Origin of the sequence: Nitrosospira sp. Nsp18 (assembly GCF_900103145.1) — a bacterium.
Classification (GTDB): domain Bacteria; phylum Pseudomonadota; class Gammaproteobacteria; order Burkholderiales; family Nitrosomonadaceae; genus Nitrosospira.
In genome coordinates this window covers 1-41969 of sequence record NZ_FMWY01000033.1, presented here as the reverse complement: position 1 = coordinate 41969, position 41969 = coordinate 1, and the positions used below count along the sequence as shown (strand labels likewise).

At 51.8% G+C, this 41969-nt stretch carries 37 protein-coding genes; 10 read left to right on the top strand and 27 right to left on the bottom strand.

Going from position 1 to position 41969, the window contains the following annotated elements:
• Nucleotides 1-48: 48 nt before the first annotated feature.
• Nucleotides 49-687 carry a 2,3-bisphosphoglycerate-dependent phosphoglycerate mutase gene (locus tag BLS94_RS12865; RefSeq protein ID WP_090961708.1) on the bottom strand — a complete coding sequence of 213 codons (639 nt, stop codon included), beginning with the start codon at nucleotides 685-687 and terminating at the stop codon, nucleotides 49-51.
• 437 nt (nucleotides 688-1124) lie between these two features.
• Nucleotides 1125-1589 carry an HIT family protein gene (locus BLS94_RS12860; protein ID WP_090961732.1) on the bottom strand — a complete coding sequence of 155 codons (465 nt, stop codon included), beginning with the start codon at nucleotides 1587-1589 and terminating at the stop codon, nucleotides 1125-1127.
• Between the two features lie 406 nt (nucleotides 1590-1995).
• On the opposite strand from BLS94_RS12860, the gene BLS94_RS12855 reads away from it, so the two are divergent.
• A complete protein-coding gene (locus BLS94_RS12855; protein WP_176767879.1) occupies nucleotides 1996-3318 on the top strand; it encodes a sugar-transfer associated ATP-grasp domain-containing protein in 1323 nt (440 codons plus the stop codon).
• Between the two features lie 116 nt (nucleotides 3319-3434).
• On the opposite strand, the gene BLS94_RS12850 is transcribed toward BLS94_RS12855, so the two are convergent.
• From BLS94_RS12850 to BLS94_RS12825, 6 genes are all read right to left on the bottom strand, one after another.
• A complete protein-coding gene (locus tag BLS94_RS12850) occupies nucleotides 3435-4223 on the bottom strand; it encodes a phosphocholine cytidylyltransferase family protein (RefSeq protein ID WP_256325431.1) in 789 nt (262 codons plus the stop codon).
• A 549-nt stretch (nucleotides 4224-4772) separates the two neighbouring features.
• Complete coding sequence (locus BLS94_RS12845; protein ID WP_072766629.1) at nucleotides 4773-5414, bottom strand: HAD family hydrolase; 642 nt, start codon at nucleotides 5412-5414, stop codon at nucleotides 4773-4775.
• Nucleotides 5411-6340, bottom strand: coding sequence for an NAD-dependent epimerase/dehydratase family protein (locus BLS94_RS12840; RefSeq protein ID WP_072766628.1), 930 nt, complete (start codon nucleotides 6338-6340; stop codon nucleotides 5411-5413). The genes BLS94_RS12845 and BLS94_RS12840 overlap by 4 nt, the downstream gene beginning before the upstream one ends.
• Nucleotides 6333-7286, bottom strand: a complete 954-nt coding sequence (locus BLS94_RS12835; RefSeq protein ID WP_090961705.1) for a phosphoglycerate dehydrogenase — start codon at nucleotides 7284-7286, stop codon at nucleotides 6333-6335. Before BLS94_RS12835 ends, BLS94_RS12840 begins: the two co-directional genes overlap by 8 nt.
• Nucleotides 7283-8044, bottom strand: coding sequence for an HpcH/HpaI aldolase family protein (locus tag BLS94_RS12830; RefSeq protein ID WP_090961702.1), 762 nt, complete (start codon nucleotides 8042-8044; stop codon nucleotides 7283-7285). The genes BLS94_RS12835 and BLS94_RS12830 overlap by 4 nt, the downstream gene beginning before the upstream one ends.
• A gap of 52 nt (nucleotides 8045-8096) precedes the next feature.
• Nucleotides 8097-8855 carry a 3-deoxy-manno-octulosonate cytidylyltransferase gene (locus BLS94_RS12825; protein WP_072766625.1) on the bottom strand — a complete coding sequence of 253 codons (759 nt, stop codon included), beginning with the start codon at nucleotides 8853-8855 and terminating at the stop codon, nucleotides 8097-8099.
• Between the two features lie 365 nt (nucleotides 8856-9220).
• Here BLS94_RS12825 and BLS94_RS12815 point away from each other — a divergent pair, with 365 nt between their 5' ends.
• From BLS94_RS12815 to BLS94_RS12805, 3 genes are all read left to right on the top strand, one after another.
• Entirely contained in the window at nucleotides 9221-10540 is a 1320-nt protein-coding gene (locus BLS94_RS12815) for a hypothetical protein (protein ID WP_090961697.1), read from the top strand.
• A 43-nt stretch (nucleotides 10541-10583) separates the two neighbouring features.
• Entirely contained in the window at nucleotides 10584-11636 is a 1053-nt protein-coding gene (locus tag BLS94_RS12810) for a glycosyltransferase family 2 protein (protein ID WP_090961694.1), read from the top strand.
• Nucleotides 11637-11784: 148 nt separating this feature from the next.
• A complete protein-coding gene (locus tag BLS94_RS12805; protein WP_090961690.1) occupies nucleotides 11785-12549 on the top strand; it encodes a 3',5'-cyclic-nucleotide phosphodiesterase in 765 nt (254 codons plus the stop codon).
• Between the two features lie 236 nt (nucleotides 12550-12785).
• On the opposite strand, the gene corA is transcribed toward BLS94_RS12805, so the two are convergent.
• The 4 genes from corA to rpiA all read right to left on the bottom strand — a co-directional run bounded on the left by corA (nucleotide 12786) and on the right by rpiA (nucleotide 16901).
• Entirely contained in the window at nucleotides 12786-13856 is a 1071-nt protein-coding gene (gene corA / locus BLS94_RS12800; protein WP_072766621.1) for a magnesium/cobalt transporter CorA, read from the bottom strand.
• A 15-nt stretch (nucleotides 13857-13871) separates the two neighbouring features.
• The gene (ppx, locus tag BLS94_RS12795; protein WP_090961687.1) at nucleotides 13872-15422 is read right to left on the bottom strand and encodes an exopolyphosphatase; all 1551 of its coding nucleotides are present in this window, start codon (nucleotides 15420-15422) and stop codon (nucleotides 13872-13874) included.
• Between the two features lie 30 nt (nucleotides 15423-15452).
• Nucleotides 15453-16160, bottom strand: a complete 708-nt coding sequence (gene phoU / locus BLS94_RS12790) for a phosphate signaling complex protein PhoU (protein WP_072766619.1) — start codon at nucleotides 16158-16160, stop codon at nucleotides 15453-15455.
• A 75-nt stretch (nucleotides 16161-16235) separates the two neighbouring features.
• Nucleotides 16236-16901, bottom strand: coding sequence for a ribose-5-phosphate isomerase RpiA (gene rpiA, locus BLS94_RS12785; protein WP_072766618.1), 666 nt, complete (start codon nucleotides 16899-16901; stop codon nucleotides 16236-16238).
• Between the two features lie 143 nt (nucleotides 16902-17044).
• Between rpiA and ilvA the strand changes: the two genes are divergently transcribed.
• From ilvA to BLS94_RS12765, 3 genes are all read left to right on the top strand, one after another.
• A complete protein-coding gene (gene ilvA, locus BLS94_RS12780; protein ID WP_090961723.1) occupies nucleotides 17045-18556 on the top strand; it encodes a threonine ammonia-lyase, biosynthetic in 1512 nt (503 codons plus the stop codon).
• Nucleotides 18557-18828: 272 nt separating this feature from the next.
• Nucleotides 18829-20154, top strand: coding sequence for a porin (locus tag BLS94_RS12775; RefSeq protein ID WP_090961684.1), 1326 nt, complete (start codon nucleotides 18829-18831; stop codon nucleotides 20152-20154).
• 682 nt (nucleotides 20155-20836) lie between these two features.
• Nucleotides 20837-22189 (top strand): porin, encoded by a 1353-nt coding sequence (locus BLS94_RS12765; RefSeq protein ID WP_090961681.1) that lies wholly within the window; start codon nucleotides 20837-20839, stop codon nucleotides 22187-22189.
• Between the two features lie 65 nt (nucleotides 22190-22254).
• On the opposite strand, the gene BLS94_RS12760 is transcribed toward BLS94_RS12765, so the two are convergent.
• From BLS94_RS12760 to BLS94_RS12715, 10 genes are all read right to left on the bottom strand, one after another.
• Nucleotides 22255-22701, bottom strand: coding sequence for a GNAT family N-acetyltransferase (locus BLS94_RS12760; protein WP_176767877.1), 447 nt, complete (start codon nucleotides 22699-22701; stop codon nucleotides 22255-22257).
• A 66-nt stretch (nucleotides 22702-22767) separates the two neighbouring features.
• Nucleotides 22768-24075 (bottom strand): adenylosuccinate synthase, encoded by a 1308-nt coding sequence (locus tag BLS94_RS12755; protein WP_090961677.1) that lies wholly within the window; start codon nucleotides 24073-24075, stop codon nucleotides 22768-22770.
• Nucleotides 24076-24178: 103 nt separating this feature from the next.
• The gene (locus tag BLS94_RS12750; RefSeq protein WP_090961675.1) at nucleotides 24179-25348 is read right to left on the bottom strand and encodes an ATP phosphoribosyltransferase regulatory subunit; all 1170 of its coding nucleotides are present in this window, start codon (nucleotides 25346-25348) and stop codon (nucleotides 24179-24181) included.
• A gap of 46 nt (nucleotides 25349-25394) precedes the next feature.
• Entirely contained in the window at nucleotides 25395-25580 is a 186-nt protein-coding gene (locus tag BLS94_RS12745; RefSeq protein ID WP_072766613.1) for a DUF2065 domain-containing protein, read from the bottom strand.
• A gap of 193 nt (nucleotides 25581-25773) precedes the next feature.
• On the bottom strand, nucleotides 25774-26634 hold the full coding sequence (gene hflC, locus BLS94_RS12740) for a protease modulator HflC (RefSeq protein WP_371130297.1): 861 nt from the start codon (nucleotides 26632-26634) through the stop codon (nucleotides 25774-25776).
• An 18-nt stretch (nucleotides 26635-26652) separates the two neighbouring features.
• Nucleotides 26653-27843: an FtsH protease activity modulator HflK gene (gene hflK, locus BLS94_RS12735; RefSeq protein ID WP_072766611.1), complete on the bottom strand. Its 1191-nt coding sequence runs from the start codon at nucleotides 27841-27843 to the stop codon at nucleotides 26653-26655.
• Between the two features lie 128 nt (nucleotides 27844-27971).
• Nucleotides 27972-29138, bottom strand: coding sequence for a GTPase HflX (gene hflX / locus BLS94_RS12730; RefSeq protein WP_090961668.1), 1167 nt, complete (start codon nucleotides 29136-29138; stop codon nucleotides 27972-27974).
• On the bottom strand, nucleotides 29131-29376 hold the full coding sequence (hfq, locus tag BLS94_RS12725) for an RNA chaperone Hfq (protein WP_072766609.1): 246 nt from the start codon (nucleotides 29374-29376) through the stop codon (nucleotides 29131-29133). The genes hflX and hfq overlap by 8 nt, the downstream gene beginning before the upstream one ends.
• 365 nt (nucleotides 29377-29741) lie before the next feature.
• Nucleotides 29742-30737 carry a cytochrome-c peroxidase gene (locus tag BLS94_RS12720; RefSeq protein ID WP_072766608.1) on the bottom strand — a complete coding sequence of 332 codons (996 nt, stop codon included), beginning with the start codon at nucleotides 30735-30737 and terminating at the stop codon, nucleotides 29742-29744.
• Nucleotides 30738-31027: 290 nt separating this feature from the next.
• Entirely contained in the window at nucleotides 31028-31600 is a 573-nt protein-coding gene (locus BLS94_RS12715; RefSeq protein WP_256325430.1) for an RNA pyrophosphohydrolase, read from the bottom strand.
• A 448-nt stretch (nucleotides 31601-32048) separates the two neighbouring features.
• On the opposite strand from BLS94_RS12715, the gene BLS94_RS12705 reads away from it, so the two are divergent.
• Nucleotides 32049-33758, top strand: a complete 1710-nt coding sequence (locus tag BLS94_RS12705; RefSeq protein ID WP_090961662.1) for a proline--tRNA ligase — start codon at nucleotides 32049-32051, stop codon at nucleotides 33756-33758.
• A 136-nt stretch (nucleotides 33759-33894) separates the two neighbouring features.
• On the opposite strand, the gene BLS94_RS12700 is transcribed toward BLS94_RS12705, so the two are convergent.
• The 3 genes from BLS94_RS12700 to BLS94_RS12690 form a co-directional block, all read right to left on the bottom strand.
• Nucleotides 33895-34431, bottom strand: a complete 537-nt coding sequence (locus BLS94_RS12700; protein ID WP_256325429.1) for a TlpA family protein disulfide reductase — start codon at nucleotides 34429-34431, stop codon at nucleotides 33895-33897.
• A 31-nt stretch (nucleotides 34432-34462) separates the two neighbouring features.
• Nucleotides 34463-35698, bottom strand: coding sequence for a YihY family inner membrane protein (locus tag BLS94_RS12695; protein WP_090961717.1), 1236 nt, complete (start codon nucleotides 35696-35698; stop codon nucleotides 34463-34465).
• Nucleotides 35699-35816: 118 nt separating this feature from the next.
• Complete coding sequence (locus BLS94_RS12690) at nucleotides 35817-37349, bottom strand: 2-isopropylmalate synthase (RefSeq protein ID WP_090961713.1); 1533 nt, start codon at nucleotides 37347-37349, stop codon at nucleotides 35817-35819.
• A gap of 284 nt (nucleotides 37350-37633) precedes the next feature.
• Here BLS94_RS12690 and BLS94_RS12685 point away from each other — a divergent pair, with 284 nt between their 5' ends.
• Nucleotides 37634-38260 carry an SCO family protein gene (locus tag BLS94_RS12685; protein WP_256325428.1) on the top strand — a complete coding sequence of 209 codons (627 nt, stop codon included), beginning with the start codon at nucleotides 37634-37636 and terminating at the stop codon, nucleotides 38258-38260.
• 138 nt (nucleotides 38261-38398) lie between these two features.
• Nucleotides 38399-39199 (top strand): cytochrome c oxidase assembly protein, encoded by an 801-nt coding sequence (locus tag BLS94_RS12680; protein ID WP_090961656.1) that lies wholly within the window; start codon nucleotides 38399-38401, stop codon nucleotides 39197-39199.
• A 94-nt stretch (nucleotides 39200-39293) separates the two neighbouring features.
• Here BLS94_RS12680 and BLS94_RS12675 read toward each other — a convergent pair whose 3' ends face one another.
• Together BLS94_RS12675 and BLS94_RS12670 are read right to left on the bottom strand one after the other, a co-directional pair.
• Complete coding sequence (locus tag BLS94_RS12675; protein ID WP_143021701.1) at nucleotides 39294-40625, bottom strand: putative bifunctional diguanylate cyclase/phosphodiesterase; 1332 nt, start codon at nucleotides 40623-40625, stop codon at nucleotides 39294-39296.
• Nucleotides 40612-41634 carry a PAS domain-containing protein gene (locus BLS94_RS12670; RefSeq protein WP_090961651.1) on the bottom strand — a complete coding sequence of 341 codons (1023 nt, stop codon included), beginning with the start codon at nucleotides 41632-41634 and terminating at the stop codon, nucleotides 40612-40614. The genes BLS94_RS12675 and BLS94_RS12670 overlap by 14 nt, the downstream gene beginning before the upstream one ends.
• Between the last annotated feature and the right edge of the window lie 335 nt (nucleotides 41635-41969).

The following is a 41969-nucleotide window of genomic DNA, read 5'->3' as shown; positions in this document are numbered from 1 at the left end:
TTACCATATCAAGGTCTCCTTTTCGGTAACCTTCAATATGGCGCAACGTTATTTCTCAGAATACCTTTCGGTTACATTTAATTCGGCGCAATTCGTGGACAAATCGTCCAGTTGCATCACCAGTGCACGCAAAATATGCTTATGGGCTACGATGAGAACCCGCTTTCCCTGTCGAATTTCTGGCAGGATTACCTCCTCCCAGTAGGGCAGCACCCGCAAGAGGGCTTCTTGCATGCTCTCAGTAAGGGGCAATTCCTGCCTGTCGATATTCGAGTAGCGCAGCTGATTTCCCGGGAATCGCGCGTCACAGGGGTCGAGCGGCGGCGGCCGCGCATCAAATCGCAACTGGGAGCCAAGGATGGGCCAGACGCCGAATTTCCTGATTGCCTTCAGGGGATCGATCCCTTCCAGGGCACCATAGTGGCGTTCGTTCAAACGCCAACTCCGCCGTACGGCCGATTGATCGACTCCCATCGCTTTTAATACGATACGCAGCGTTTCAGTAGCCCGTTGGAGTTCCGAGGTAAAGCATACATCGAACTTATATCCCGTCTCCCTGAGCAGGCGGCCAGCTTGCTCGGCCTCCTGCTCACCTCGTGGTGTCAGGGCAACATCATTCCAGCCGGTAAAACATCCATCCCGGTTCGAGATACTTTCCCCGTGGCGCAATAGGACGAGTTGTGTCATGTGCTGACTTACCTGCCTAAGCGAGATAAGTGGTAATTGACGCTCGGGCTTTGAGTATCAAAAGGGCACATGCTCTCTATTTTTTCGTTCTTGGACGTCCGGTCTGAAGCCGTCTCTGAGTATATACAATCTCAGTATAGACAACCATAGATAAAACGCGGTCAAAAAGCCAATCCCAGATGAAATATTGATAAAAAAATCGAACCGTCGAGTCAAAGGTCCGGACGTTCTGCCAGCTCGCCAGCAGGTAGAATATCCGGTAGCAGATAACACTGATACCGGTTGGTACAGGGGGCGTGAGTAGCTTACGGTTCAGGCAAGATGAGCGTCGACAGACAGAGTATCTTCGCAGGAAGGCGATACTGAAAGAATGGTGTGTGACAGGTGTTCAGGATGGCCGGTAACCTGGACAAAGCGATGAAAGCCGGAGCCGCGTATTACTTTATGCCCCAGTAGGAAGCGATATGATCGATGATAAGACGGTTGGTTTCAGCATCGATCTCATAAGTCCGCTTGAAGTCCGGAGGTCCCGGCCAGCCCGAATCCGTAAATTCCCTGGCGTTGAAATACTTTGTTTTCGCATAACGAGGGATGACATGGAAGTGCACATCCGGATCAACCATCATCAACATCAGGTAATTCAGCCGATCGTAATTGAAAGCCTTGGCCAAAGCGGACTCTAGCTGCGTTATCACCTGATGAAGCTCAGTAAAGCTTTCCTGGCCAAGTTCCGAAAGTGAGCGAGCTGGCTCATGAGCGGCCAGAATCAGGGAACCAAGCGTTAGCTGGGCGGGACGCAACATGACGCTCCAGTATTGGTATTGATGAATTATTGTCTGTGGCGCGCCAAACTTCCGCATGGTTGCGTTAAAGGCGGGGATATCCGGCGAGACATTGGTCATCGAAGAATCCATGAGATTTGGTAGCTGATGAGTTTGTCTTGCGAGGCTGGAGCCAATATTGAGTATTGCTCGCAGGATACTATGCAAAACATTTCGGCACAATCGCCTGTCTTGCGCCTGGTGCAGGGAACGTTAAGGAGCTGTTATACAGGGAAAGTTAAGGAGCTGTTATCGAGGAGGCGGCGTTTTTCAATGTATAGTCCGAAGGGACTATTTGCGCCGCCGTAGCGAGGCGCTATTTTATTATTTTGAGGTTATCGATGGGGCGACATTTTGTAGTTGAAACTTAAGAAGGCTTCTTGACAACATGCGGTAACTGATCAACAAGCTGGAAAAATAATAAAAGCGCGGACGGATGTTTTTATCTGCTATCTTTCCTGACATGCTGCAGCGAATGCGAGGGTTCATGAAGATTATTAATGGTTTCAGCATTGACAGGATTACCCGGGACTTGAGTGGCGCGATGTGGATTCTTGCGCGACTACCGGAAGATAACTCGGCGGCGACGGCCATCCACCGGTGCTTCCAGCGCGAGGTCTGGCGTGAAATCAGCCCCCGCGAGCGTCTTATAGCTTGTGCGGCTCTGCCGTTCGTCCCATTCGTGGTTGCTGCGCTGGTAATGGTGTTTACCACGCTCAACGGAAGCGCCATAAAGAAGCGGACAGGAAAGGGAATCACTCGGCAAATGTGGGAGCAGATCGGTCTTGCAGCCCGGTTTGCGATCCTGTCTCCCTGGTACTATATCTTCGAACTGCACGACGACGACAAGAGAAAGCATGCTGGTGAGTACCTGAATCGGCTTGAAACAAAAGCCGGGCTGTATCTTTTTTTGCGCGACTACAATGGTGGACTTTCCATCCCCACCGAGCGGAGCACAATATGTATAAAAGACAAAGCACGTTTCATGGCCCGCTGCCGCGAGTTCGGAATCAAGACTGCGCCCATCCTCCTGAGCGTGGAGAAAGGAGAGGTCACCGCAGTCGATTGGAACGGACCGGGGTTGCCCGAGATCGATCTCTTCGTGAAACCGCTGTATGGACAAGGGGGAAAAAATGCCACGCGCTGGGATTACCTGGGCTCGGGGAAGTTCCGGCGCAACGATGGCGAAGTCGCTACTGAGGATCAAGTACTTGAGGGTCTGCGGAAGGCCTCTTGGCAGAATATTTTTCTGGTGCAGCCGCGCCTCGTAAATCACCATGAGATTGCCGACCTCGCCAATGGTACGCTGGCGACTGTTCGTGTGATGAGCTGTCGTAACGAGCAAGGCGGATTCGAAGTTACCAACGCGGTTTTTCGCATGGCGCGGAATAGCGCCGTCATTGTCGACAATTTCCACGCCGGAGGAATCGCTGCCAACGTGGATATCCACACCGGTGAACTAGGAAGAGGAGCTTGCGGGGCATGGGGAGCAACTGCGGATGGCTGGTATGAGCGGCATTACGAAACGCACGCTCAGATACTGCAGCGCAAGCTTCCGTGCTGGCCTGAGCTGATAGAGCTGGTGCAATATGCCCACGCCAGCGCCTTTTCCGATCAGGTAGTGATTGGTTGGGACGTCGCCCTGCTCGATAGCGGTCCGTGCCTTATCGAAGCTAACAAAGCACCGGACCTGGACATTATCCAACGGATCGGTAATGGCCCCGTAGGTAACGAACGGCTTGGGAAACTTTTGGCGTTTAATTTGAGACGAACTGTTGAGACCAAGTATGCCCGCGCAGAAGTATGCTGACATTCGCCTTAAGTGTGGCGAGGACTGCCACCGTATCGCTTTCCGCATCAAATGACGCAGAGAAAACTCACGCGCGTGAGTTGTCGTTCTTCCCAGGCGCCAACGGTCGTGCCTGGCTATTCATCCGTAATAAGTTCAGCTTGTATAGATGGGCTCTGCAGGATTCCATTCCCCTTCGTTTCGGCGAAAAGCGCTTCAGCCCGTGCCAGATCCGCGGCGAAATCAATTTCACACCAAACATGCCCGGATACGGAACAAGCATTGACCACTTGTTTATCAGCCAGGCCGTCAATGATGCTTAGATACCAGAATTTAAGCGCAGCTTGATGTCGAAGTGCATTCTCGACTGCGCCGCGGAACAATTGCGGTCCGCGATCCCGGAAAAAAATAAGACCGATAGACTCGGCATCGGTTTGAGCCGCGGATAAAGTTTTGCTTACGTGCCTGACCCATCCTTTTTCATCCAGCTGGACTTTCATGTCGTCCGTATCATAAGTGGACTTGTAATCTACCCCCAGGGTAATAGGGGCGGGATCCGAGTTCAGCATCTTCGCCAGCACAGCCGCATCAAAAACGGTATCCCCGTTCAGAAGCAGAAAATCGCTATCCATTACAGAACGCGCAATCCAGCAACTAGCCAGGTTATCGGCAACCTCAAAGAACGGATTAAAAATCGTACTGATCGGAGCGTGATTTGCATAACGCTGTTGCAATCGAGTTTCGACCAAGCTGGAATGAAAACCGGTCACGACAGTGATTTCGTCTATGCCTGCTGCCAGCAAGGTATCGATCTGCCGCTCAATGATTGGTTTGCCCGAAACGGGCAAAAGACACTTTGGCATGTTTTCAGTTAGCGACAGCAGCCGCCGTCCCTGGCCAGCGCCGAGAATAATCGTTTTAGGCATTTTTTCTTTACTGCCCATCATATCCGCTGGTTTTTGATGCTTCAAAAATGTCGTTAAAGTTTGATGCTTCTAAGTAATTATCGCCATTCATCCACTCAAATTCAGAGGGAGGGGAACCGAGCCCGCTTCGCAGGCTGCTGAGCGCGCTAGAGTGGATATTGCGATAGGAACCTCAAGTACTCCTTGGGAACTGTCCATATTGTACTCGTCCCGTTAAGCTTAGGGAGTATCTCGATAAGCTCTTCGCGGAATTCGCATCGCGGGCTGCCACCCTCTCGTGAGGATCTTTCGTATTATCCTGAATCAGGCGGTGGCCCCGTAGCGAACTCACAAAGAAGGTGAAGCTCACGGGGTATGAAAAATCTTTTCGGTCATAGCGCTCGGTTGACAAATGAGCTGACAAATAATCTGGAAAATGAACGGTCAACTGTCCGATTCCGGATTATGAGGCTTCGAGACTTCCGCCAGCCATTGCGGCGGCTATTTCTTTGTCGTTAGAGGACATTCTGACCTTGGACGGTTCGCTGATTAAACCGTTGGGTCAGGATATCAGGTGAGCAGCAGGCTCAGATCGGGCAATATGTCTACGTGCGCAGGAAAGGGATTTTTATCCCCGGGACGCACGCGGCCCAGGAATGCGACATTGTTAAGCTGTGCGCTTTGATAGTCGATCAACGCGTCGCCTATCATCAGCACACGCTCAGGCAAGAGCGTGTGATTCGATAAAATATCCGCGATCAGCTTCTGTTTTGGCGTGGGGGAGCCGCACACAGCGGTAAAATAGGAGGCCAGACCCCGGCGAACGACAATCGTTTTGAGTTCCGCTTCCGGTGTGCCGGAAGCGACAAATAAAGGAATGCGTGTTGCTTCTTTACGGATCAGCTCCGTCGCACCAGGTACCGCGTCACTGGCAATCACGGCCTCAACGACCAGTTCGGAAAAACGACGATCCAACTCCCGTTCTTCATCCGGAGTCAGCGGTGGTTTTTCTAAAAGATGCTCCTGGAAATGACGAAATTTGTGGTAGCGCGACATGCCTCCGTGCAAGCTGTGATACTGCATCACCGCAGTCATCACTGTTTCCCCGTAGCTTCGATAGAGATCGCCGAAAGCTTGTGTCTTGATTTCACCAGATTCGACCACCACGCCATCGAAATCGAAAATGATGGCTTGCCACGCCGCTGTGTTCATGCTTTATTGTCGGACGCCAAGGGCGTCGCCTCGTCATCTTCACCTGAGTGGTGCATGGTCCTGTGGATATCCCGCAGACAATCCAGTAATCCCTGACCCAGATCGACATGTTCGTTAAGTACCAATTTGCGGCCAATACGGGGTTGAAATGCATAAGGAGTAACCTCGTAATGGTGTCCCGCACGCGCCTCGTCGAAATGTAATTCGATCTTCCAGGGCATGATTTCAGAAATCATGGTCATGACGTCCTTGATGCGTAACCGCTCCTGGCCGGTCAAGATCAAATGACGATTGGCAAACTCTGGCGCGAGCACCTGAACACTCATGCGCGCCGCATCCTCAACATGGATGTATTCGCGGATTGCCTCACCGCTACCGTGGTACGTTATCGAATGACGGTCCACCGCTTCATGCAGCATACGGTAGATTCCATTACGTGCGTCAGCACGCCTGCCGTACAATGATCCATACCGTAAAATACTATAGTCCAGCCCGTAGCGCTCATGATAAGTCTCAATAAAGCGTTCTGCCGCCTGCTTGCTGGCACGATAAAAAGAGCCAGACTCGGAATAGACATAAATAGTGCTGGCAAAAACAAATCGACGCGCCCCGGCAAGACGCGCTGCTTCCAGGGCGTGCATATTACCTAATACATTAATTGTAGCGGTCGCCAGTGGCTTATCGTTGGCTTCATCAATATCCGCAATGGCAGCAAAATTATAAACAACATGAGCACCCTGAGCCGCTTTCGTCACTTCATCCAGATTCATGATGTCACCGATGATCATCTCCTGATCGGGACGCTGATAAATCGATGGGCGGCGATCAAACAAGCGCACGCGATAGCCGGCGTTGGATAACGCATCGGCCACATGGCTTCCCAAGAAGCCGCTGGCGCCATACACGATCGCAATTTCGTTAGGCATTTCCGTGTTGCCTGTCTTTCATCACATCCGCTTTAGCCAGCCCCTGAAGCAGATTCTCCGCGGCTTCCACCTCCATTCGCTGACGTGCTTCCTTGGCGTGGGAACCAATATGGGAGGTAAGAATTGCCGTTTCACATTTTAGTAGCGGGCCGTGATACGGTTCCTGCTCGAAAACATCGAGTGCGGCAGCAGCCAGGCGACCGGAAATCAAGACCTCCGCAAGCTCGGCTTCATCGATAAGGCCTCCTCGGGCCGTATTTATCACTACAGCACCTGGCTTCATGCGCGCGAGCGCCGCCTTATCAAGCAAGTGGTGCGTGTCGGCCCCATAAGGCACGTGCAGGCTGATGATATCCGCTTCCGCCAGAAGGTCTTCCAATGGTACCAATCGTACTCCTTGCGGCGCCTGCTCCACATATGAATCATACGCCACGATCTTGGCCTCAAATGCCTGGCACAGCCGCGCGACACGCCGCCCGACGCGTCCCAGTCCGATGATGCCTACCCGCTGGGCAGCGAGCAGACGTCCCTGCGTCCGCGGCCATTTGCCCGCATGAAGCAATCGATCAGTCTGGGATATCTGCCTCAAGGCGTCCAGTATCAGGCCTAGGGTGAGTTCAGCAACTGCCTGCGCCGGGGCCTCTGGCGTGTTAAGCACAGTGATACCGTGACGTTCTGCAGCCACAAGATCTACACTGTCCACGCCGCTTCCGCAGCGAGACACCACTTTCAGGCTTCTGGCGGAGGCAAAGACGCGTTCTGTCAGGGGTTCGATGCCCGCAATCATCCCCACGGTATCCGAACCCAGCAAAGCGATGGTTTCGTCTTCCGTAAGTTTGCGACCATGGCTGTTCTTGGTGATATGCATGCCGTCTTTTAGCAAATTCTGGAGAGCGGGATTGTTGTCCACGTCAAACGATGAAGTGGAGATAACGAGTTTATTCATAAACCTTCTCTTATATTCTGCATATGGCTTCGGCAAAGGGTGTCCAAAATACGAATATCCAGACCATAGCCAAGAAAACTGAAGCCGGCCTGGATGTAATGACGCAGTTGGTCCAGATCCGGCTCAACGACGTGGATGCCTCCCGATTTGCCGAGGCGACGCCCGGCTTCATGTACCCGTTTTATCGCCGACTGGACTTCGGGGTAATCCAGTTCGCCTGGACGCCCCATGGACCCGGATAGATCGTACGGGCCAATGATATAAGCGTCAACTCCGGGAACCGAAAGTATGGAATCGATGGCATTGACTGCATCGATATGCTCAATCATAACGACCACAATCGCATTATCCTCCAGCCAACGCCGATATTCCTGAAATCGTGCACCGTAGCCTTGCGCGCGGGCCAGACCCACGCCCCGCTGACCCCGCGGCGGGTAATAGACGGCTTGCACCGCTGCTTCCGCATCCGCCGCGGTTTTGACCATGGGAACCATCACGCCGGTTGCGCCGGCATCCATGACACGCTTGATCTGGTCAGGATGATTTGAAGTCAACCGCACGATCGCTGGGCATCGCTGGCCGTCGAGCACCTGGATCAGCATTTGAACGTCGCTTAGCTCCAGGACGCTGTGCTCTGTATCCAGGACGAGCCAGTCAAAACCGGCCGCAGCCATGATCTCTGCGATTGTTGGATGCCCCAGGGTGATCCATGAACCAATGGTCAGCGCATTTCTGGCAAGTTTCGATTTTAATTGCATAGCTATGCCTTAGAAGGCCGCAAGAACAGGCCTGTGTTTGTGAGTATTTGATTCAATATGAGGTCAGCAGTGGGTCAGCCTCCATCAACCTGGCGACACGCTCCAGATCGGCCTGAGTATCTACCGCCTGCGTATTGAACTGGGTTCTCACCATCTTCACCCGATAACCGTGCTCCAGCAACCGCAGCATGTCTACGGACTCCAGTTGCTCTAATGGAGTTGGCGGTAACCGGGCGAAATCAAGCAATGTTTCACGGCGGAAGGGGATAATGCATACCTGCTTATAGGCGAAAGTATGCGGGGAATCCAACTGGGATGAGGCCGGCACCGTCGGTATCGGCTGGCGCGACATATAGAGAGCGTCACCCTGCTGATTCATCACTACCTTGATTGTGTTGAAGTCATGGAAGTCAGCTTTATTTTCAATGGCGCGCACGAGATTAACGCAGCCCAACCGGGGATCTTGCCGGAATGGCTCTACCGCGGCATCGATCATTTCCGGGTGGGTCATCGGTTCGTCGCCTTGTACCATCACAATAAGTTCAGCATCAAGGCCGGCCACGGCCTCGGCAACCCGATCGCTCGCACGCTCATGAGTGTCGGCAGTCATTATTACGGCAGCGCCAAAATCCTCCGCCACTCGCCGGATTTCCTCGTCGCAAGTTGCTATGTAAGTAGCATCAAGGGATCTGCTAAGGGCAACGCGCTTGTAGACATGTTCCAGCATTGAACGCCCCAACAGTTTTGCAACCGGTTTTCCGGGAAAACGCGATGAACCCATGCGGGCTGGGATTACAGCAATTGTTCTCATTGGTAAATCATGTTAATTAATGTCTATCAGATAATAGGTGCATTTTATTATTGGCCGTCAATTATCGGCCCTATACATTAGTATCGGAACCAATCGGCTTACGAATGGCTTTTTTGAAGCTCGTTTTTATCGTGTCCATTCCTGTCGCCAGGAAAAATACCCTGCCGGAACTTGAACCTGAACCAGAACCAGCTTTCTATAGTAACAGAAGTTTGTGGAGTAAAAATACCGGCTGTGCTAGTAAACGAATATCGCCCCGTGTACAATTACGCGCATTTTCGTCGCAAGAAACAAATGGGAATAATCAATGAAATGACGGATATACTGCTTTTTGCCATCAGCACGCAAAGAATGAAAGCGCGAGTATGAAGGCTCTTTTTTTTCTACGCCATTATAACGATATAGATCATATTACACCTGTAATTTCCAGGTGGGTCGGTTCTGGTCATACCTGTGACATTGTTCTGATAGGCAACTCGCGGTTTCGTAATGACTATCGTATCAAATTCCTGAAGGGACTCAATGGTGTTCGCATGGCGTACATCGCTGACGTGTTGACCCCTATCGAATTTTTGGGGTGGTTTTTTCAGACACTGATATTGATCCGCAGCTTGCGCCGCCCATTCATCGGTCCAATCATGAAGGTGCTGGCGGAGGTTTTCAATGCCAAGAGACGTGAGCCGATCTGGCGGAGTACCGCCAACCGACTGTTGAGGCGCAGCTTTGGCGAAAGTAGCGAGGGGGTAGTAGTATTCGACTGGATAGAAAGAAATTCATCCATCTGCGTGGAGTGGGTCAAGGTGGTGTTATCGACGGCGCGCGCCATGGGTCTGGGCACGGTTTCGTTGCCGCATGGGGATAGTCCTCATGCGAGTCAGTTGATCAGGCGCCGCGAACTGACCCTGGAACCCGACACCACGTTTGCCAATGCAGGAATTTTCGAAAAAGTGGTGGTGCCTAACGAATTATGCTCGGTGCGCTTTCGTCCGTTTATGGATAACCAGAAGCTTGCCGTACTGGGTTCACCACGCTATTGCGACGAATGGCTTGCCAAAGTGGCCGAATTGATGCCGCCTTCGCCACTGACCCGTTCTGATAGCAAGCTCAAAGTGGTGATGTTTTTGAGAAAGAGTAATTTTTCAACGTTCTGGGAGGAAGTAGGCGAGGTCGTGCGCATCGTTGCCGGCTTTCCGGGGGTGGAGCTGATAATCAAGCCCCATACCCGCGGTGGGTGGCAGCAATCCCTTACGAAGGACATGTCCCTGCGGCGTTTGCCTAACGTGAGCGTGGCGGGAGATATTCATTCCATTTATCTCATGAATTGGGCGGATGTAATAATTGACCTGGCTACCTCGGTTGTATTTGAGGCGGTCAAAAGGAAGAAGCCAGTATTGGCTGCGGACTATCTTCATGCTGGGCGTTCCGCACTGGCTGAATTCATACCTGAGGCAGAGTTGCGCTGCCGGGATGACGTATATAGAAATATCGAAAGGTTTCTTTCCCACGGCTGCGATTCTTTTTATATAGAAGAGCATCGCCAACGCTTCGTGAGGGAAATGATCGATGTTGGTGGTCCCGACGTATTGTCCCGTTATGTTGCACTGCTGGAAGGGCAGGTGCGGTCAAAAACCAGCCAGAACCGGGATCATCCGCATGATCGTGCCGCTAAACTCGCTTTCGCTTGATTAGCCTCTGCCGGCCGACGTTCCAAGGAGATTACTGACCCGTATGTCGGCACAGCCATCCATTGACGTGGTAATCCCGGTCTATAATGCGCCAGCGCTGACGCGGCATTGCATCGATTCTGTCGTTGCATGTCTCAGTGAATCGATCCGGCATATTTATGTGCAGGATGATGCGTCCGATGTCGAGACGCGCATGATGCTCGATCAATTGCCGTATGAACAGGTCTACGTTCATCACGCACAGAAAAATCAGGGCTTCGGTGCGTCGGTAAACGAGGCAGTCGGTCGCTCCGACGCGTCTTTCGTATTGATACTCAACTCGGACACGACGTCAAGCGAGGATTTTCTGCCGACGCTGTGCGCAGCGATGGCGGCAGACCCGCAGCTAGCGGTCATTATTCCCGCCGGCAACGACTATGCCAGAGACAATCTGGACCGGTATGTGCGCGAGCCCGGCGGTTATATTCGTACCCACCGCCTGCGGGGCCATGCATTCCTGATCCGACGTCACGTTTTCCAGGAAATCGGCGGTTTCGATCCGGCATTCGGCCGCGGATATTATGAAGATATCGATCTTGGCCGCCGCCTTGACCTGCGCGGTTGGCGCCTTGGCGTACACCCTGGCGCAAGGATACAGCACGAGGGTGGGGGGTCTTTCGGCCGTGGCAGATCTTACAAGGCGCTGGTAAAGCACAACCGCAGCCTTTATTTCGCGCGCTATCCTAACGCTTCACTTAATATCCTGCTTCTGTCGGCCAATTGCCCGCCGACACATTTTCCTCCGGATCTTCTTGATGCGCTTGATTACGTGTTTCGGGAAGGAGGTTACGTTTATTGGGTAACGCCGGAGCCGGCGCGACTGCTTCTTTGCTTGCAGATGCGCAGCTACGCCATGGGCCTGGAGGTGGTGGTAAGGCTCCTGCTGCGCAGCTGGCGCGAAGAAAAGCGCGTCTCCCAAATATGGATGCTGCCAGATACTTCGCGTCTGCTACGTATGTTGATCATGCCGTGGGCGCGTATCTGCGGCCTCGAGGTTTTGTCGTGGGAGTGGGCTTCGGCAGCGCAGAGCGTCACCCCGAAGTTAATGTCTAAATAACTCGTCTGCCTCGGTGAAAGATTGAATGGGATGGAAAGGATATCTACGAAGCGTGTGTTTCGAACTTTATTCCCGGTATCTCCCACATCATTCCATTGCCAAGTCATGGATTTAGCCCATATTTTTGAGGTCGTTATGCGAGGATGAGATGCGGGTAACCATACTCGGATGCACCGGTGGCGTGGCGGCGAATTTAAGAACCACTTGCCTGATGCTGGATGACGACATTCTGGTTGATGTGGGTACCGGCGCGGGGGATTTAACGCTGGCCGAGATGCTGCGTATCAATACGGTATTTCTTACTCATTCGCATCTCGACCATGTGGGCTTGCTTCCCATGGTGGCGGATATGGTGGGGCCGCGTCGTGAGAGGCCGCTCACGGTTTACGCATTGGCTGAAACTATTGCCATCCTGAAGCAGGATATGTTCAATTTTCGCCTTTGGCCCGATTACACGGTATTACCTTCATCTGACAATCCGTATGTGGTATTCCGGCCTGTGACAGTGGGACAGAGCGTCGATTTGTCGGGAAGGATGATCACTCCGCTCCCGGCGCGGCATGCTGTGCCGGGTGTGGGCTATCAGCTTGATAGCGGCAAGGCAAGTTTTGTATTCAGTGGCGACACAACTTACCATGAGCCGTTCTGGAATACATTGAACTCAATCAGCAACCTGCGCTTTCTGATGATTGAAACGACCTTTCTCAACCACAACGTTGTGGGTGCCGAGGCTTCTGGCCATATGCGCCCTGAACTGCTGGCCCAGGGGTTAAAGCAGCTCAACAAGCCGGTCCAGCTTCTGATCACTCACATGGAACCGGGCAATGAGGACGCGACTATGGCGGAAATTCAGGCAGCAGCAGGAGAATTCAAACCCGAGAGATTGAAGCGCGGGCAAATATTCGAGTTCTAACAGCCTGTCGGACTTAAGGAATCGCAGCGAAAAAATGAATGGTTGAGGGCAGATTTTGAGGGTTTTGAGGGCCAATAGTTATTCTATTGGCCGAAAAAGCGGCGAAATATGAACTAGCTAGACGCTTTTGCAGCCGATTTCCTTTAAGTCCGACAGGCCGCTAGAGACTCTCGAAAAGATTTTCGGCGAAGCGCCCGGTTCGCCGATGAGTTGGACGGCTGAGCTGCTAAAGTGGACTACAACCACTTTTTCCAGCGGAATAGCGCCAGCATCCCCACACTGATCACTGCCATTGCTCCCAGAACCGCGAAGAATCCCCAGTACCAGTCAAGCCCAGGCAAGTGTTGGAAATTCATCCCATAAATGCCGGCTATCAGGCTCAGTGGCATGAATATGGTTGTAATAACGGTGAGAACCTTCATTACCGTACTGATGCGGTAGCTCACGCTGGACATATAGATGTCGAGCATGCCACCTGTCACGTCGCGTAGAGATTCAACCGACTCGATGATGTGAATAGTGTGATCATAGACATCACGCAGGTAAAGCAAAGTATTGCGGGTGAACAGCGGCGAATCCCCTCGTTGCATGGAACTGATCACTTCGCGTAATGGCCACAGCGATTTGCGTAAAAAAGCATTTTCCCGCTTCAGGTGATAAATCGAATGCAGAGTGGTAGGTTGAGGACGGGCTATCAGTTCCGTTTCGAGTACTTCGATTTTTTCATCGAGTCGCTCAAGAATGACAAAATAGCTATCCACGATGGCATCAATCAAGCTATACATCAGAAAGTCCGGACCCAGGTTTCGTATCTGGCCTTTTCCCGAGTGTAAGCGCTCACGCAGCGACCCGAATTGAACCCCATCCGTTTCCAGGAATGAGAGCACGAAATCTTTTCCCAGCACCAGGCTGATCTGGTCAGAGGTTATCATTTCTTCTTCACTTTTGCGCTCATAGCCGAAGGTTTTGAGTACCACATAAATATAGTCGCCGTAGTCCTCCAGTTTCGAACGCTGCTCGGTATTGAATATATCCTCCAGCACCAGCGGATGAAGATTAAAACACGCACCGATTTGTTCCATCATACCGATGTCGCCCAATCCACGGACGTCGATCCATTTGATGCCCGGCGCGAGCTTAATCTTGTCGGCCAGCTCAGCAGTGGTTACCTCATATTCGCGCGTACTATTCGTATCGTAATTCAGCAGGGTGATGCGAGGCGCGACATTTTTTTTTATGCCGATATGCACCAGCGTGCCTGGAGCAAGGCCTGCTTTTGTCGATCTCTTTCTGGAGTGTGACGCCATCGTGGATGATATGGGTTAGGTACCGGCTGCGTTCGGGGCGGCTTTATCGGCTATGCGCGCCTTGCTTCCCTCCAGCCGCTTTATACGAAAATTGAAACCGAGCGCGGACCATTGCTCAATTTCGGCGGACAGCGCTGTATCAGTCAAGGGATTGCGTTCCAGCCATTTCCGTTCGATGTGTAAATCGAATTCTTTGCCGCTGAGGCGAACTTCCAAATCCGGCAACTGGATATCACTACGACTGCGATGGAACAGCGCAGCCAGACGAAGTGCCAGGAGCAGAGCGAAGTCCGGGGGGTCGGTAATAAATTCCCGCATTTTGCTTGCAACCCCCCTATGGGCGAGGGCAAGCGCGCTCAAGCGTTCTTGTTCTTTTCTTGAGAAACCCGGCATATCAGCGTTACCGAGAATATAGGCCGAATGTTTGTGATAGCCGGAATGGGCTACTGAAATTCCCACTTCATGCAGCCGCGCCGCCCACGAGAGAATTAGCAGCAATTCCGTTGCTTCATCAGGAAAATCCGTCAACAGTTGTTTACCAAGCAAAAGGGCCAGCGATTCCACCCGCTTCGCCTGGGCAGAATCCACTCGATAGCGCTGCATAAATTGTCTTACCGTAACTTCGCGCATATCGCGATTATGGAAGCGCCCGAGCATATCGTAGAGCACGCCCTGCCGCAGTGCTCCCATGGCCTGAGACATTCGGCGTATTCCCAGCTCGGAAAATACTGCCGACATGATGGCGAAGCCGCCAACAATAACGGGCGCCCGGTCAGCACGGAGTCCCGCAAATTCCAGCTTTCTGATATCGCCAACCTTGAGCAGGCATTCGCGAAAATTTTCCAGCCCTTCCAAGGTGAGGTCCCCGTCGTCGCCTTCTTTAGCGAGATTGTTCAGCTTGATGATGTCGCCCAGCGCGCGCGCCGTACCGGATGAGCCAAACGCGTCCTGCCAGTGGATACTGGAGAACTCTGCGGCGATGGCTTGCACTTCACTGCGCGCTGAGAGTTCGGCTCGCCTCATCGCACCCTTGGTAATCTTTCCATCTGGAAAAAAACGCAGGCTATAACTGACGCAACCCATATACAGGCTTTCCAGTTTGACCGGTTTCAGGCGATTGCCAATGATCAACTCGGTAGAGCCGCCGCCAATATCCACAACCAGGCGAGCGTTGCTTGAGGCGGGAAGACAGTGCGCGACTCCCAGATATATGAGCCGCGCTTCCTCATACCCCGCGATAATTTCGATGGGGAATCCCACGGCCGCCTCCGCTTTTTTTAGAAATGCGGGGGCGTTCCTGGCTACTCTAAGCGTATTCGTACCGACTGCACGTACCGTGTGCGGCGGAAAACCCCGCAGACGCTCGCCGAAACGTTTTAGACAACCTAAAGCGCGTTCCTGAGAATCCTCATCCAATTGCCCGTGGGGGGTAAGGCCGGCGGCAAGTCGTACCATCTCGCGTAAACTGTCCAGCGGATATAGCTGCTTACCCACTACGCGCGCGACTTGCAGACGAAAGCTGTTTGAGCCGAGGTCTACCGCCGCGAGAGTGGAGTATTCGAGCATGGATTTTCGGGTGTGCAAATATCGCGGGATTTATTCCCTTACTTCCCGTTCAATTTCTTCAACGGTAACATGGCGTACATCCCTGCCCTTGACCATATATACCACGTATTCCGACATATTCTTGGCGTGGTCGCCGATTCGCTCGATGGCTTTTGCTATAAACAGGATTTCGAGAGCGGTAGAAATTTTGCGCGGGTCTTCCATCATGAAAGTGATGAGCTGGCGCATGATAGAACGGAATTCCTCATCTACCAACTCATCCTGGCGCACGACCTGAGCCGCTGCTGTCAGATCCAGACGGGCAAATGCATCAAGTGATTTCCGCAGCATGTCCAGCGCGATGTGCGCAACATGCCTGATCTCGACGAATCGCGGCATATGCATCCGGTCGGTCTGGTATATCAGCTTGGCCATGCGTGCAATCTTCTCGGCTTCATCACCGATACGCTCCAGATCGGTAATGGTCTTGATGACCGTCATGATCATGCGTAAATCGCCGGCTGCCGGCTGCCGGCGGGCAATGATCTGGCTACAAATTTCGTCGATCGAAACTTCCATGGCATTGACGCGATGATCATCGGCAATGATACTTTCTATCAGGCACTCGTTTCCGCTCGTTAACGCCTCAATGGCTTTCTCGATCTGCTCTTCCACAAATCCACCCATATGCAACACGCGGGTCCTTACGGCCTCGAGATCGGCGTCAAACTGCTTGGATATATGTTCGCTACTCACCATCGCACACCTGCTGATCGATTGAAAGCAAAGAATGACAAGAAATGTTACTCGCCGGTTGTGACAATTTTATGTTCCTCACCCCGTATAGCCAATTGTTTGGACGCCGCTATCGCTGCTAAGCAATAGCACGTCCGCGCCGCGCTTTGCGAATAACCCGTTGGTAACGACCCCGGTAATCTGATTGAGCGCTGCCTCCAGTTCAACCGGGTTAAGGATTTGCAGTCCCTGTACGTCAAGAATGATATTGCCATTGTCCGTGATGAAATTTTCGCGCAGCCTGGGCTGGCCACCCAGCCGTACTATTTCTCTCGATACATAACTACGTGCCATCGGGACAACTTCCACAGGTAGCGGAAATTTACCGAGCACATCAACCAGTTTGCTTTGGTCGGCGATACAGACGAATTTTTTTGCCACCGCAGCGACGATTTTTTCTCGTGTCAATGCCCCACCACCCCCTTTTATCATGTGCAGGTGTTTGGTAATTTCGTCCGTTCCATCCACATATACCGGAAGCACATCAACGCTGTTCAAATCCATGACCTCGATACCATGGCTGCTGAGCCGCCGCGCTGTTGCCTCTGAGCTGGCTACCGCTCCTTCAATTTTATACTTGACTGCGGCCAACTCATCTATGAAGTAATTTGCAGTCGTACCGGTGCCCACCCCGACTATGCTGCCCGCCGGAACATATTGGATGGCGGCCCGGGCGACCGCACGTTTTTGCTCGTCTTGGTTCATGGTGTTATTTTTTGGTTTTGGGAGTAAACGTTTAATTATTTATGAGGATAATACTATCCGCTGATTTTAACAATGAAGCTGGGCATTTAGCCTTTCCCGGCATGCTAAAATGCATAGCCCTGAAATCAGGAAATCCGGCTTTAATGAAAAACAATTATCTCGAAAGAATTCTCACCGCTCGGGTTTATGATGTCGCGATAGAGACTCCGTTGGAGCTTGCACCAAATTTGTCTGCACGCATGCATAACCGGCTATTGCTGAAGCGGGAGGATATGCAAGAGGTTTTTTCATTCAAGCTGCGTGGAGCTTACAACAAAATGGTCAAGCTTTCCCCCGCTGTGCTTAGACGCGGCGTGGTGACGGCGTCAGCAGGGAATCATGCGCAGGGGGTGGCGCTTGCGGCGCAACGGCTGAATTGCCGCGCGACCATCGTGATGCCGGTCACTACGCCGCAAATCAAAATGCAGGCGGTCGAGGCGCGCGGTGCGACGGTAATAACACATGGAGATTCCTATGACGAGGCGTATGCCTACGCGTTGAAATTTTCCAGAGAGGAGCATGCCACTTTTGTGCATCCCTACGACGACCCCGACGTCATTGCGGGGCAGGGTACAATCGGGATGGAGATCCTTCGCCAGCACGCCGGAGCAATCTACGCCATATTTGTCCCGATAGGCGGTGGTGGCCTTATTTCCGGTATCGCCTCGTACGTAAAGAGGCTTTATCCGGAAATCAAAATCATCGGTGTCGAGCCAACGGATGCCGATTCCATGTATCAGTCCCTGAAAAAAAAACGCCGAGTCAAGCTCGCACAGGTGGGATTGTTTGCGGATGGCGTGGCAGTGAAGCAAGTTGGAGGAGAAACTTTTCGTTTGTGCCGCGAGCTGGTAGACGAAATCATCCTGGTCGATACCGACGCTATCTGTGCTGCGATCAAGGATGTGTTCGAGGATACTCGTGCGATTCTGGAGCCGTCCGGGGCGCTGTCTGTCGCCGGAGCAAAGGCTTATGCCAAGAGAGAGAAAATTCGTGATAAGGATTTGATTGCGATAGCCTCTGGCGCCAACATGAATTTTGACCGATTGCGTCATGTTTCCGAACGAGCGGAACTGGGCGAGCAGCGTGAAGCGGTGATGGCCGTTACCATTCCCGAAGAGCCTGGCAGTTTCAGGAAGTTTTGCGCCATGCTTGGAACGAAAAGCATTACTGAATTCAATTATCGCTATGCTGATCCGAAAGAAGCGCATGTGTTCGTCGCCGTGTCGGTGCGCAATCGCGAGGAAGCGGCAAAACTGATCAGAAGCCTGGAGAAAAGCGGCTTGCGCACCGAGGATTTGAGCGACAACGAAATGGCAAAGCTCCATGTTCGCCATCTGGTGGGAGGACGCGCCCGTGAGATAAAGAATGAGCTTCTCTATCGCTTTGAATTTCCAGATCGCCCAGGTGCCCTCGTGAAATTCCTGAACAGCATGAGCCTTCACTGGAATATAAGCCTGTTCCACTACCGCAACCATGGCGCAGATTACGGAAGGGTGCTGGTGGGCATGGAAGTGCCGCCTGAAGAGAAGGACGAGTTCGAGGCGTTTCTAAGACAGCTTGATAATCATTACTGGGATGAAAGCGAAAATCCTGCTTATAAATTGTTTTTGGGTTAGGCGCGACCTGAGTGTTTCATATGGCATCGGTATCACTGATCGGAGCGAGCGCCTTGATGAGGATAGAGAAGGGGAGGAACTTTTTCGCCTCTCCCGGAATTTCCCGCTCTTGATAACAGAGGGACGGACAGCGCAGATGACATTCCGCTTATGAGTATGGCGCGAGTTAAGAGGACCGCCAGTAGAAAGATTTTTGTCTTATAAAGCCGAAACGCTTCATTTTCGGATGTTTTTCAAAATCCTTATGTCTGGGGAACTAAGGAAAATTATAAATGAAATGTGTGCGAAGATGCAAAGGCAGGTTTCTATTCGCCATAAGCGCGCTGCTGTCAGTTCTCATGAACTCGAGTAATGTGCATGCTTTTAAAATAGTAGACCTGTTCAAGGATAGTGGCGTAAGAGTGGGCGGATGGATTAACGGTGGAGCAACTTACAACCCGAGCAATCCCGGCAATGGATACAATGGCTCCGTTACGTTTGCCGATCGGGCGAACCGATTTCAATTAAATCAATTCAATATATATATACAGCGAACTGTAGTGACGGAAGGCAACGCGTTTGATCTGGGTGGACGCTTCGATTTCATGTTCGGCACAGACGCTATCTATACTCAGGCTTTCGGCGTCCCTTCTTTTGATGTTAATACCGGCCAACCGCGGGACAGGGGGCACTGGGATCTGGATTTATGCTGCTCTTCCACCCGTACCTACGGCATTGCACTCCCGCAGGCATACGCGGAAGCCTACTTGCCGATTGGCAACGGCATCAACATCAAAGCGGGTCATTTTTATTCGCCTACCGGCTATGAGACCGTTCCGTCGCCCGACAATTTTTTCTACACCCATGCCTATACATTTAATAACGGCGAACCGTTTACCCATACAGGACTGATGGGCAACTACGCAGTCAATGCAAACTGGTCCGTCATGGCCGGCGCGATCACGGGCAGTGCCACGGGAGGGTGGGACGGGGGTTTTGACAAGCAGTTAGGCAATTGGGGAGGGTTAGGCGGTATTACCTGGGTTAGTAATGACAAGAGAAGTTCAATCAATGTCACCGGTACATACAGCGAGACTTCCGCGCGAAGCACCAGACCCTGGGGTATGTACAACGTGGTATTGCAGCACAGGGTTACCCCTAAAACCCATTTGGTTCTGCACCACGTTCATGGCTACGCCGGTGGCGTTTTGCTGAACGGTGCCCCCAAGAACGTCGAATGGTATAGTCTCAGCTCGCACCTGTATTACGATCTCCTGAATGACCTGTCAATCGGGATAAGAGGTGAATGGTTTCGCGATAGAGATGGTTTTCGCGTCTTTTCGCCCTTTCGTGTGCTTGCCGCTACCGACAACATGGGACACAGTTCTGCGGGAAACTTCATCCCCATCAGCGCCCCGGCCGATTATTATGCAGTCACAGTAGGCATGAACTGGAAACCGGCCAAAAGGTTGAAGTTAGACTGGAAACCCATGCAAAAGCTGAACATTCGCCCTAATATTCGTTATGATAGAGCGGATGGCATTCATCAATCGTATCGGCCTTTCAATAGTCGAAAGGACCAAGTGCTGTTTTCTCTCGATGCGACTATTCCTTTCTGATGCTGAATTTGACTGGGTTGCAACATACCTCAAAATCATACTGGGAGTTAGCACTTGCCGTTGACAACAGGCCATCACGTCGTCGTTCGTGTTGTGTTTAATTGCTTCCCCGCCTTTCCTTTTCTACTGCGGTACCCGCCATTTTACCGTCGTGTCCGGTAGAGTCATGCTGGGCCTGCTCTACTGCCATTAGTCGGTGAGCAGCCGCTTCCTTTATATTCTCCTCGGCGCTTTCGTGGCATTTGCGCACCGAAGCGGGAGCATGTGATTTTAAATCTTGTGCTTCCCTACCATATAGATGCTTTTTTCTTCATAATGCTCCAGCACTTCTTTTGTTCGGCTGCTTCGTCTCCATTTCTCTGCCGCCTCTTCAAAGAACTTAGCCAAGACGTCATGATCGCTGCGTATGTGCGCGTTCTGAACCATCTTACGAAATTAGTGTTATGAACGGCGACATGAGGGCTCATCTGCGCAGAGGAAGCTAATATACCAAGGGAAAAAGCTGATTTTTTTCAAAGATTAGTCCGTTTCCTAATAGGGCCTAACTCACCCCTGTACGCAATTTCCTTGAATGTTCACAACTATTTCACAATAAACCAACATTTAATTGATATTTGTTATGTTAAGTTGACAAAAAAATAACAACTATAGTTGTGGTGTCTTTACCTAAGGGGAATCACTTATGTCATGCGTGCCCAAACGTCGAAGCCGGATGATATTTGCCTCTGCGGTTAGCCTGTTCGCAGCGGTTGATAGCTCAACCAATGCGCACGCCGATGCCAGTGTTGATTCCGCGATTGAATGGGTAAAAGACAGCGGGATAAGGATGGGTGGCTGGATCAATGGTGGAGCCACTTTCAATCCCGGCCAGGCCAGCGGCTTTAATGGTCCGGTGACTTTTGCTGATCGTTCCAATCGATTCCAACTGAACCAGTTCAATATATTTATAGAACGCCCCGTAGTGGCTGAGGGCAGCACGTGGGATATTGGCGGGCGCTTTGATTTCATGTTCGGTACGGACGCCATTTTTACCCAAGCTTATGGTGTTCCGGCATTCGACGTGAATTCCGGGCAGCCTTTGAGCAGAAGCAATTGGGATCTCGACTTGTGCTGTGCTTCGACGCGGTATTACGGTATCGCGATCCCCCAAGCGTATGCGGAGGTGTATGTTCCGGTCGGCAATGGCCTGAACGTCAAGGCTGGCCATTTTTATACGCCTATCGGTTATGAGTCTGTTCCAGCCCCCGACAATTTCTTTTACACCCATGCCTACACGATGCAGTATGGCGAACCCTTCACCCATACGGGGATTCTGGGTAATTACAAGATCAACGGGAACTGGTCGACTATAGGCGCGGTTACCACCGGTAGCGCCACCGGCGGCTGGGACGGCGGTTTTGATAAGCAATTAGGCAACTGGGGCGGGATAGCCGGTATCACCTGGACCAGCGACGATATGGGCAGTTCGGCCAACATAAGCGGCACCTACGGCGAAACCTCCACGCGAAGCAACGAGCCTTGGGGAATGTATAGCGTTGTGCTGAAGCACAGGATCACGAGCAAAACTCATTTTGTTTTGCAACATGACCATGGTTATGCCGGCGGCGTTTTATTGAACGGCGTCAACAAGAACGCCGAGTGGTATGGCATCAACACCCATTTGTACTATGATCTTACGTCCGAATTGTCTGTGGGCATACGTGGCGAGTGGTTCCGTGATAGAGACGGGTTTCGTGTTTTCTCGCCCGGTCGGGTGAGCGCCGCCACGAATAACCGGGGTATCAGCTACGCGTTAGGACATGGCCTTCCCGGCAACAGCACAAGTATGCCTGCCGACTACTACGCGGTCACGGTCGGTGCGAACTGGAAAGCGGCAAAGGCGCTGAAGCTTGACTGGAAGCCGATGCAACAGTTTAACGTTCGTCCAAACGTACGGTATGACAACGTGGATGCGCTGCACGGTGCAACTTATCGGCCCTTTGGCGGAAAGAAAGATCAGGTTGTGCTATCCCTCGATTTTATGGTTCCCTTTTAATTAAAGTGGCTTTAAAGAAAGCATCAGGTACAGGTGGCGGATAAGAACCGCGGTTGTCGAATAAGCTATCGCAAAACCATTCTGACGTGTGAGATCCCCGCATCGAGGAACGCTTTCCCCGTCACCTGAAAACCGAATTTCTTATAAAATTCGATAGCCTGTACCTGTGCATTCAAGGTGACGTGCTGCATCTGACGACTCTCTGCTTCTCTTAATAACCAGTGCATCAATGCGGTGCCGACCCGTTTTCCTCGGAATTCCCTTAACACTGCCATCCGTCCGAAAGAACCATCCAGTAATAATCGTGCCGTGCCGACAGGATTAGCCGCTGAGTCCGACGCCAGTGCGTGAATGCAATTCATGTCAAATTCGTCCCATTCCAGTTCGGGGGGAACACCTTGTTCGCGGATAAAAACTGCTTCGCGTATTCCGCGTAGCGCCTGAATATCCTCATGCCAGCTTGCGGCGCGCACGGCGTAGGCGCTCAAGTCTTTTTTGACGAATAGTGTCATCGCGCGCCGGTCCGGAAATACTCGGGTTTTCGCAACAGCCCCGCCTTTAAGGTACTGATTGTCAGGTCAGGCAAATGGATGCCGTAGCACAATCGTTTGTTCGCGATCCGGTCCGGTCGATATCATGTCTACCGGCACCTCGCAGACCTCCTCCATGCGCTTCAGATACCTGCGCGCTGCCAAAGGTAGCTGATTGAAATTCTTGATCCCCACCGTGCTGTCGGTCCATCCTGGCATTTCCTCATAAACCGGATCGCAGCAAGCGAGCTCTTCCGCGCCTACCGGCAGGATCTCCCTGAATTGCTCTCCTTCACCATTGCCGGTCCATTTGTAGCCCACGCCCAGGCGCAAGGTTTCGACGCCATCCAATACATCAAGTTTTGTAACGCATAAACCCGAAATGCCATTTATCTGGATGGAGCGCTTCAATGCGGCAGCGTCGAACCAGCCACAACGGCGCGGACGTCCGGTAGTTGCGCCAAACTCGTTGCCTCGCTTGGCGAGATGCCTCCCGATATCATCAACCAGCTCAGTAGGGAAAGGCCCTGCGCCCACGCGCGTGGTATAAGCCTTGGTAATGCCGAGAACATAATGCAGCATTTGCGGGCCGACTCCGCTCCCTGTTGTCGCCGCGCCGGCAATGCAATTGCTCGAGGTAACGAACGGGTAGGTGCCATGATCGATATCAAGCAGCGTGCCCTGTGCCCCCTCGAATAAAAGATTGCTACCGGCCCTGTTGGCTTCGAACAAAAGCCGCGGCACATCCGCCATCATTGGCTTGATACGTTCAGCCAGGGATAGGGTGTCATCCACCGTTTGCTGAAAATCGACCACCGGAGCGTGGAAATAATTTTTCAGCACGAAGTTATGATAGTCCAGCATCTCTCCCAGCTTCGCCGCAAAGCGGTCACGATGAAACAAATCCTGCAGTCGCACCGCTCGCCGGGCTACCTTATCCTCATACGCGGGCCCGATGCCCCGTCCTGTCGTGCCAATTTTATCCAGGCCTTTGGCGGTTTCCCGGGCGCTGTCAAGGGCGACGTGGCAAGGGAGAATAAGTGGACAGGCTTCACTTATGCGTAGCCTTCCTTCTACATCGACTCCCGCGTGCCTCAGCATATCCACCTCATCGAGCAGTGCCTGGGGAGATACAACTACGCCGTTGCCGATATAACAAGCAACATCATCACGCAGAATTCCCGAAGGAATCAGGTGCAGTACAGTTTGCTTGCCGCCAATGACCAGCGTGTGCCCGGCGTTGTGGCCGCCCTGGAACCGAACGACACCCTGAGCGTGATCAGTCAGCCAATCTACGATCTTGCCCTTGCCCTCATCGCCCCACTGGGTTCCAACGACAACTACATTTTTAACCATGTCAGTAATCTTTAATTAGTACACTGCCGAACCTTGGCAATGCAGGGAAAAAAGGAAAGAGTTTCAGAAAAGTTTTCTTGTGCCGCATCGTCAGGCTTCGAGTTCAGATTTCGACTACTGACCAAACGTTGCCTTTCAGTGTCAACTTTCTGTCACAGTTGAAAGTGTCTTGCTCATCCCCATGCCCGGGCAATTCAACCACCACGATTTTGCCTTCGCTACGAAGCTGCTCAATTTTTTTTTCCAGGATTTTGTCCCCTTTAACGTACGGAGCCAGAATCCCCCTGGGGTAGAGATCAGGCCGCACCAAACCGGACAATTCCCGCAAGTCCATGCTGAATCCGGTGGCTGGACGGGCTCTTCCGAACGCCTTGCCGACCTCATCGTAACGTCCACCCAATGCGATCGGGTTGGGACTATCGCGGGTATAGGCGGAAAAGACCATGCCGCTGTGGTAGTGATAGCCGCGTAGATCAGCCAGATCAAACGCCAGGGTATCGACCAGGGGTTCCAGTTCCACGGCTATCGTTTCCAGTTCATCCAGCGCTGTCACGATTTCCGGATAAGCCGGAAGCTGCTTACGCGCAAGCGACAGTATTTCCTTGCCGCCGTACAGCTCGGGTAGCAGTAGCAACGCCCGCTGAGCACCCGCATCGACGTGTTTATCCAGACCAGCGCAAAGGTTCTCCAGCCCACAAACATCCTTGGCCTGCAATACGCCAAATAACTCTGCCTCCAGCTCGGATGGGATGCCGGCGCCTCTCACCAGCCCGCGGAATACGGCAACATGGCCGAGATCGAGATGAATTTTGCCTATCCCGGCGATTGCCAAAGATTGCAGCATAAGGCGCTGGACTTCCAGGTCGCTTTCCAGGCCGGCATGGCCGTAAAGTTCCGCACCCACCTGGAGCGGCTCCCGGGTACGAGTCAAACCCGATGGCACGGTATGCAATACGCTACCCGCATAGCAGAGGCGGGTAATGCCCTTGCGGTTAAGCAGGTGCGCATCGATACGGGCAACCTGAGGCGTCATGTCGGCACGTAGTCCCATCATGCGTCCGCTCAATTGATCCACCACCTTGAACATGCGTAAATTCGTGCCGCCACCACTGCCCTTAAGCAAGGATTCCACATACTCCAGCAAAGGCGGGCCCACCAGTTCATACCCGTGTACGAATAGCCAATCCATGATGCGCCGGCGCATCATCTCTATGCGAAGCGCCTCGGCAGGCAGGATATCCTCAATATATTCGGGGAGAACCCATGCGCGCATGTTTATGTTCCAATTGCATTCTGAAGAGAAGCGCGACAGCGCAGGTCTAATTTACGAGGTAAAGTAGAAGAAGCCCTGCCAGCATAGAGGTGAGGCCGATAAAACGTAGGTGATTGTCGTCAACGTCGGTCAATTTCTTGAAGGTCTCGCGCCAGATGCCAGGTATCAGAAACGGAAAAAGCCCTTCCAACACCAGCACCAGCGCGAAGGCCATTAATAAAGTATCCCACATGCCGGCATAACCTCGCTATACGCGTCCGATAATTTGTAGCGTAAGCGAACTCATCTTTCGATGGGAAAACACGTAAGAAACAGCCAGCATTCGCATGCCAGCCCGTGTTTGCGATATTCTCCACGCTTGCGGCCCATCAGCAGGTCAAGTTTTGCAAGCAACCGCCTTCGGGCGAGTCATCAATATTCGCAGTTCACTTAGCGCTGCGACCGGAGTTTCTCAAATACTTGAAGAATTCGGAGCTGGGCTCAAGAACCAGCATGTCGCTCTTGTTCTTGAAGCTCTGCTTATAGGCTTCCAGGCTACGATAAAAAGCATAAAATTCCGGATTTGGCTGAAAAGCGGCGGCATAGATCGCCGAGGCCTTCGCATCGCCCTCACCCTTTGCCTCCTGGGCCTTCCGATAAGCTTCAGCGAGAATGACTTCGCGCTGGCGGTCAGCGTCGGCACGAATTTTTTCGGACTCCGCCGACCCGGTGGAGCGCAATTCATTAGCCACGCGCTTCCGCTCTGCTTCCATACGGCGGTAGACCGATTCACTCACTTCCTGCGGCAAATCCACCCGCTTCAGCCGCACGTCCACGACTTCCACGCCAATTTTGCGTGCGTCGGCATCAGCTTTCTGGCGCATGATTTCCATGATCTTGTCGCGCTCTCCCGAAACAACATCATGTACCGTGCGATTGCCGAACTCATCACGCAGGCTGGAATTCACGGTTTGCGCAAGCCGGGTTTGCGCCAGCATTTCGTCTCCCCGAACACTGACGTAATACTGCTTGACGTCGACGATTCGCCATTTTACGAACAGATCTACCAGCACGTTCTTCTTTTCGGAAGTGATGAAACGCTCCGGCTCGGCCGTATCCATGGTCAGGATACGCGAATCAAAGTAACGCACGTTTTGCGCCAAAGGAATCTTGAAATACAGACCAGGCGATGTTTTTACGTCAACCACCTCACCCAGCTGAAATAAGATCGCCAGCTGGCGCTGATCCACGATATACAGTGAAGATGCAGCGAGAACAATCAGGGCGACAAGAGTGCCCAGCAGCATTGAAGTATACTTTTTCACTTATCTTGTCTCCCGTTCACGGCCACGAAACGCCTCGCGGGTGCGTGCGGCACTGTCAGGCACAACCTCTTGCGCCGAGGCGGATGCCACCTCGGGCGCTACCGCGGATGAGGACGAGGGACCACTCGCTTGAATCAGTTTATCAAGCGGCAGATAAAGCAGATTGTTGCCACCTTTCTGATCCACAAGAATTTTGCTGGTGTTGGACAACACCTGTTCCATCATATCCAGATAAAGCCGGTCACGCGTTACAACGGGCGCTTTGTTATATTCAACAAGAACCTGTTTAAACCGGTTGGCTTCACCCTCTGAACTTGCGATCACCCGTTGCTTGTATCCTTCGGACTCTTCCAGCAGACGCGCGGCGTTACCCTTGGCCTTGGGAATGACATCATTAGCGTAGGCCTGGCCTTCATTTTTCTGCCGCTCCCTATCCTGGCCCGCTTTAACAGCGTCGTCGAAGGCCGCCTGAACCTGCTCCGGCGGTTGCGCATTCTGCATAGTCACTTTGCTAATGGCAATTCCTATCTTGTAACGATCGAGAATACCCTGCATCAGCTCGGTCGCTTTCGCCGCTACTTGTTCGCGTCCCTCATAGAGCACGAAATCCATTTTGCTTTTACCGATAATTTCACGTATTGCCGTTTCTGCTGCCTGTAGCACCGCATTTTCGGGCTCGCGATTGTTAAACAGGAATTCTTCAGGATTCTTGAGGATGTATTGCACGGCAAATTGAATATCAATGATATTCTCATCATCGGTCAGCATCAGCGATTCCTTCAATACCTTGCTTCTTACATTGTTCCGATAGCCAATTTCTACCGTACGCACCCCGCTCACGTTAACGGCTTCCACTACTTCCACCGGATATGGCAAGTGCCACCGCAGGCCTGCCTGGGTACTTTCCACATATTTACCAAAACGTAATACGATGCCTCGCTGGCCCTCGTTCACGATATAGAATCCACTGGCTACCCACAGCAGCAGAAGCAATCCAAGAAGCAGTCCTATACCGCCGCCATATCGCCGGGGATTATCGCCGCCCCCTTCACCGCTCGATCCGCCGCCGCTCCCACCTTTGCGTTTTAGAAGATTATTGAGCTTCTTGTTGAAGTTGCGCCACATTTGATCCAGATCAGGTGGACCGGAATTACCTTTTTTTCTTCCCCACTGAGGATCGTTTAATCCCATGATGATTCCTATTTTCTGTTTAATGTAGATAAAACCATCAAACGATACGGTGAAAAACGCTAAACTTCAGCCTATCGTAGAAATACAAATCGTATTATTTGCCCAATAGTTAAATCATTATTCGCCAATCAAGCACCGCCACTTCCCAGTCGCTTATCGACTTCTTGTAAAGTGCGCGCCTCGATTGCTTCCGATAATGCCAACTTGATAAACTCAAGCCCCTCGGCCGTTTTCGCGCTCAGCCGAATTTGTTCGATTCTACCATACTCATCACGCCGATAACCCGCGCGCCCCACGGATAAATTGATCAGGTCTACCTTGTTCAGCACCAGTATCTGGGGAATCCTGTCAGCGCCGATTTCCTTCAGCACCTTATTTACTTCATCGATCTGCTCAGCGCGATTAGGGCTCCCCGCATCCACCACATGTAGCAATAAATCGGCCTGTACGGTTTCTTCAAGTGTGGCCTGGAACGCAGCAACGAGCGTATGAGGCAAGTCCCGGATAAAGCCCACCGTATCTGAAAGCACAAGCGGTCCCCGATCAGGGATAAACATTTTTCGGGTGGTGGCATCCAGCGTGGCGAATAACTGATCGGCGACGTAGGCCTGGGCATGAGTCAGGCTATTGAATAGCGTGGATTTTCCGGCGTTGGTATAGCCTACAATGGAAACAGCCGTCACCTGAGCCCGCTGCCTGGAACGACGCTGTAATGTGCGTTGGCGCTGAAATTTAATGAGTTTTTCTTTAAGAAGCTTTACGCGCTTCCCGATCAAGCGCCGGTCGGTCTCCAACTGGGTCTCGCCGGGGCCGCGCAGGCCAATACCCCCTTTTTGGCGTTCCAGATGCGTCCAGCCACGTACCAAGCGAGTGGCGAGATGCTCAAGTTGCGCCAGTTCCACCTGCAACTTACCCTCATGGCTTTTGGCACGCTGTGCGAAGATATCGAGGATCAGGCTGGTACGATCTACAACGCGACGCCCCAGGTTACGCTCCAGATTGCGCTGCTGGGCAGGAGACAGATCATGATTGAAGACAACCAGCGAGGCGTTGGTTTGCTCGAGGGCAAGCAAAATTTCAGCCACCTTTCCGCTACCTGCAAAGGTGGCTGGATCGGGCCTGGCGCGTTTACCTTTAATCACTGCAGAAACCGCAAGCTGGTCACTTGCCGCCAACCGACGTAATTCTTCCAGATTTTCAGCCGAGTCGCCGCCGCCAAGATCGAGGCTGACCAATACAGCGGAATCAGCAGCAGAGTCGGTTTTAAGCGTATTCCCGACAGGTTGGTCAAGCATCAGGTATAGGGGGCGCCTCAAATGGAATGTTTACGGCCCTTGCGGGAACCACGGTAGAAATGGCGTGCTTGTACACCATCTGAGTTACGGTATTCTTCAGCAGTACCACATACTGATCAAATGAGTCGATATGCCCTTGTAGCTTGATTCCGTTCACCAGGTAGATCGATACCGGAATATGTTCCTTCCGTAAGGTATTTAAAAACGGGTCTTGTAACAATTGCCCTTTAGCGCTCATCGGGGACTCCGTATTGTAATTATTCAAGAAGTAACTCTACTTGATTTTCAAGAGTAAATCCATATTTCTGAAGGCTAAGGCCGCAGGAAGTCATTCCTGTATATCCGATCACATCGGTGATCGATAATCTGATCGATCCCGATCCTTCAGAAAATGAAATCGGAGGAAATAAAAAGAGCAATAAGAAAGTATTTGCTACTTTTGCGGGCACAGTCGTGGGCGACGCTCGGTGGGCTTGAATCTGCAATGAATGATAAGTCCCCCCGCGGTCGAACGCTTGCCCAGGCCATCATTCAGCCCGGGCAAGCGTTCAGGACATCCAATGAAACTTCAGCCCTGTGTTTGCCAGATCACACATCCTGTAATTAACCAAATGGTTTAGGTTTTGGCGTTTCGTTGATTGAGGGAGGCAGGATCGGTAGCTTGAATTCTGGTTGCTTCCCGGTCAGTGTCTTCAGGAACGCCACAATCTTTGCGTTTTCGTCCTTGCTGAATTTGCGGCCCAATTGCAGTCTTCCCATGGTATCTACTGCTTCTTCCAGCGTCGCAGCAGCGCCATCGTGAAAATAGGGATAAGTCAGTTCCACATTTCGCAAGGTCGGCACCTTGAACATCATGCGGTCAGCATCTGCGCCGGTTACGCCAAACCGGCCTTCAGCCTTGCTCTTTGTTTTATAAGGTTCAACCACCCCCATTTTTTGATAGGAAGCCCCACCCACGGCAGGACCGTTGTGACAACCGGTACATCCACTCTCCTTGAACAGCTTGTATCCTTCCAGTTCATTTTGATTGAGCGCGGTCTTGTCGCCCTTCAGCCACTTATCGAAGCGAGAATCAGGTGTGACCAGGGTTTCTTCAAATGCGGCGATTGCATCAGTCACCATTCCAATGTCAATTTTGTCGGAACCGAACACCTCTTTGAAGCGAGCCCGGTACTGGGGAATGGACTGTACTACACCCACCGCCAATTCGTGGGTGAACCCCATTTCCCCGGGATTCGCAATGGGGCCTCCAGCCTGTTCTTTCAAGGTTTTGGCGCGGCCATCCCAAAACTGCGCCAGACTCATGCTCGAGTTCAATACCGTCGGTGAATTGATCGGTCCTTCGTGCCAGTTGTGGCCGATGGATGTTGGTAGATTGTCCGTGCCGCCCATGCTCAGGTTGTGGCAGGAGTTACAGGAAATGAATCCAGACTTCGATAAACGTGGGTCAAAAAAAAGCATCTTGCCCAGCTCTACCATGTTTTGATTCTTCGGCGCAGCGGCCTGAATCGGCTGGATGGGCTCATCAGCGGCCATCCCGGGGGGCGCGGCAATGGTTCCAACAGATAGCAGCGATATGATCAATGCCCGCATTATCATCGGTAATCTCCTAAAAAACGCGGCTGTAATGGCGCAGCCGATTACGCCTAATAAAATCGCAGCATGGGCAAGCTTATCTGCCGATCGAAGACGAGAATAAAAATATCCGACACAACAATATACTCTTTAAAAAAGGGGTGTATCCGGAAAGCAAGGCCTTCCGGCAATACCATGAGCAATAGTGAACGTCCGGCTCATCCACCAACCGGTGAGGTGCAAAGGTGCCGAAAAAACCGTGACAGCGCAACTTATTTCACGCTGCGCGATAAAAACTCCAGTTCCTGGTTTAGTCATTGTTGGTCACCCTGTTTCGCAGGCGCGGACGCAATCTGTTCTCTGGCATCATAACCGGACCGACCGTTATTATTATCGCCACCAAATGGCGGGAGAGGGCGGTTAAGCAAGCGCGCCAATTCGGTCAAAGCCTGGCGATAGACTTGCCGTTTGAATTCGACCACGGATTCCAGTTCCACCCAATACTGGTTCCATCGCCACGCATCAAATTCAGGGCGGACACTCGTGCGCAGCGATACGTCGCAATCACGTCCAACGAGACGCAACAGATACCAGATTTGTTTTTGCCCTTTATAGTTTCCCCGCCAATCGCGTCTTATCCATTGATCGGGCACCTCGTAGCGCAACCAGTGCCGCGTGCGGCCGATAATTTCCACATGCCAAGGATGCAAACCCACTTCTTCCGTCAATTCCCGATACATTGCCTGTTCCGGGCTCTCGCCCGGTTTGATGCCCCCTTGTGGAAATTGCCAGGAATCCTGCTTGATGCGTTTACCCCAAAATACTTCGTTTTTCGAGTTCAGTAAAATGATACCGACATTCGAGCGATATCCGTTACGGTCGATCATGCGATTCACCCGTTTGATCTATTACAATAGGATTCGATTTTTCCACACTTTGTCCCAGATTGAAAGCCGTGCAGAGTTTAATAAAACAAGTAAGGTACAAATAAGCTATGCGGGACCGGTAGTGGGCAATTTAACGCGTTATCCCAATGCCAAGGATGACGAGTATCCGTTCAAACCGCCGTTTCCACCGGTGGATTTTAAAGGCGCTTGTCACTCACAAGTGACGGTATGTCGGGCGGCGCATTCACACTGTTTAATAAAAGGCAGCCCAAGGTATGTCACCAGTTGGCGTAGCAAGGGCCGGAATTCATCTCAGGAAGATGATCGCGCCAGGCTTTTTATTATAGCTCCCATTTTCCCGATGAAATTCCCTTACATGCTGATCGGATAAAATACGTTAGCGCTTTTCAGAGTAGAATTGCATATTGATCGTTACGATGGACCACGTATGCGCTTATCGAGTTTTTTCATTTCCACGCTTAAGGAAGCGCCTGCCGAAGCAGAGCTGGTCAGCCACAAGCTGATGCTGCGCGCCGGCCTCATCAAGCGTCTCGGGAGCGGACTTTACACCTGGATGCCGCTGGGCCTGAAAATATTGCGCAAGGTTGAAAATATTGTGCGGGAGGAGATGGAGTCGAATGGCGCACTGGAACTTCTGATGCCGGCGGTTCAACCTGCTGAATTATGGCGAGAAACCGGTCGCTGGGATGTATTCGGTCCACAAATGTTGAAAATCAAGGACAGGCACCAGCGCGACTTCTGTTTTGGCCCCACGCACGAGGAAGTTGTTACTGACATAGCGCGGCGAGAAATCAAGAGTTATCGCCAGTTGCCCATCGTTTTCTACCAGGTTCAGACCAAATTTCGCGACGAGATCCGGCCCCGCTTCGGTGTCATGCGCGCGCGCGAATTCGTAATGAAAGACGCTTATTCATTTCACGCCGGTATTGATAGCCTGGAGCAAACCTATCGCGCAATGCATGACGCCTATTGCCGCATATTTACCCGCCTGGGATTGAGATTTCGCGCAGTAACGGCGGATACCGGGCCGATAGGAGGAAGTGGCTCGCATGAGTTTCATGTTTTGGCAGACTCGGGCGAAGATGCCATCGCTTTTTGCCCCGATTCTGATTACGCCGCCAACATTGAAATGGCCGAGTCGCTACAGCCGGTAAAGTCCCGCGAGGCTGCGAACGGCTTGCTGCGTAAAGTCGAAACAACGTCAAAAAAAACCTGCGAAGAGGTCGCGGCAGCGCTGAGCGTTCCTGTCGAGCAGACCGTAAAAACGCTGGCGGTCGTTGCGGATGGAAAAATGTATCTATTGTTGCTACGCGGCGATCATCATCTCAATGAGACTAAAGCCCGCAAAATTCCTTTCCTCTCCGATTTCAGGTTGGCTAGCGAAGAAGAAATCCGCGTGCAAACCGGTTGTCTTCCCGGTTATATAGGGCCGGTCGGGCTGCGCCTTCCGCTTATCGCAGACCGTGTGGTAGTTGCAATGAGCGATTTCGTCTGTGGGGCGAATGAAGAGGACTACCATCTGGTTAATGTTAATTTTGGTCGGGATGTGCAAGAGCCTGACCATATTTTCGACATCCGCAACGTAGTTGCCGGCGACCCTTCGCCGGATGGCCTGGGAAAGCTGGATATCTGCCGTGGCATAGAGGTGGGGCACATTTTCAAATTACACACCAAGTATTCCGAAGCGATGAAAGCCACCTACCTTGATGAATCCGGGCAAGCCCGGCCCATGGAAATGGGGTGCTACGGAATAGGCGTATCGCGTATCGTAGCGGCGGCCATCGAGCAGAGCCATGATGAGCGCGGTATTATTTTTCCGGCAGCGATCGCACCCTTCCAGGTGGTCATCATTCCTATTGGCTTAAAGAAAAACGCACAGGTCGGGATCGAAACAGAGAAGTTGTATGCCAACCTACTCGGCGCCGGTATCGATGTTTTGCTTGATGACCGTGATGAACGGCCGGGAGTAATGTTTGCGGACATGGAGTTGATCGGCATACCGCATCGTGTTGTCATCGGCGACCGGAGCCTGAAGGCGGGAAATATCGAGTATCAAGGACGGCGGGATGAAAAATCGCAGATTGTCCCTCTGACGGATGTGAGTGATTTTTTAAAATTACAAATATGTGGAGCGTGATGCGAGCGTTCCCTTCTCGCTTTCACTTGCGCTTGCCGTTACTCAGTTGCGATCCCGGCGTTGATTCAGGTGCAATGATGGTGTGGCAAGCGGAGGACTCTCAAGCATAAGGATTAAGAGGATTAAGCGTAGTGATTTACCTGTCTTTTCGGTTTGGTACCCTGCCAGAGCGCGCATCCTTTGAATCACGGGAATCTTCCCGCATAAATTCTTCCAGGTCTTCGCGGGAAATCAACCCTACCTTATAGGCTGCCGGCTTGCCATCCGGATTAAACAAGTACGTGGTAGGCAGCATGGACACCGGACCGATTTGCGCGGCAATTTTTCTATCGCCAAGTACGATTGGATAGGAAATGGACAGGGATTTTACGAATTTCAACACGGTTTTCGGATCGCGATAATCCATTGCTACGCCAATTATCATGACATCTTTTTTTCGGCTCTCATAGAGCGACACGAGATCCGGAATTTCTTTCAGACACGGCGGACACCACGTCGCCCAGAAGTTTATCAGTACCCACTTGCCCTTATAGTCGGAGAGCGTGAGCTTTTTCCCGGTATGATCCGTGAACGTAAAGCCCGTTGTCTGGGCGTTAACCGCTTGCGCGTTGACCGGCAGTGAAATCAACAGGCACAGCACCAGGTACGAGGCGAGAGAAAGGCAGCGCATCATTTCTTGCCGAATCCGTTTTTATAAGGAATACTCACGCGAAAACATGCCCTTCATTATCGGGTTTTGGCGCAAAAAGTTGCGCTAGCGATACATTCATTTTTTCGTTCATACCCGTCGTAATGTTCTCCAGCAGACGCTCCAGCTCTACACTACCTGCCGCTGCCGACCGCAGCGCCTCGGGGCGAAATGCAAAGAGGCGATACATATCAGCCACTGTAACTTGCCCGGGGTCAATTATTTGAACCCACCCTCCTGTTTTTACCTGCTGAACCAGATTCGCTTGACTCAGCAGCGCCAGTATCGGCTCCATTTCTTCCAGACTCAGCTTTAGATGTTGTTGCAAACTGGAATAGGTTTCAACTGTGCCTTTCCCGAGCGCTTCACCTAATACCTTCAACAGGCGTAATGCGTCCAAAAATTGCTTACCCTGCGCTGTCGGGTCGTGCCGCCAATCGCCGAAACGCCAACTTGACAGCGAAGCGGCAATCACAGCCCCGAGCAATACCATCAGCCATGAGAGATATATCCACATAAGAAATATGGGTATAATGGCAAATGCCCCATATACTGCCTGATAAGTGGGAAACTGGGTAATGTAAAAAGCGAATCCCTGTTTCATTATCTCAAATCCCACCGCTGCGGCCAAGCCGCCGGCTGCGGCATGGCGCCACGAAATTTGACGATTAGGCACGATAAGATATGGAACCGAAAATGCGATACTTGTCAGCATTAGCGGTCCCAGTTGCAGAAGCGCGACATCAATGCCTGGAATACTTTGAGTCAGGCCCATGGATATCCTGATCAGCCAGGAAGTAAGCGACAAGCTTGCGCCTATCAATAACGGACCGATGGTCAGCACAGCCCAATAGATCAGCAGTCGATGCAAAAGCGGACGCAACCGCGTCACGCGCCAGATGGCATTCAGCGCTTTATCAATCGTCAACATAAGGGCAAGCGCTGTCACGCCCAGAAAAGCGGTGCCGATGGCGGTAAGCTTTACCGCATTATCGGCGAACTGCTGCATATATACTGCAATAACCTTGTTTGCCGCTTCCGGCATCATGGTAGTGAGGATAAATGTCTTTATTTGAGCCGACATTTCTCCAAAGGCAGGAAATGCCGCCACGACAGACAGCGCAATAGCGATCAACGGCACCAATGAGAGCAGTGTCGTAAAGGTGAGGCTGGCGGCAACCTGCGTGCAGTTATGTTGAAAAAAGCGCACAAGAACATAGCGTATAAAATCCAGCGACCGCGAGGATTTCATGAGCAGTCGTGAGACCGATTGACAGGATGGAGAGAAAAGCTCGGCCTGCATCCCATGCTTTTGAGGCAAGACAACAAATCTTGCATCTGTTCCATGATACTGCCCTTTTAGTACTCGATTACACTTGTGGGTGAGCCCTCTCGAGCTTGCTGTGAAGTTTGTTAAGTGCGCTGAGATAGGCTTTGGCAGAAGCCACGACGATATCCGTATCCGCGCCGTTGCCATTGACGATGCGGCCGGATTTCTGCAATCGTACCGTGACCTCCCCTTGTGAATCGGTACCGCTTGTTATGGCATTGACAGAGAATAACTGCAGCTCGGCGCCGCTGGACAGGATTTTCTCAATCGCCCGGAAGGTGGCGTCGACTGGCCCACTTCCGTCCGACTCGGCGCGTGATTCCCTGCCTTCTTCCGCAATCACGATACTCGCATGAGGCGTTTCTCCCGTTTCACTATGAGCCGTGAGCGACAGAAGCTTATAGTGTTCATGTAAGGCCATGGCATCGTCCGAAACCAGCGCATGCAGATCTTCGTCAAAAATGTCGTGCTTCTTGTCCGCTAACTCCTTGAAACGCATAAATGTGGCGTTGAGCACCTCTTCTGATTCCAATTCGATTCCGAGCTCCGCCAAACGGCGCCGAAATGCGTTGCGTCCGGAATGTTTGCCGAGCAGCAATTTGTTGGCGCCCCAGCCAACATCCTCAGCCCGCATGATTTCGTACGTTTCGCGATGCTTGAGCACGCCATCCTGATGTATGCCGGATTCATGAGCAAATGCGTTGGCGCCGACGATGGCCTTGTTCGGCTGAACCGGAAAACCGGTAATGCCTGATACCAGTTTGCTTGCTGGTACAATATGAACCGTATCTATGCGTATATCGCAGGGGAAAAAATCCTGGCGAGTCCGTACCGCCATCACAATCTCCTCCAGCGCAGCGTTGCCGGCACGCTCACCCAGGCCATTTATAGTGCATTCAACTTGTCGCGCGCCATTCATAACTGCCGACAAGGAATTTGCTACCGCCAACCCGAGGTCGTTATGGCAATGCACCGAAAACACCACCTTATCGGAATTGGGTATACGCTCGCGCAGAGTATGAATGAGCTTTCCAAATTGCTCCGGCATCGTGTAGCCAACGGTGTCCGGTATATTCACGGTGGTGGCGCCCGCATTAATAACGGCCTCCAGAATACGGCAGAGGAATGTGATGTCCGAGCGGCCTGCATCTTCGGGTGAGAATTCCACATCATCCGTATATTGACGTGCCCATTTCACTGCTTTTACGGCCTGTTCCACCACTTGGTCTGGAGACATGCGCAATTTCTTCTCCATATGAATGGGTGAGGTGGCAATAAAAGTATGAATACGTGCCGAACTCGCACCCCGCAAAGCTTCACCAGCGCGGTTGATATCGGCTTCAGTCGCGCGGGCGAGGCCACAAACAATGCTGTCCTTGATCGAATCCGCTACCGCTTTCACCGCCTCGAAGTCACCGTTGGACGCGGCCGGGAAGCCTGCTTCAATTACGTCCACGCGCATGCGCTCCAGTTGCCGTGCGATACGCACCTTTTCCTCTCTGGTCATGGACGCACCGGGACTCTGCTCACCATCACGCAGCGTGGTGTCAAAAATAATTAAATGATCTTTCAATGACTTCTCCGTTTCTGGAAGCATACTTGAAGTGCGATACAGAATCCAGGAACCGATTCCGCAGGATAAAAAACTAGAGAGGAAGAATAATATTAGCGCGCGGGGCGCAGCAGCGGTCGTGCGAGAAGCTGCGGGCGGTGTAAAAGGTGGAGCGGGGGAATGTGGTTTGTTTGCTTCATGGAAGAAATATAAAGGGTTTCCTCGGTTCGTGCAATAGGATATTGAATGCTATATTAAATGAGGCGCGCCAACTCCACCACGAATAATTCCTGAAAAAATTATCGATGAACAAGAGTGTAATCGAAATGGAATGTTTCGTATCAGCCCGGTTTATTTTGGCCCTGATGACAGCGTTTGCCGTATTCGCCTTGAGCGCATGCATTTCCCAGAAGTCCTGGCATGTGGAAGAGGTGACCGGCCATCTGCCGGACCTGAGTTTCTCCCTGACTGCCGATAACGGCAGGCTTGTTACGCCAACGGCTTATGAAGGGCATTTACTATTGATGTACTTCGGGTTTACAAATTGCGATGCCGAGTGTCCGGTTTCTATGGCTCGCCTCGCGCGCGTAATGGAGTTGTTGGGAAACGATGCGAACCGAGTACGCATCCTGTTTGTCACACTTGATCCAGGACGCGATACGCCGCAAGTCCTCCACCGTTATGTCACCCAATTTGATCCTGACCGTGCAATCGGACTCACCGGGACAACAAGCGATATCGAACGTCTTACGAAACAATATCGAGCCGCTTATCGTCCTCGTTCAAAGATTGGTGAAGCCGGCGGTATCGATCATGGCGATGCGGTGTATATTTTTGATTCACAGAGTCGAGCGCGCTTGCTTGCTACGTCCGCCGATTCCGACGAACACCTGGTGCAAGACCTGCGACGCTTGCTTGAAACTGCTCATTAGGTAAAAACCCAAATAGGTAAAACCCCAAACCAGATAACGCCAAATAACTGCACCGACTTGAAATAAGACTGACGCTGGAATAAGGCTCGGTTTTATTGCGAGAGTGGGCCGAACGCCACCTTTGGAACCTCTTCGGTTATGGACTTGTTGTATTGGTTCACACCTTGGGAAGAGTCAGCGCCCGTTTTTATTGCTACGGTTGTTGTGGCGGTGCTGTTTTTGAGAGGTGGCGCCAGAAGCAATCCACGATTTCAACAGAAACTATATTTCTGGACAGGACTTGCCTTTACCTATCTGGTTTCTCACACGCAGTTCGATTATTACGCCGAACATCAATTCTTCATTCATCGGCTTCAGCATCTTGTATTGCATCACCTTGGGCCATTTCTCATCGTGCTGAGCTGTCCCGTGGCTACGCTCCGGGCGGGCATGCCTGAGGCTGGGCAGCGAGCGTGCCGTCTCATCGCGGAGTGGAAACCGGTTCAATATCTCTTGTCTGCCTTATGTAATCCCGTTGTAGCCGTCACCCTGTTCTGTGGGCTCACCGGTTTCTGGTTATTGCCTTCCGTCCACTTTACCGCAATGATCGACTGGCGCTTGTATCGCCTGATGAACTGGAGCATGTTTATAAACGGTTTATTCTTCTGGGGGATCGTTCTCCATCGTGGGCCCGTATTTTCGGTCCGGCTATCGCCGGGTTCGCGGATTGCCATGATGCTCGCAGTCATTCCGCCACAAATCGTGATAGGCGCAATGATATTCTTCGCTTCCAGCGAACTCTACCCGATATACACGATTTGCGGCCGCGTGATTGGAGGATTGGACGCGATAGCGGATCAGCAGATCGGCGGAATAATTCTATGGATTCATGGAGCGATGATGAGCGCGATTGGTATTTTGATTGTGGTGCGCGGGGAATTGATGCAGCAAAAACACTGATGGCACGAGAAGATATGAGATGAGAACAGTGGTTCCTGCCATCCGAGCGAGGCGGGGAAAACAAATCCGTCGGAAAGCCAGCGTCAAATTTCCATTAGGTTTCTGAAAGACAATTCAAACGCGGCTTTTCGATTCCATATCCCTGGGCATAATCCACGCCCATACGTCGTAACAGATCCAAAATTGCACTGTTCTCCACAAATTCAGCGATCGTTTTGATATGCATGACATGCCCTATGGAATTGATTGCCTCGACCATTGCCTTGTCAATGGGATCATCCACCATGCCCTTTACGAACCCGCCGTCGATTTTTAAATAATCGACTGGCAAACGCTTGAGATAAGTAAATGAAGACATCCCGCTCCCAAAATCATCAAGGGAAAACCGGCAGCCAATTTTTTTTAATTTTCCCATCAAAATAACCGCTTGAGTCAGATTTGCAATTGCCGAGGTTTCCGTGATTTCGAAACAGATCCCCTCAGGCGGAACCTTATACAGGGCGAATTGCTCGATTACGAATTCATAAAAATTTTCATCGCAGACTGATGCGCCGGAAAGGTTGATAGAGCATGTGCCGACAGAAGTACCCGGCGGATGCCGGCCCTCGTATTGCGAAAAAGCGGTAGTGACCACCCAACGATCGAGTTGAGGCATCAAGCCGTAGCGCTCCGCTGCCGGGATGAATGCCATCGGCGGTATTAGTGTTCCGTCCTCGCCTTGCATTCGAAGTAGTAGTTCATAGTGATCGCCATCCTCTAAACTATTCAATCCCAATATTTTTTGCGAGTACAGGACGAAACGATTCTCTTCCAGTGCTTTCTGAATCCGCACTACCCATCCCATTTCTCCATGACGTAGCGCGAGTCCTGTGTCTTCCGGTGAATAGATCTGCACGCGATTGCGGCCCTTGTCCTTGGCAAGATAGCAGGCCGCATCAGCCATACGTAGGACATCCCCGAGTGTCTCTTTGCCGTCGCTGAAAGTAACCAGTCCGACACTTAAACCGAGCTGGAACATCTTCTCTTCCCAAACAAAACGAAATTCTCGCACCGTTTTTCGCAGTAGCTCCGCCACCCTAAAGGCAGCTTCCGTGGGGCAAGATTCCAGCAACACGCCAAACTCATCGCCACCTAGACGAGCCAGCGTATCGCTTTTGCGGAGCTTGGCTTGCAGTATGCCGGTTAGTTGTCTCAATAATTCATCGCCAGCCACGTGGCCGGAGGTATCGTTCACGATCTTGAACTGATCAAGATCGAGATACAGCAACGTATGCTGCTTAGAGTCCTGTTTGCCCGTCAGCAATGCGTGCTCCACGCGTCGTTCAAACTCGCGCCGGTTAAGAAGGCCGGTCAACGCATCATGCGACGCCTGATAAGTTACCTGGGCCGCCATTTCTTTCGCTTCCGTTACGTCATGGAACAACAAGAATTGTGCCTACGATTCTTCCATTTTGGTCCCGTATCGGCGCCGCCGAGTCTTCAATAGGATAAGTCGTGCCGCCGCGTTGTATCAGGACCGTATTAATTGCCAGACGCACAGACTGCTCTTGCTGAAGAACCAACTCGACCGGGCTCGGAGCGAGTTCACGTGTGTATGCGTCTATGATATGAAAAACATCGCGCAGCGGAAGGCCATTAGCTTCTGCTGAAGTCCAGCCGGTCATGCATTCGGCGACCGGGTTTAGATAAGTAACTGTGCCTGAAGTGTCCGTTGTTATAACCGCGTCCCCAATGCAGTTTAATGTAATGCGCAAGAGCTCCTTTTCTTCAAATAGCACCTTTTCTGCAAACTGGCCGGCAGTAATTTTCCGACGGAGTCCTGTCTGTATTTCATTACCTTCCGCAATGTTCCGGCGGAGTCCCGCCTGTATTTCATCCCCCTCGGTAATATCGCGCCGAAGCCCCATCTGTGTTTCGTTGCCTTCCGTAATGTTCCGACGGAGCCCAATTTGTATTTCGTTGCCGTTCTTAATGTTCAGACGGAGCCCAATTTCTATTGCATTGCCCTCGGCAGTATTACCGCGGAGTTCTGTTTGTATCTCCGAAGCATGCCTCAACAGCTCGCTCGGCTTGGGAAGAGCTAGGGCCCTGATTATTAATGGCCATAACATTACCGCGGTGGCAAGTGAGGTAAAGGCGCTTAAAACCTTGATGACGCTTCCCAGCCAATATGTCGGCGTCCAAAGCGTTACGATATTTGCTGAATGGCTAACCCCACCCAACATAATAAATAGCCCGAACATCATAAACGCAGATTTGAATCCTAAATCAGGGCGGCGTCTTAGGAAACAAGCTAGCAAAAAAACAATGGAAAAATATGCCAGAGCAGAAATCGCGTTGGAGATAATGTGCAGCCAAACGTCAGACCCCCAAAGATGGTCATGCCCATAGTAAAACCCGTCATGACCGAAAAGATCATCCATTTGACTGCTCATTTGATTTTCCTTAAGAAGGCTTCTTGAGCCAGAATGTAGGCGCTCAAGATTCGAATTTAGGTAGGCACAGAGTCTAGGTACTCTATGAAATACTCATTTGACGCTCTCCAACAAATCCAATTTAAGCAAAAAAACGCTTATTGCTCCTTACCGCTTGTTTGCATGGCAAAGTAACATAGCGGCAAAAAAAAGCTCAACCTAGGTGCGATTACATGCTCGAGCTTTGATAGCTATAAGATCTGAATCGCCCCGAGTTTCATGGAGGCTGTTTGGTTTAAGTTAAACTTCTAGCGTGGTTTTTTCAGCCAGTTGCTGATAATAGTTTATCTCAGCTT

What these genes read in the sequence shown, in the direction of transcription:
- BLS94_RS12745 (WP_072766613.1), bottom strand. Translation starts at nt 25,580, where the DNA reads ATGTGGGATACTTTATTAATGGCCTTCGCGCTGGTGCTGGTGTTGGAA.
- BLS94_RS12830 (WP_090961702.1), bottom strand. Translation starts at nt 8,044, where the DNA reads ATGCAATTAAAATCGAAACTTGCCAGAAATGCGCTGACCATTGGTTCA.
- BLS94_RS12700 (WP_256325429.1), bottom strand. Translation starts at nt 34,431, where the DNA reads ATGATGCGCTGCCTTTCTCTCGCCTCGTACCTGGTGCTGTGCCTGTTG.
- BLS94_RS12765 (WP_090961681.1), top strand. Translation starts at nt 20,837, where the DNA reads ATGTCATGCGTGCCCAAACGTCGAAGCCGGATGATATTTGCCTCTGCG.
- phoU (WP_072766619.1), bottom strand. Translation starts at nt 16,160, where the DNA reads ATGGTGAGTAGCGAACATATATCCAAGCAGTTTGACGCCGATCTCGAG.
- BLS94_RS12680 (WP_090961656.1), top strand. Translation starts at nt 38,399, where the DNA reads ATGGACTTGTTGTATTGGTTCACACCTTGGGAAGAGTCAGCGCCCGTT.
- corA (WP_072766621.1), bottom strand. Translation starts at nt 13,856, where the DNA reads ATGGCGTCACACTCCAGAAAGAGATCGACAAAAGCAGGCCTTGCTCCA.
- BLS94_RS12865 (WP_090961708.1), bottom strand. Translation starts at nt 687, where the DNA reads ATGACACAACTCGTCCTATTGCGCCACGGGGAAAGTATCTCGAACCGG.
- BLS94_RS12810 (WP_090961694.1), top strand. Translation starts at nt 10,584, where the DNA reads ATGTCGGCACAGCCATCCATTGACGTGGTAATCCCGGTCTATAATGCG.
- BLS94_RS12670 (WP_090961651.1), bottom strand. Translation starts at nt 41,634, where the DNA reads ATGAGCAGTCAAATGGATGATCTTTTCGGTCATGACGGGTTTTACTAT.
- hfq (WP_072766609.1), bottom strand. Translation starts at nt 29,376, where the DNA reads ATGAGCGCTAAAGGGCAATTGTTACAAGACCCGTTTTTAAATACCTTA.
- hflC (WP_371130297.1), bottom strand. Translation starts at nt 26,634, where the DNA reads ATGCTGCTGGGCACTCTTGTCGCCCTGATTGTTCTCGCTGCATCTTCA.
- BLS94_RS12695 (WP_090961717.1), bottom strand. Translation starts at nt 35,698, where the DNA reads ATGAAATCCTCGCGGTCGCTGGATTTTATACGCTATGTTCTTGTGCGC.
- hflX (WP_090961668.1), bottom strand. Translation starts at nt 29,138, where the DNA reads ATGCTTGACCAACCTGTCGGGAATACGCTTAAAACCGACTCTGCTGCT.
- BLS94_RS12775 (WP_090961684.1), top strand. Translation starts at nt 18,829, where the DNA reads ATGAAATGTGTGCGAAGATGCAAAGGCAGGTTTCTATTCGCCATAAGC.
- BLS94_RS12815 (WP_090961697.1), top strand. Translation starts at nt 9,221, where the DNA reads ATGAAGGCTCTTTTTTTTCTACGCCATTATAACGATATAGATCATATT.
- BLS94_RS12840 (WP_072766628.1), bottom strand. Translation starts at nt 6,340, where the DNA reads ATGCCTAACGAAATTGCGATCGTGTATGGCGCCAGCGGCTTCTTGGGA.
- ppx (WP_090961687.1), bottom strand. Translation starts at nt 15,422, where the DNA reads ATGCTCGAATACTCCACTCTCGCGGCGGTAGACCTCGGCTCAAACAGC.
- BLS94_RS12860 (WP_090961732.1), bottom strand. Translation starts at nt 1,589, where the DNA reads ATGACCAATGTCTCGCCGGATATCCCCGCCTTTAACGCAACCATGCGG.
- BLS94_RS12715 (WP_256325430.1), bottom strand. Translation starts at nt 31,600, where the DNA reads ATGATCGACCGTAACGGATATCGCTCGAATGTCGGTATCATTTTACTG.
- BLS94_RS12720 (WP_072766608.1), bottom strand. Translation starts at nt 30,737, where the DNA reads ATGATAATGCGGGCATTGATCATATCGCTGCTATCTGTTGGAACCATT.
- BLS94_RS12835 (WP_090961705.1), bottom strand. Translation starts at nt 7,286, where the DNA reads ATGAATAAACTCGTTATCTCCACTTCATCGTTTGACGTGGACAACAAT.
- BLS94_RS12750 (WP_090961675.1), bottom strand. Translation starts at nt 25,348, where the DNA reads ATGCGCGCATGGGTTCTCCCCGAATATATTGAGGATATCCTGCCTGCC.
- rpiA (WP_072766618.1), bottom strand. Translation starts at nt 16,901, where the DNA reads ATGAACCAAGACGAGCAAAAACGTGCGGTCGCCCGGGCCGCCATCCAA.
- BLS94_RS12825 (WP_072766625.1), bottom strand. Translation starts at nt 8,855, where the DNA reads ATGAGAACAATTGCTGTAATCCCAGCCCGCATGGGTTCATCGCGTTTT.
- BLS94_RS12705 (WP_090961662.1), top strand. Translation starts at nt 32,049, where the DNA reads ATGCGCTTATCGAGTTTTTTCATTTCCACGCTTAAGGAAGCGCCTGCC.
- BLS94_RS12755 (WP_090961677.1), bottom strand. Translation starts at nt 24,075, where the DNA reads ATGGTTAAAAATGTAGTTGTCGTTGGAACCCAGTGGGGCGATGAGGGC.
- hflK (WP_072766611.1), bottom strand. Translation starts at nt 27,843, where the DNA reads ATGGGATTAAACGATCCTCAGTGGGGAAGAAAAAAAGGTAATTCCGGT.
- BLS94_RS12850 (WP_256325431.1), bottom strand. Translation starts at nt 4,223, where the DNA reads ATGCCTAAAACGATTATTCTCGGCGCTGGCCAGGGACGGCGGCTGCTG.
- BLS94_RS12845 (WP_072766629.1), bottom strand. Translation starts at nt 5,414, where the DNA reads ATGAACACAGCGGCGTGGCAAGCCATCATTTTCGATTTCGATGGCGTG.
- BLS94_RS12685 (WP_256325428.1), top strand. Translation starts at nt 37,634, where the DNA reads ATGAACAAGAGTGTAATCGAAATGGAATGTTTCGTATCAGCCCGGTTT.
- BLS94_RS12805 (WP_090961690.1), top strand. Translation starts at nt 11,785, where the DNA reads ATGCGGGTAACCATACTCGGATGCACCGGTGGCGTGGCGGCGAATTTA.
- BLS94_RS12855 (WP_176767879.1), top strand. Translation starts at nt 1,996, where the DNA reads ATGAAGATTATTAATGGTTTCAGCATTGACAGGATTACCCGGGACTTG.
- ilvA (WP_090961723.1), top strand. Translation starts at nt 17,045, where the DNA reads ATGAAAAACAATTATCTCGAAAGAATTCTCACCGCTCGGGTTTATGAT.
- BLS94_RS12760 (WP_176767877.1), bottom strand. Translation starts at nt 22,701, where the DNA reads ATGACACTATTCGTCAAAAAAGACTTGAGCGCCTACGCCGTGCGCGCC.